General features: G+C 72.4%; 59 protein-coding genes and 1 tRNA gene (1 of these 60 only partly in view). 28 read left to right on the top strand and 32 right to left on the bottom strand.

What is annotated here, in order from left to right; translation table 11 throughout:
- On the bottom strand, positions 1–1207 hold the 5' portion of the coding sequence (locus ACY34I_RS05605) for an NCS2 family permease (protein ID WP_462753102.1). 272 nt of this gene lie to the left of the window's left edge; 1207 of the gene's 1479 nt are visible here — the first part of the coding sequence; it begins with the start codon at positions 1205–1207; the stop codon falls past the left edge of the window.
- Between the two features lie 84 nt (positions 1208–1291).
- On the opposite strand from ACY34I_RS05605, the gene ACY34I_RS05600 reads away from it, so the two are divergent.
- Positions 1292–1552: a DUF2530 domain-containing protein gene (locus tag ACY34I_RS05600; protein WP_462753100.1), complete on the top strand. Its 261-nt coding sequence runs from the start codon at positions 1292–1294 to the stop codon at positions 1550–1552.
- Positions 1553–1577: 25 nt separating this feature from the next.
- Here ACY34I_RS05600 and ACY34I_RS05595 read toward each other — a convergent pair whose 3' ends face one another.
- Entirely contained in the window at positions 1578–2417 is an 840-nt protein-coding gene (locus ACY34I_RS05595) for a DUF3027 domain-containing protein (RefSeq protein WP_462753098.1), read from the bottom strand.
- Between the two features lie 87 nt (positions 2418–2504).
- Between ACY34I_RS05595 and ACY34I_RS05590 the strand changes: the two genes are divergently transcribed.
- Entirely contained in the window at positions 2505–4115 is a 1611-nt protein-coding gene (locus ACY34I_RS05590) for an MFS transporter (protein WP_462753096.1), read from the top strand.
- Between the two features lie 11 nt (positions 4116–4126).
- A complete protein-coding gene (locus ACY34I_RS05585; protein WP_462753094.1) occupies positions 4127–4777 on the top strand; it encodes a futalosine hydrolase in 651 nt (216 codons plus the stop codon).
- Here ACY34I_RS05585 and ACY34I_RS05580 read toward each other — a convergent pair.
- Positions 4749–5297, bottom strand: a complete 549-nt coding sequence (locus ACY34I_RS05580) for a helix-turn-helix domain-containing protein (protein ID WP_462753092.1) — start codon at positions 5295–5297, stop codon at positions 4749–4751. The two genes, ACY34I_RS05585 and ACY34I_RS05580, sit on opposite strands and share 29 nt — an antisense overlap.
- A 535-nt stretch (positions 5298–5832) precedes the next feature.
- Between ACY34I_RS05580 and ACY34I_RS05575 the strand changes: the two genes are divergently transcribed.
- A complete protein-coding gene (locus ACY34I_RS05575; RefSeq protein WP_462753090.1) occupies positions 5833–6663 on the top strand; it encodes a 1,4-dihydroxy-6-naphthoate synthase in 831 nt (276 codons plus the stop codon).
- Here ACY34I_RS05575 and ACY34I_RS05570 read toward each other — a convergent pair.
- Together ACY34I_RS05570 and ACY34I_RS05565 are read right to left on the bottom strand one after the other, a co-directional pair.
- Complete coding sequence (locus tag ACY34I_RS05570; protein ID WP_088997128.1) at positions 6624–7010, bottom strand: cold-shock protein; 387 nt, start codon at positions 7008–7010, stop codon at positions 6624–6626. The two genes, ACY34I_RS05575 and ACY34I_RS05570, sit on opposite strands and share 40 nt — an antisense overlap.
- Positions 7011–7038: 28 nt before the next feature.
- Complete coding sequence (locus ACY34I_RS05565; RefSeq protein ID WP_462753087.1) at positions 7039–7662, bottom strand: HAD family hydrolase; 624 nt, start codon at positions 7660–7662, stop codon at positions 7039–7041.
- 87 nt (positions 7663–7749) lie between these two features.
- Between ACY34I_RS05565 and ACY34I_RS05560 the strand changes: the two genes are divergently transcribed.
- Complete coding sequence (locus ACY34I_RS05560) at positions 7750–10221, top strand: helicase-associated domain-containing protein (RefSeq protein ID WP_462753085.1); 2472 nt, start codon at positions 7750–7752, stop codon at positions 10219–10221.
- 43 nt (positions 10222–10264) lie between these two features.
- Here the strand turns inward: ACY34I_RS05560 and ACY34I_RS05555 are convergent, their stop codons facing one another.
- A complete protein-coding gene (locus tag ACY34I_RS05555; RefSeq protein ID WP_462753083.1) occupies positions 10265–10501 on the bottom strand; it encodes a hypothetical protein in 237 nt (78 codons plus the stop codon).
- A 118-nt stretch (positions 10502–10619) separates the two neighbouring features.
- A complete protein-coding gene (locus ACY34I_RS05550) occupies positions 10620–11480 on the bottom strand; it encodes a L,D-transpeptidase family protein (RefSeq protein ID WP_462753081.1) in 861 nt (286 codons plus the stop codon).
- 172 nt (positions 11481–11652) lie between these two features.
- Between ACY34I_RS05550 and ACY34I_RS05545 the strand changes: the two genes are divergently transcribed.
- Positions 11653–13332, top strand: coding sequence for a DNA repair helicase XPB (locus ACY34I_RS05545; RefSeq protein WP_148797768.1), 1680 nt, complete (start codon positions 11653–11655; stop codon positions 13330–13332).
- A 77-nt stretch (positions 13333–13409) separates the two neighbouring features.
- Here the strand turns inward: ACY34I_RS05545 and ACY34I_RS05540 are convergent, their stop codons facing one another.
- From ACY34I_RS05540 to ACY34I_RS05520, 5 genes are all read right to left on the bottom strand, one after another.
- Complete coding sequence (locus ACY34I_RS05540; RefSeq protein ID WP_462753079.1) at positions 13410–14603, bottom strand: hypothetical protein; 1194 nt, start codon at positions 14601–14603, stop codon at positions 13410–13412.
- Entirely contained in the window at positions 14600–15124 is a 525-nt protein-coding gene (locus ACY34I_RS05535) for a SigE family RNA polymerase sigma factor (RefSeq protein ID WP_462753077.1), read from the bottom strand. Before ACY34I_RS05535 ends, ACY34I_RS05540 begins: the two co-directional genes overlap by 4 nt.
- 596 nt (positions 15125–15720) lie before the next feature.
- Positions 15721–16080 carry a hypothetical protein gene (locus tag ACY34I_RS05530; RefSeq protein WP_462753075.1) on the bottom strand — a complete coding sequence of 120 codons (360 nt, stop codon included), beginning with the start codon at positions 16078–16080 and terminating at the stop codon, positions 15721–15723.
- A gap of 415 nt (positions 16081–16495) precedes the next feature.
- On the bottom strand, positions 16496–17041 hold the full coding sequence (locus ACY34I_RS05525) for a DUF4352 domain-containing protein (protein ID WP_462753446.1): 546 nt from the start codon (positions 17039–17041) through the stop codon (positions 16496–16498).
- A gap of 136 nt (positions 17042–17177) precedes the next feature.
- On the bottom strand, positions 17178–17387 hold the full coding sequence (locus tag ACY34I_RS05520; protein ID WP_462753444.1) for a GntR family transcriptional regulator: 210 nt from the start codon (positions 17385–17387) through the stop codon (positions 17178–17180).
- Positions 17388–17767: 380 nt separating this feature from the next.
- Between ACY34I_RS05520 and ACY34I_RS05515 the strand changes: the two genes are divergently transcribed.
- On the top strand, positions 17768–18055 hold the full coding sequence (locus tag ACY34I_RS05515; protein ID WP_462753073.1) for a hypothetical protein: 288 nt from the start codon (positions 17768–17770) through the stop codon (positions 18053–18055).
- Positions 18052–18318 carry a hypothetical protein gene (locus ACY34I_RS05510; protein WP_462753071.1) on the top strand — a complete coding sequence of 89 codons (267 nt, stop codon included), beginning with the start codon at positions 18052–18054 and terminating at the stop codon, positions 18316–18318. The genes ACY34I_RS05515 and ACY34I_RS05510 overlap by 4 nt, the downstream gene beginning before the upstream one ends.
- 56 nt (positions 18319–18374) lie before the next feature.
- On the opposite strand, the gene ACY34I_RS05505 is transcribed toward ACY34I_RS05510, so the two are convergent.
- Both ACY34I_RS05505 and ACY34I_RS05500 read right to left on the bottom strand, forming a co-directional pair.
- On the bottom strand, positions 18375–19220 hold the full coding sequence (locus tag ACY34I_RS05505; RefSeq protein ID WP_462753069.1) for a patatin-like phospholipase family protein: 846 nt from the start codon (positions 19218–19220) through the stop codon (positions 18375–18377).
- 91 nt (positions 19221–19311) lie between these two features.
- Complete coding sequence (locus ACY34I_RS05500; RefSeq protein ID WP_462753067.1) at positions 19312–20055, bottom strand: helix-turn-helix domain-containing protein; 744 nt, start codon at positions 20053–20055, stop codon at positions 19312–19314.
- Positions 20056–20293: 238 nt separating this feature from the next.
- Here ACY34I_RS05500 and ACY34I_RS05495 point away from each other — a divergent pair, with 238 nt between their 5' ends.
- Positions 20294–20959: a DUF4097 family beta strand repeat-containing protein gene (locus tag ACY34I_RS05495; RefSeq protein WP_462753065.1), complete on the top strand. Its 666-nt coding sequence runs from the start codon at positions 20294–20296 to the stop codon at positions 20957–20959.
- Positions 20960–21113: 154 nt separating this feature from the next.
- The gene (locus ACY34I_RS05490; RefSeq protein WP_462753442.1) at positions 21114–21944 is read left to right on the top strand and encodes an alpha/beta fold hydrolase; all 831 of its coding nucleotides are present in this window, start codon (positions 21114–21116) and stop codon (positions 21942–21944) included.
- A gap of 122 nt (positions 21945–22066) precedes the next feature.
- On the opposite strand, the gene ACY34I_RS05485 is transcribed toward ACY34I_RS05490, so the two are convergent.
- Positions 22067–22936, bottom strand: a complete 870-nt coding sequence (locus ACY34I_RS05485) for a GNAT family N-acetyltransferase (RefSeq protein ID WP_462753063.1) — start codon at positions 22934–22936, stop codon at positions 22067–22069.
- 249 nt (positions 22937–23185) lie between these two features.
- Between ACY34I_RS05485 and ACY34I_RS05480 the strand changes: the two genes are divergently transcribed.
- Complete coding sequence (locus ACY34I_RS05480; RefSeq protein WP_462753061.1) at positions 23186–23422, top strand: hypothetical protein; 237 nt, start codon at positions 23186–23188, stop codon at positions 23420–23422.
- A 3-nt stretch (positions 23423–23425) separates the two neighbouring features.
- Here the strand turns inward: ACY34I_RS05480 and ACY34I_RS05475 are convergent, their stop codons facing one another.
- Positions 23426–24178, bottom strand: a complete 753-nt coding sequence (locus tag ACY34I_RS05475) for a TIGR03089 family protein (protein WP_462753059.1) — start codon at positions 24176–24178, stop codon at positions 23426–23428.
- A gap of 123 nt (positions 24179–24301) precedes the next feature.
- On the opposite strand from ACY34I_RS05475, the gene ACY34I_RS05470 reads away from it, so the two are divergent.
- Positions 24302–25039, top strand: coding sequence for a hypothetical protein (locus tag ACY34I_RS05470; protein ID WP_462753057.1), 738 nt, complete (start codon positions 24302–24304; stop codon positions 25037–25039).
- A 13-nt stretch (positions 25040–25052) separates the two neighbouring features.
- On the opposite strand, the gene ACY34I_RS05465 is transcribed toward ACY34I_RS05470, so the two are convergent.
- Together ACY34I_RS05465 and ACY34I_RS05460 are read right to left on the bottom strand one after the other, a co-directional pair.
- The gene (locus ACY34I_RS05465; protein ID WP_462753055.1) at positions 25053–26123 is read right to left on the bottom strand and encodes a hypothetical protein; all 1071 of its coding nucleotides are present in this window, start codon (positions 26121–26123) and stop codon (positions 25053–25055) included.
- Between the two features lie 103 nt (positions 26124–26226).
- The gene (locus tag ACY34I_RS05460; protein ID WP_462753053.1) at positions 26227–26799 is read right to left on the bottom strand and encodes a TetR/AcrR family transcriptional regulator; all 573 of its coding nucleotides are present in this window, start codon (positions 26797–26799) and stop codon (positions 26227–26229) included.
- Between the two features lie 88 nt (positions 26800–26887).
- Here ACY34I_RS05460 and ACY34I_RS05455 point away from each other — a divergent pair, with 88 nt between their 5' ends.
- Together ACY34I_RS05455 and ACY34I_RS05450 are read left to right on the top strand one after the other, a co-directional pair.
- The gene (locus ACY34I_RS05455) at positions 26888–27259 is read left to right on the top strand and encodes a DUF4267 domain-containing protein (protein WP_148797783.1); all 372 of its coding nucleotides are present in this window, start codon (positions 26888–26890) and stop codon (positions 27257–27259) included.
- A 22-nt stretch (positions 27260–27281) separates the two neighbouring features.
- The gene (locus ACY34I_RS05450; RefSeq protein ID WP_148797784.1) at positions 27282–27776 is read left to right on the top strand and encodes a cupin domain-containing protein; all 495 of its coding nucleotides are present in this window, start codon (positions 27282–27284) and stop codon (positions 27774–27776) included.
- A 24-nt stretch (positions 27777–27800) separates the two neighbouring features.
- Here the strand turns inward: ACY34I_RS05450 and ligD (ACY34I_RS05445) are convergent, their stop codons facing one another.
- Both ligD (ACY34I_RS05445) and ligD (ACY34I_RS05440) read right to left on the bottom strand, forming a co-directional pair.
- Positions 27801–28715, bottom strand: coding sequence for a non-homologous end-joining DNA ligase (gene ligD / locus ACY34I_RS05445; protein ID WP_148797785.1), 915 nt, complete (start codon positions 28713–28715; stop codon positions 27801–27803).
- Positions 28705–29646, bottom strand: coding sequence for a non-homologous end-joining DNA ligase (gene ligD, locus ACY34I_RS05440; RefSeq protein WP_462753441.1), 942 nt, complete (start codon positions 29644–29646; stop codon positions 28705–28707). Before ligD (ACY34I_RS05440) ends, ligD (ACY34I_RS05445) begins: the two co-directional genes overlap by 11 nt.
- Positions 29647–29731: 85 nt before the next feature.
- Here ligD (ACY34I_RS05440) and ku point away from each other — a divergent pair, with 85 nt between their 5' ends.
- Positions 29732–30748, top strand: coding sequence for a non-homologous end joining protein Ku (gene ku / locus ACY34I_RS05435; RefSeq protein WP_462753048.1), 1017 nt, complete (start codon positions 29732–29734; stop codon positions 30746–30748).
- Positions 30749–30808: 60 nt separating this feature from the next.
- Here the strand turns inward: ku and ACY34I_RS05430 are convergent, their stop codons facing one another.
- Together ACY34I_RS05430 and ACY34I_RS05425 are read right to left on the bottom strand one after the other, a co-directional pair.
- Positions 30809–31774 carry a zinc metalloprotease gene (locus ACY34I_RS05430; protein ID WP_462753046.1) on the bottom strand — a complete coding sequence of 322 codons (966 nt, stop codon included), beginning with the start codon at positions 31772–31774 and terminating at the stop codon, positions 30809–30811.
- A gap of 235 nt (positions 31775–32009) precedes the next feature.
- Positions 32010–32402: a PPOX class F420-dependent oxidoreductase gene (locus ACY34I_RS05425; RefSeq protein WP_148797789.1), complete on the bottom strand. Its 393-nt coding sequence runs from the start codon at positions 32400–32402 to the stop codon at positions 32010–32012.
- 84 nt (positions 32403–32486) lie between these two features.
- On the opposite strand from ACY34I_RS05425, the gene ACY34I_RS05420 reads away from it, so the two are divergent.
- From ACY34I_RS05420 to ACY34I_RS05395, 6 genes are all read left to right on the top strand, one after another.
- Positions 32487–33137 (top strand): DUF4241 domain-containing protein, encoded by a 651-nt coding sequence (locus tag ACY34I_RS05420; RefSeq protein ID WP_462753043.1) that lies wholly within the window; start codon positions 32487–32489, stop codon positions 33135–33137.
- A gap of 115 nt (positions 33138–33252) precedes the next feature.
- Positions 33253–33906, top strand: a complete 654-nt coding sequence (locus ACY34I_RS05415) for an FKBP-type peptidyl-prolyl cis-trans isomerase (RefSeq protein ID WP_148797791.1) — start codon at positions 33253–33255, stop codon at positions 33904–33906.
- 136 nt (positions 33907–34042) lie between these two features.
- Positions 34043–34900, top strand: coding sequence for an SCO6745 family protein (locus tag ACY34I_RS05410; RefSeq protein WP_462753440.1), 858 nt, complete (start codon positions 34043–34045; stop codon positions 34898–34900).
- Between the two features lie 31 nt (positions 34901–34931).
- Positions 34932–35585, top strand: coding sequence for an HAD family hydrolase (locus ACY34I_RS05405; protein WP_462753041.1), 654 nt, complete (start codon positions 34932–34934; stop codon positions 35583–35585).
- Between the two features lie 83 nt (positions 35586–35668).
- On the top strand, positions 35669–36418 hold the full coding sequence (locus ACY34I_RS05400; RefSeq protein ID WP_462753039.1) for a MerR family transcriptional regulator: 750 nt from the start codon (positions 35669–35671) through the stop codon (positions 36416–36418).
- A 172-nt stretch (positions 36419–36590) separates the two neighbouring features.
- A complete protein-coding gene (locus ACY34I_RS05395) occupies positions 36591–37604 on the top strand; it encodes an NADPH:quinone reductase (RefSeq protein ID WP_462753037.1) in 1014 nt (337 codons plus the stop codon).
- Between the two features lie 187 nt (positions 37605–37791).
- On the opposite strand, the gene ACY34I_RS05390 is transcribed toward ACY34I_RS05395, so the two are convergent.
- Positions 37792–39441 (bottom strand): fatty acid--CoA ligase, encoded by a 1650-nt coding sequence (locus ACY34I_RS05390; RefSeq protein WP_462753035.1) that lies wholly within the window; start codon positions 39439–39441, stop codon positions 37792–37794.
- 83 nt (positions 39442–39524) lie between these two features.
- Here ACY34I_RS05390 and ACY34I_RS05385 point away from each other — a divergent pair, with 83 nt between their 5' ends.
- Entirely contained in the window at positions 39525–40016 is a 492-nt protein-coding gene (locus ACY34I_RS05385; protein ID WP_148797797.1) for an NUDIX domain-containing protein, read from the top strand.
- Between the two features lie 33 nt (positions 40017–40049).
- Here ACY34I_RS05385 and ACY34I_RS05380 read toward each other — a convergent pair whose 3' ends face one another.
- The 3 genes from ACY34I_RS05380 to ACY34I_RS05370 all read right to left on the bottom strand — a co-directional run bounded on the left by ACY34I_RS05380 (position 40050) and on the right by ACY34I_RS05370 (position 43449).
- Entirely contained in the window at positions 40050–40949 is a 900-nt protein-coding gene (locus tag ACY34I_RS05380; protein ID WP_462753033.1) for a COG1361 family protein, read from the bottom strand.
- A 157-nt stretch (positions 40950–41106) separates the two neighbouring features.
- Positions 41107–42783, bottom strand: coding sequence for an MDR family MFS transporter (locus ACY34I_RS05375; protein ID WP_462753031.1), 1677 nt, complete (start codon positions 42781–42783; stop codon positions 41107–41109).
- Positions 42784–42900: 117 nt separating this feature from the next.
- On the bottom strand, positions 42901–43449 hold the full coding sequence (locus tag ACY34I_RS05370) for a type 1 glutamine amidotransferase domain-containing protein (RefSeq protein WP_462753029.1): 549 nt from the start codon (positions 43447–43449) through the stop codon (positions 42901–42903).
- Between the two features lie 133 nt (positions 43450–43582).
- Between ACY34I_RS05370 and rfaE2 the strand changes: the two genes are divergently transcribed.
- Both rfaE2 and ACY34I_RS05360 read left to right on the top strand, forming a co-directional pair.
- On the top strand, positions 43583–45439 hold the full coding sequence (rfaE2, locus tag ACY34I_RS05365) for a D-glycero-beta-D-manno-heptose 1-phosphate adenylyltransferase (RefSeq protein WP_462753027.1): 1857 nt from the start codon (positions 43583–43585) through the stop codon (positions 45437–45439).
- Positions 45436–46320 carry a glycosyltransferase family 2 protein gene (locus ACY34I_RS05360; protein ID WP_462753025.1) on the top strand — a complete coding sequence of 295 codons (885 nt, stop codon included), beginning with the start codon at positions 45436–45438 and terminating at the stop codon, positions 46318–46320. Before rfaE2 ends, ACY34I_RS05360 begins: the two co-directional genes overlap by 4 nt.
- A 28-nt stretch (positions 46321–46348) precedes the next feature.
- On the opposite strand, the gene ACY34I_RS05355 is transcribed toward ACY34I_RS05360, so the two are convergent.
- Genes ACY34I_RS05355 through ACY34I_RS05345 form a run of 3 tightly spaced genes read right to left on the bottom strand, consistent with a single transcriptional unit; the run spans position 46349 to position 48505 of the window.
- Positions 46349–47455 carry a glycosyltransferase family 9 protein gene (locus ACY34I_RS05355; protein ID WP_462753023.1) on the bottom strand — a complete coding sequence of 369 codons (1107 nt, stop codon included), beginning with the start codon at positions 47453–47455 and terminating at the stop codon, positions 46349–46351.
- Positions 47456–47462: 7 nt separating this feature from the next.
- Complete coding sequence (locus tag ACY34I_RS05350; RefSeq protein ID WP_148797804.1) at positions 47463–48002, bottom strand: Hsp20/alpha crystallin family protein; 540 nt, start codon at positions 48000–48002, stop codon at positions 47463–47465.
- A complete protein-coding gene (locus ACY34I_RS05345) occupies positions 47999–48505 on the bottom strand; it encodes a DUF2231 domain-containing protein (protein ID WP_462753020.1) in 507 nt (168 codons plus the stop codon). Before ACY34I_RS05345 ends, ACY34I_RS05350 begins: the two co-directional genes overlap by 4 nt.
- Before the next feature lie 163 nt (positions 48506–48668).
- On the opposite strand from ACY34I_RS05345, the gene ACY34I_RS05340 reads away from it, so the two are divergent.
- From ACY34I_RS05340 to ACY34I_RS05330, 3 genes are all read left to right on the top strand, one after another.
- The gene (locus ACY34I_RS05340) at positions 48669–49286 is read left to right on the top strand and encodes a pyridoxamine 5'-phosphate oxidase family protein (protein ID WP_462753018.1); all 618 of its coding nucleotides are present in this window, start codon (positions 48669–48671) and stop codon (positions 49284–49286) included.
- 124 nt (positions 49287–49410) lie between these two features.
- Positions 49411–50085 (top strand): hypothetical protein, encoded by a 675-nt coding sequence (locus ACY34I_RS05335; protein ID WP_462753017.1) that lies wholly within the window; start codon positions 49411–49413, stop codon positions 50083–50085.
- Between the two features lie 88 nt (positions 50086–50173).
- A complete protein-coding gene (locus ACY34I_RS05330; protein ID WP_462753015.1) occupies positions 50174–50710 on the top strand; it encodes an SRPBCC family protein in 537 nt (178 codons plus the stop codon).
- A gap of 241 nt (positions 50711–50951) precedes the next feature.
- On the opposite strand, the gene ACY34I_RS05325 is transcribed toward ACY34I_RS05330, so the two are convergent.
- Positions 50952–51025: transfer RNA gene (locus ACY34I_RS05325), tRNA-Thr, on the bottom strand.
- Between the two features lie 135 nt (positions 51026–51160).
- On the opposite strand from ACY34I_RS05325, the gene ACY34I_RS05320 reads away from it, so the two are divergent.
- Positions 51161–52897: a metallophosphoesterase family protein gene (locus ACY34I_RS05320; RefSeq protein WP_462753013.1), complete on the top strand. Its 1737-nt coding sequence runs from the start codon at positions 51161–51163 to the stop codon at positions 52895–52897.
- Positions 52898–53018: 121 nt separating this feature from the next.
- Here the strand turns inward: ACY34I_RS05320 and ACY34I_RS05315 are convergent, their stop codons facing one another.
- Both ACY34I_RS05315 and ACY34I_RS05310 read right to left on the bottom strand, forming a co-directional pair.
- Complete coding sequence (locus ACY34I_RS05315) at positions 53019–53858, bottom strand: PSP1 domain-containing protein (protein WP_462753011.1); 840 nt, start codon at positions 53856–53858, stop codon at positions 53019–53021.
- 288 nt (positions 53859–54146) lie between these two features.
- On the bottom strand, positions 54147–54591 hold a 445-nt coding region (locus ACY34I_RS05310; protein ID WP_462753009.1), incomplete at its 5' end, for a hypothetical protein.

Genomic DNA, 54591 nt, shown 5'->3' with positions numbered 1-54591 from the left:
GCGAGGCGGCCTCGAAGGGCACCACCTCGGACAGCGGCGCCACGAACATGGCCAGCAGGAAGAGGCCGCCGGTGACCAGGTTGGCCACCCCGGTCCGGGCACCCTCCGCGACCCCCGCCGCGCTCTCCAGGTACGACGTGTTGCTGGAGACGCTCGCCGCACCACCGGCCGCCGCGGCGATCGAGTCGACCAGCAGGATCTCCCGGGCCCGGGGCGGGGCGCCACGCTCGTCCAGCATGCCGCCCTCCTGGCCGATCGCGACCATCGTGCCCATCGTGTCGAAGAAGTCCGTGATCAGCAGGGTGAAGACGAACATCAGCGGGACCAGCCAGCCGACCCGGCTCCAGGAGTCCAGCACGTCGAACCGGCCCAGCAGGGAGAGATTCGGGACGTCCACGATCTTCGCCGGCAGGGTCGGCACGTTCAACGCCCAGCCCTTCGGATTGGGCCGGCCGTTGACCAGGTTCGGGCCGATGTGGCCGACCGCCTCCACGATGATCGCGAGCACCGTGGAGAACAGAATGCCGATCAGGATCGCACCGCGTACCCGACGCACCACCAGCACCAGCGTCAGCAGCAGGCCGAGCACGAAGACCAGCGTCGGCCAGCTGACCAGCTTGCCCCCGATGCCCAGGCCGACCGGCACGGTCGTGTTCGCCACGTCCGGCACCCGCCGCACGAAACCGGCGTCGACGAAACCGATGATGGTCAGGTAGAGGCCGATGCCGACGCCGATGGCGGTCTTCAGCTGGGTCGGCACCGAGCGGAACACCGCGGTACGCAGCCCGGTGAGCACGAGGATGCCGATGAGCACTCCCTCGATCACCACCAGCCCCATCGCGTCGGCCCAGCTCATCTGCGGCGCGATCTCGAACGCCACCAGCGCGTTCACGCCCAGCCCGGCGGCCAGCGCCAGCGGGAACCGGGCCACCACGCCCATCAGGATGGTCATCAGGCCGGCCACCAGCGCGGTCGCCGCGGCGAGCGCAGGGATGACGAGCTTGCGACCGTCGCCGTCAACGGCGCTGCCCAGGATCAGCGGGTTGAGCACCACGATGTACGCCATCGTGAAGAAGGTGGCCAGGCCACCGCGTACTTCCCGACCCGGGGTGGAGCCGCGGGCGGTGATCTCGAAGAAGCGGTCGAACGCGGTGCGCGGGCCGGCCGGCTCGCGGGGCGTGGCGTTGTCCGGTGGCGATATGGCCATCAGGTCCTCGCAGGTGTCGACCGGCGGTGCGCATCGTCCCAGATCACCGGCGGGCAGGACAGGATGATCGCGTACGCTGTGCCCGTGCCTCAGGAGCAACCGCCGCGGCCCGAGCCGCTCGACCCCCCGATGGTGCCGTTCGCCGTCGCCGGGCTGATCGTCTGGGCGGTGGTCGGCCTGGTGCTGCTGGTCTTCTTCCGCGGTTGGCTCACCGAGCACGGGCACCAGAACTGGCTCTGGACCTGCCTGGCCGGTTTCCTGTGGGGCTTTCCCGGTCTCGCCGTGATGATGCGGCACGACGCCAACCGGCGCCGCCGCCGCGAGGCCGCAGCCCGTCGGGGCTGACCCGGCCCTCCCTCAGGCCGACCGGTCAGGGGTGGCCGTACGGCTCCGCCGGCTCGGCCGCCTCCACCGAGCCGGGGGCCCGGCTGACCGACACCGCCTCGACCGCGCTGTCGTCGTAGACCGTGGGCAGCTCGTCGACCGGGGTCTCGGCCGTCTCGGCCAGCGTCTCCGAGTGCGCGCCGCAGCCGTGGTCGGCAGTCACCACCCGGCCGTCGTCGGGCGCGTAGAAGTTGCCGCAGGCGCCGAATGACTGTCGCAGCGCGCCGGCGAGGGGCAGGTAGAAGCCGCAGGTGCCGCAGCGGGCGGCGGCCGGTGCGGCCACCGAGATCGCGGCGTGCGGGCCGTGGTCGCCTTCGTACCAGCGCTGGGCGGCCTCCGAGCGGCCCTCCCGGGACAGCACCCGGGCCCGGCCCAGGCCCAGCTCCCACGCGGTCTCCTCGACCGCCGGGTCGTCGGAGAGCAGGTAGCCCGGGGCGAGGCGCTCGTCGTCCGGCGGGGTGGGCAGCAGGTCACCGGGGCCCAGGTCGCCCGGCTTGAGCCGCTCCTGCCAGGGCACCCAACCCGGGGCGAGCATCGCGTCGGAGCCGGGCAGCAGGACGGTGTCGCAGATCGTGACGTGCCGGCTGCGCGGCACCCGGGTCACCGTGACGGCCCAGCGCCAGCCGCGGTATCCGGCCAGCCGGCACTCGAAGTAGTGGGTGACGAGCCGGTCGCCCTCGGCGACGGCTTGGAGGTGATCGCCGATGTCGGCGGGGTCCACCTCGGTGATCGCGTCGCGGGCCACCTCGACGGCGGCGGCGCAGACCTGGTCGAGCCGGGGAGCGCGGGCGGAGGCGGGCCTGGTCACCTGCCCATTGTTCCCCATGCCCACGGTCGACTGACAGGCACTCCCCAGAGTCGTTCTCGCCAGGTGGTGCGGCACGGGTCGATCAGATGGGTCAGGATGGGGGACATGCCGCTGTCCTCCCGCTCCGGCCGGTCCGTCCTCGGGCGGACCGTCGGCACCGGCATCCGCGCCACCCGCCTGCTGCTACGCGGCTCCGTGCGCAGCGGGCGGTGGATGACCCGGCGGGCCGGCTCGGCCCGGGCCCGCAGCGCCGGCAACGAGGTGGGCATGGTCCGCCTCTTCGACCTGCACGCCCTCTCCTGCGCGGGGGACACCTTGATCGCCATCGGCCTGGCCGGGACGATCTTCTTCGACGTGCCGCTCGGCGAGGCGCGGAACAAGGTCGCGCTCTACCTGCTGGTGACCATGGTGCCGTTCGCCATGCTCGCCCCGGTGGTCGGGCCGCTGCTGGACCACTTCCGGCACGGCCGCCGGTACGCCCTGGCGACCACCATGCTCGGCCGGGCCTTCCTCGCCTGGCTGATCTCCGACTACCTCGGCAGTTTCGGGCTCTATCCGGCGGCGTTCGGCGTCCTCGCCCTCTCCCGGGCGTACGGGGTGGCCCGCTCGGCGGCCGTGCCCCGGCTGCTGCCGGAAGGGCTGGGGCTGTCCCAGGTGGGGGCCCGGGCGAGCGTCTACGGCACGGTGGCCGGCGGGCTGGTCGCCCCGCTCGGGTTGGCCACGTTCTGGTTCGGGGCGCAGTGGCCGCTCCGGGTGGCCTCGCTCATCTTCCTGGTCGGCATGGTGATCGCGCTGCGCCTGCCGCCCCGGGCCGACTCCGAGCCGCCGGAGCGGGTGCCGCAACCGTTCCGGGCACTGCGCCGCCGCGACGGGGAACGGCCGCTGGGCCGGGGTCGCCCCGCCGGCCGCCTGGTGATCGCCACCCTGATCGGGGCGGCGGCGCTGCGCGGGGTGTACGGCTTCCTGCTGCTCTTCCTGGCGTTCGCCGTCAAGGCCGGCGACCTGACCACCGACTTCTTCGGCCGGGACCTGGGCGCGCAGGGCGCGCTGGGCCTGGTCGGCGGCGCGCTGGCGGTGGGCACCTTCCTGGCCACCGCGATCGGCACCCGGCTGCGGATCCACCGGCCGGCCGCGATCCAGTCCAGCGGCATGATCATCGTGGCCGGGGTGGCGGTGCTGGCCGCGTTGAAGTTCTCGCTGCCGCTGGTGGCGCTGCTCTGCCTGGTCGCCTCGCTGATGAGCGGGATCGCCAAGCTCGCGGTCGACGCGTCGATCCAGGAGCGGATCCCGGAGCGGCTGCGGGCCAGCTCCTTCGCCCACTCGGAGACCGCGCTCATGCTGGCCTTCGTGGCCGGGGGCGGGCTCGGGCTGGTCCCCTTCACCGGCCGGGTCGGGATCGCGGTCGTCGCCTGCGTCGCGACGCTGGTGGCCGCACGCGGCCTGCTGGTGGCCAGCCGGCTGCGCAACGAACGCCTGGTCGGCCGGCCGCTCGGGGACGAGGAACTGGCCGCCGAGCAGACCGAGCCGACGCAGCAGTTGGCTGACTCCGCGCCCACCTCGCCGGCCCCCGTCCACGCCGCCGCACCCGCCCCGGGCAACGACGACGGCCTCGCGCCGCCCGGCTTCCACATCTACCGCCCCTCCTCCTCTCCCGTCGGCGGGCCGGGCGGGGCCGAGGAGGAGAACCGGCAGGGGCCGCGGGGGCCGGTCACGTGAGCGAGCGGAGCGTGAGTGGGCTGCTGGTGGTCACCGCGGTACCCGCCGAGGCGGAGGCGATCCGGGCGGGGCTGGCCGACCCGACGGTCACGGTCACCCCGGTCGGGGTGGGCCCGGCCGCCGCCGGGGCCGCCACCGCCCGGCTGCTGGCGCTCGCCGAGGCGGCCGGGCGGCCGTACCGGGCGGTGGTCAGCGCGGGCATCGCCGGCGGCTTCGTCGACCGGGTGGCGGTCGGCGGCACCGTGCTGGCGACCCAGAGCGTCGCGGCGGACCTGGGTGCCGAGTCGCCGGAGGGCTTCCTCCCGATCGAGGAGCTGGGCATGGCGCCGGAGCTGCTCGGCGTCGGCAGCACCGTACCCGCCGACCCGGCGTTGCTGGATGCCCTGCGTGCGGCCCTGCCGGAAGCCACCCTCGGCGCGGTGCTCACGGTCAGCACGGTGACCGGCTCGGCCGCCAGCACGACGGCTCTCACCGCCCGGCACCCCGACGCGGTGGCCGAGGCCATGGAGGGGTACGGCGTCGCCGTGGCCGCCGCCCAGGCCGGCCTGCCCTTCGCCGAGCTGCGCACGGTCTCCAACCCGATCGGCCCGCGCGACCGCGGTGCCTGGCGGATGCGGGAGGCGTTCGCCGCCCTCACCGCGGCGGCGGCCGCCCTACGCTGACCGGCCGCTCCAGCCGCAACGCGGCGGGCCGGCTCGCCTCCAGCTCGAACCCGCACCGGAGCAGGAAACTACTGCTACCGCCGCCCTCGGCGAGGGCGCTCACGGAGCTGACGCCGGCGCGGTCCAGCTCGGCCGAGAGCGCGTCGACCAGCCGACGCCCGATGCCCAGCAGACGGTACGCCGGGGCGACGAGCACTGCGTCAAGCACCGGCTGGCGCACCTCGCGGGCATCGAGGTGGGCGGGAGGATGCCGTCCGGCCGCGTCGCGCAACTCCTCCTGCGGAACCGGGGGAATCCCGTCCGCCGCCGGGGCCGAGATCGTGATCCGGCCGGCCACAGCCCCGACGAGGCGCTCGACGGTGCGGAAGCCCGGATCGGGCGACCTGCCCGACTCGATCCGCGCGATCGTCGCCTGCGGCACCCCGGACCTTCCGGCCAGCTCACGCTGGCTGAGGTCGGCCATCCGGCGCAACGCCCGCAGGGTCGCGCCCAGCTCCGTCGGGGACTCCGCAGCGGTCACTGGCCCATGCTCGAACGCGCCTCGACAGCACCGCAACCCGCCGGTATCCACCTGTGGACAACGCTGTGGAAAACGCGTGCGGCTGGGGATGAGTGCTTGTTCTGGCCGCTACGAACTTGATGACGTGAACGATTCAGCATTCGCCGAGGCTCGCCGCAAACCCGCAGCGGCCGCGATCCATTTACGTCATCAAGTTCGTAGCGTGCGAAGGAGATGTCCGCCCACCAGCCCTGGGGCGGAGTCGGCGGCCCTGGAGGGCGGCAAGCGGGCCGCCATCGCCGCCGCCCCCGGATCGAAGCCACGGTCGCGCGAAGGGACGGCTCCACATCCAGGGCAGGCAGCGAGTCTTGTCCCGGCCGGCACGAAAACCCGGGTCAGGGCCGTCATCGCGCAGGAGGGCGGCCGCGGGACGAGGGCCGCGCGGCATGGCGAGGACCTGCCGGTCCACCGCCCAGCCCTCGTCGCCCACCGGGTGGCGTCACAGGGGCGGGACCGGGGTGGCGGGCGGTGCGCGACGCGGAGTTACGGTGGGGGCGTGGCGCTCTCCCTGGCGATCTCCCCCTGCCCCAACGACACGTTCGTCTTCGACGCCCTGGTGCACGGCCGGGTGCCGGACGCTCCGCCAGTCGAAGTGACCTACGCCGACGTGGACGTGACCAACACGGCGGCCGAGCGCGGGGCGTTCGACCTGGTGAAGGTGAGCTACGCGGCGCTGCCCTGGCTGCTCGACGACTACCACCTGCTGCCCTGCGGCGGCGCGCTCGGCCGGGGCTGCGGCCCGCTGGTGCTCACCCGCGGCGACCGGGCCGACCTCACCGGCGCGACGGTCGCGGTGCCCGGCGAGCGGACCACGGCGTACCTGCTGTTCCGGCTCTGGTCGGCGGAGCGGCCGCCGGCGCGGATCGAGGTGGTGCCGTTCCACGAGATCATGCCGGGCGTCGCCGCCGGCCGGTACGACGCCGGCCTGGTGATCCACGAGGCCCGCTTCACGTACCCCCGGCACGGCCTGACCGCCCTGGTCGACCTCGGCGAGTGGTGGGAGGGCGACACGGGCCTGCCGATCCCGCTCGGCGCGATCCTGGCCCGCAAGGGCACCGTCGACCCCGTCGAGGCCGCCGCCTGGATCCGGGAGTCGGTCCGCCAGGCGTGGGCCGACCCGGAGGCCAGCCGGGAGTACGTCCTCTCCCACGCCCAGGAGATAGAGCCCGACGTGGTGGACCGGCACATCGCCCTCTACGTCAACGAGTTCACCGCCGACCTGGGAGAGGCCGGCTTCGCCGCCGTCGAGGCGCTGCTGGGCCGGGCCACCGACGCCGGGCTCGTCCCTCAGACCTCCAGCTCGCGCGCCACCGCGTGGACCAACTGAGCGATCTTCTGCGCGGTCTTCCGGTCCGGGAAGCGGCCCCGGCGCAGATCCGGCTGGACCTTCGCCTCCAGCACCTTGATCATGTCCTCGACCAGGCCGTGCAGCTCCTCGGCCGGCCGGCGGCGCAGCTCCGCCACCGACGGCGGCGCCTCCAGCAGCTTGACTCCCATCGCCTGGGCGCCCCGGCGGCTGTCGACCACGCTGAAATCGACCCGCTGGCCGCCCTTCAGGTCGGTGACACCGGCCGGTAGCGCGCCCTTGGGCAGGAACACGTCGCCACCCTCGTCGCTGGTGACGAACCCGTATCCCTTGGCCGCGTCATACCACTTCACTCGACCCGTCGGCACCTGACAACCCCTGCTTCGCTCGAGACAACTACCCCTTCAAGGCTAGCCGGATGATCCGGTCCAGCGCCGCCGGGAATCCGGTGAGATCATCCAGCACCACATGGGCACCCGCGTCCCGCAGTTCGTCCGGCGAGCAGGGCCCGGTCGCCACTCCCACGCCTGGGATTCCCGCGGCTTTCGCGGCCGCCATGTCCGCGACATGATCCCCGACGTAGAGGGTGGTGCCGTGCTCCCGCAGCGCGGTCGCCTTCTGCTCGGCGAACAGGTCCCCGGCCAGCTCGTCGACCGCCAGCCCGAGGTGGTCCAGGTGCAGCTTCGCCAGCCGGCCGATCTTCGAGGTCACCACCATCACCCGGCCGCCGCGCGCGTGCACCGTGTCGATCGCGGCCTCCGCGCCGGGCATCGGCAGCGTCGGCGTGATCGCGTACGCCGGGTAGAGCTCGCGGTACGCGACCACCGCCTCCTCCACCCGTTCCGGCGGGAACCAGTGGGCGATCTCCGTACGCAGCGGCGGGCCGAGCCGGGACACCGCCAGCTCCGCGTCCACGGGCACGCCGGTCAGCGCGGTCAACGCCCGGTACGCGGCGGCGATGCCGGGGCGCGAGTCGACCAGGGTCATGTCGAGGTCGAAGCCGACCATCAGCGGAGCCATGCCGCGAACCTACCTGTCCCCGACCTCGACTCCAGCCGGACGTCCGAGGGGCGGGAGGCCCCCCGGCCGGGCTAGCGTGGAACGACGATGACCACCTCACTCGCCGACCACCTGCGGACGCTCTCCGACGAGTCCCTGGCCGCCCTCCTCCGGCTGCGGCCGGACCTCGTCGTGCCGGTGCCGGCCGACGTCTCCGCCCTCGCCATCCGCGCCCAGTCGCGGGTCTCGGTGGCCCGGGCCCTCGACGGGCTGGACCAGTTCACCCTGCAGATCCTGGACGCCGCCCGGCTCACCCGGCACCCGGAGGAGGGCGGCACCAGCACCGACGCCATCCTGGCGCTGGCCACCACCGGCCCGCACCCGCCCGCCCCGACCGCCGTCCGGAGCGCACTGGACCGGCTGCGCGCGCTCTTCCTGCTCTACGGCCCCGAGCACGACCTGCACCTGGTGGGCGGCGTCGACGAGGTGTCCCCGTACCCGGCGGGGCTGGGCCGACCGGCGGCGGAGCTGGACCCGCGGGCGGCGGCCGTGTGCACCGATCCGGCGAAGCTGCGACGAACGCTGCTGGCCGCGCCGCCGTCGGCCCGGGCGATCCTGGACCGGCTCGCCGCCGGCCCGCCGGTCGGCACCGTGCCCCCGGGCGCGCTGGAGGCCCCCGCCACCGGCACCGAGGACGCGCTCCCGCCGGACCTGGTCAACGGCGGCGCGCCGACCGGCTCCCCGATCCGCTGGCTGGTCGAGCACCGGCTGCTCGTGCGGATGTCGGCCGTCAAGGGCGGTGGCACCGTCGAGCTGCCCCGCGAGGTGGGGCTGCTGCTGCGCCGGGACAGCGGCCCGCTCGGCCCCCTGCGGACCAGCCCGCCCGTGGTGGCGACCCCGCCCCGGGAGGCGAAGGCGGTGGACTCCGCCGGGGCCGGGCAGACCATGGAGGTGGTACGCCAGACCGAGGCGCTGCTGGAGAGCCTGGCCGCCGAACCGGCCCCGGTGCTGCGCTCCGGCGGCGTCGGTGTCCGCGACCTGCGCCGGCTCGCCCGCGGGCTCGGGCTGGACGATTCGACCACCGCCCTGCTCTTCGAGGTGGCGTACGCGGCCGGGCTGGTCGGTGAGCTGGACCTGACCGGGGCCGCCACCACCCGGTACGGCGGCGACCAGCAGATCCTGCCGACCGGCGGGTACGAGGTGTGGCGGGCCAGCTCCCTGGCCGAGCGCTGGGAGCAGTTGGCCCGGGCGTGGCTGACGATGACGCGCCAGGTGGGCCTGGTCGGCCAGCGGGACGACCGGGACCGGCCGATCTCGGTGCTCTCCGCCGAGGCGGAGCGAGCCGGCGCACCGGCCGCCCGGCACGCGGTGCTCGCCATCCTGGCCGACCTGGCCCCGGCGACCGCCCCGACCCCCGACGAGGTGCTGGAGCTGCTCGACTGGCGGGCGCCCCGGCGGGCCCGGGGCCGGGAGGCCGCGCACCGGGAGGTGCTGGCCGAGGCGGCCCAGCTCGGGGTGACCGGGCTCAACGCGCTCACCTCGTACGGGCGGCTGCTGCTGGCCGACGTGACCGAGGCCGACGAGCGGGCGGACGACCCGCTCGGGCTGCTCTCCGACGCCGAGTCGGGCGAGCCGTCCACCGCCGTACGCGCGCTGGACGCGCTGCTCCCCGCCCCGGTCGACCACTTCCTCGTGCAGGCCGACCTGACCGTGGTGGTGCCCGGCCCGCCCGACCCGACGCTCGCCGGCGAGCTGGACGTGGTGGCCGAGCACGAGTCGGCCGGTGGGGCCAGCGTGCACCGGGTCACCACGGCCAGCGTCCGGCGGGCCCTGGACGCCGGCTACTCCGCCGACGACCTGCACGCGCTGTTCCGCCGCCGGTCGCGTACCCCGGTGCCGCAGGGCCTGACCTACCTGGTGGACGACGTGGCGCGCAAGCACGGCGGGCTGCGGGTCGGCTCGGCCGGCGGGTACGTGCGCAGCGACGACGAGGCGCTGCTCACCGAGGTGCTGGCCGACAAGCGGCTGGAGGCGCTGGCGTTCCGCCGGCTGGCTCCGACCGTGCTCGCCACCCCGTACCAGGTGGGGCGGATGCTGACCGCGCTGCGCGACGCCGGGTACGCGCCGGTGCCGGAGGACGCCAGCGGCGCGACGGTGCTGGCCCGGCCGAAGACCCGGCGGGCGCCGGCCCGGGTGCCGGTCGCCCCCCGGGGGCTGGACCCGCTGGCGGCGCCCCGGCTGCCCATGCCCCGGCTGCTCGGGGTGGTGGAGCAGATCCGGCGGGGTGAGGCGGCGGCGCGGGCGGCCCGGCGCGCGCCGGCGGTGGTCCGGGGCGGCGCGGCGCGTACCGGTCCGGCGCCCGCGCACACCCACAGCGACGCGCTGGCCGTGCTGCAGCAGGCGGTCCGCGATAAGGCGCTGGTCTGGGTCGGCTACGTCGACGCGCACGGGGCGACCGCGTCCCGGCTGGTCCGGCCGGTGTCGATCGGCGCGGGCTACCTGCGGGCCGAGGACGAGCGCACGGAGATGCTGCACACCTTCGCGCTGCACCGGATCACCGCGGCGGTGCTGGAGGACTGACCGGCTCCGGGGCCGGGCCCGGGGCGATCCCGGCCCGGCCGGCTCAACGCCCGTTGTGGCGGATCGTGCCGATCACCGACACCGCCAGCAGCAGGCCGAACGCCGCACCGGCCGACTCGCCGACCGAGTCGACGAAACCCTGCCGCTGCACCAGCAGACCGAAGAAGAACCAGCCGACGATGCCGACGGCGGCGGCCGCGTACCCGACCAGGGCCACCGGGGAGACCTCGACTCCCGGCGCCCGGTCATCCTCGGGGAGCACCTCGTGATCGATCGTCATCGTCAGCCCCTCCCGCCCCGTCCGGACCCGCCTCCAGGGTGGCACCGGAAAGGCCCGCCGAACAGGGGATAAACCCCCCAGTCAACCCGGGGTGCTCAGGGGTACGGGCGGAAGACGCTCAGGTGCCGGGGCGGCGGCCGAAGACGACCGCCCGGGTGCCGACCGAGCCCAGCTCCCAGAGCCGCACCGCGTCCTGGTGCAGCAGGTTCACGCAGCCGTGCGAACCGATGGAACCGTTGTGCAGGTACGTGGTGGTCTCGTGGAAGCCGATGCCGCCGTTGAACCGCTGCCAGTAGGGCAGCCACACCTCGTACGGGTTGGACCACTCCTTCAGGTTCCGGTTGGCGACGCGGTAGGTGCCGCTCGGGGTGGCGTACCCGCTCATGCCGGTGCGGGTGACCGTCGGACCCATCACCACCTTGCCGCCCTTCATCGCCCAGACGGTCTGCCGGGTCAGGTCGACGCAGAAGGTGAGGCCGGAGCCGGCGTGGCAGCGGCTCACGTCGGTGGTGGCCAGGCGGCGTGCCACGTCGTACGTGGTGCCTCCGGCGCGCCCGGCCGCGGGGCTGATCCCGTACCGGCGCTGGAACTTCTTGATCGCGGCGCAGTCGGCGGCGGACTGCTGCCCGTCCACGGTCACCGTCCCGAATCCGCCCAGCCTGGCCAGGTACGTCTCCACCTCGCGCTGCCGCTCGCCCTGCGGGCAGGCCGGCTTCGGCGTGGTGCTCGGCTTCGGCTTCGTCGACCGGGTCGGTTTCGGACTGGCCGCCTGGCTCGGCGACGTCGACGGGGACGACGTCCGCTGGTCGGGCGTGGGCGTCGCGCTCGCCCCCGATGCCCGTTCCGTCACGGCGACGGGTGCCGGAGCGGCGGCCCCGGATCCGTCGTCGCCCTGCGGATCGAGCGCGCACGCACCGACGCCGACCAGCACGACCGCCGCCAGGCTGACGACCCGGGCAGCGAACCGGAAACGCTTCATGGGCCCTCCCCTGGACAGGCGTTCCCTTCCTAGACGTACGAGACGGATGTCCCGTTGCCTTCTCGGCGTGACTTTTTTCGGACACCTCCGGACGTGCAACACTGGATGGTCCGCCTTCGGCAGGTCAGCGCCGTGCGGGCGAGGAGAATCCGGCAAACGAAAGGACGCTGGGGTGAGCGGTGGACCACTGATCGTGCAGTCGGACAAGACCCTGCTGCTGGAGATCGACCACCCCGACGCGCAGGCGTGCCGGATGGCCATCGCGCCCTTCGCCGAGTTGGAGCGCTCTCCCGAGCACGTGCACACCTACCGGCTCACCCCGCTGGGCCTGTGGAACGCCCGGGCCGCCGGCCACGACGCCGAGGGCGTGGTGGACTCCCTGATCAAGTACTCCCGCTACCCGGTGCCGCACGCGCTGCTGGTCGACGTGGCCGAGACCATGGACCGGTACGGCCGGCTCCAGCTCGTCAACGACCCGGCGCACGGCCTGGTGCTGCGCGCGCTGGACCGGGTGGTGCTGATCGAGGTCGCCAAGAGCAAGAAGCTCGCCGGGATGCTCGGCGCGAAGCTCGACGACGACACGATCGCGGTGCACCCGTCCGAGCGGGGCCGGCTCAAGCAGGCGCTGCTCAAGCTCGGCTGGCCGGCCGAGGACCTGGCCGGATACGTGGACGGCGAGGCGCACCCGATCGAGCTGGCCGAGGCCGGCAAGGACGGCGTGAAGCCGTGGACGCTGCGGTCGTACCAGCGGGAGGCCGTGGAGGCGTTCTGGGCCGGCGGGTCCGGCGTGGTGGTGCTTCCCTGCGGCGCCGGCAAGACGCTGGTCGGGGCGGCGGCGATGGCCGAGGCGAAGGCGACCACGCTGATCCTGGTGACCAACACGGTCGCTGGCCGGCAGTGGAAGCGGGAGCTGATCGCCCGCACCTCGCTGACGGAGGAAGAGATCGGCGAATATTCGGGCGAGCGTAAGGAGATCCGCCCGGTCACCATCGCCACGTACCAGGTGCTCACCTCGCGCAAGAAGGGCGCGTTCACCCACCTGGACCTGTTCGGCGCCCGCGACTGGGGCCTGGTCGTCTACGACGAGGTGCACCTGCTGCCCGCGCCGATCTTCCGGTTCACCGCGGACCTCCAGGCCCGCCGCCGGCTGGGGCTGACCGCGACGCTGGTCCGCGAGGACGGCCGCGAGGGCGACGTGTTCAGCCTGATCGGCCCCAAGCGGTACGACGCGCCGTGGAAGGACATCGAGGCGCAGGGCTGGATCGCCCCGGCCGAGTGCACCGAGGTACGGGTGACCCTGACCGACGCCGAGCGGATGGCGTACGCGACGGCGGAGGCCGAGGAGCGCTACCGGATGGCGGCGACGGCCCGCACGAAGCTGCCGGTGGTGAAGGCGCTGGTCGACCGGCACCCGAACGAGCAGGTCCTGGTCATCGGCGGCTACATCGACCAGCTCCACCAGCTCGGGGAATACCTGGACGCGCCGATCGTGCAGGGCTCGACCACCAACAAGGAGCGCGAGCGGCTCTTCGACGCGTTCCGCTCCGGCGAGGTGCGCACGCTGGTCATCTCGAAGGTCGGCAACTTCTCCATCGACCTGCCCGAGGCGGCGGTGGCGATCCAGGTGTCCGGCACGTTCGGCTCCCGGCAGGAGGAGGCGCAGCGGCTCGGCCGGGTGCTGCGGCCGAAGGCCGACGGCCGGCAGGCGCATTTCTACACGGTGGTCTCCCGGGACACCATCGACACCGAGTACGCCGCCCACCGCCAGCGCTTCCTTGCCGAGCAGGGGTACGCGTACACCATCGTGGACGCCGACGACGTCCTGGGTCCGTCGCTGCCTTCCTTCGACTGACAGTCCCGCAACCGGCGTCGATCAGCGGCGGCCGGTGACGGTTGCCCGCCACCGGCCGCACGCGACTCAGCGTCGGGTCAGCAGCGCCACACCCGCGGCCCGAGGTTCTTGCGGTCTCGGCCATCACCGGTCAGCGCCTGCCCCACGACCAGCCCGGTGTCGGACACGGCCGTCGCGTTGCTGGTCTGCCCGTTGGGCACGGCAAGCTCGACGGCGGCACCGTCACGCAGCACGGAACCACCGGCGACGACCCAGCCGGAGGAGTTGACCGCCGTTCCCGGTCCCTGCGTCCCCGATCTGGCCACGCCTGACCGCTGCGTCCCCAGCGTGGTCACCTCTCCGGTCCGGAGATTCCACCGGGCGGCGGACATGGACGGCCACAGACCGCCCGTCGCCCAGTCACCCTCTGCCGCGTAGGCGGCGCCGGTCTGGCCGGTCGGCAACTTCAGCTTCCGGCCGTGGCCCTGCTGGTCCCAGGCGTACGCTGCGACGGCGCGGCCCTCCTTGTACGTCGCGCCGATGATCGTGCCGTCGTCGGTGATGTCGTGGGCGTTGGCCCCGTCGGGAAGCGGCAGCTTGACCGCGGTCGTCGAGCCCGCCTTCCAGAGCAGGACGATGCTGTCCTTGCCGCCCGAGTTGCCGCGCGGTTCCACGTTGATGATGACGTCACCGGCCGCGTTGATCGCCGGGGTCGGGTAGGGGTGCCAGTTCCCGGCAGGTGTACGCAGCCTCGTGTACGCGCCGTTCTCGTAGCGGAAGACGTACTCCTGCTGTGGGTCCTCCACGAGGCCGACCACGACCCCGCTGGCGTTGACGGCGGTCACCTGGACCGACTTGGCCTGCACCGGCAATGCCTGCGGCTGCCCGTCGGTCCACAGGATCGGCCGGAAGTCCTGCCCGACGACGCTGTTCCCGACGAGGTACCGGCCGGTCGGATCCACCGCGGCGACCGATACATCCGTCATCCCGGATGGCACCGGCAGTTCCGTCATCTGGCACGGGCCGGCCGGGCTGGCAACGGCGGTCGACGCCGCCGGGGCGCTTGCCCGGCCCGCACCCGCCTCGATCGCCGGCTGCGCCACGGCCCGGGTCAAGATGGACGGAACCGCCAACAGCATGGCGGTGGCCAGCGCCACGCCCCCGGCCGCTTGTACCGAGCGGCGGCGGAAGACTCGCCGGCGCCCGGCGCGGACCAGCGTATCCATCTCGATGCGGCTGGGTGGCACGTCGACTGCTGCCAGCCGGTCCCGCAGTTCCTGTTCCTCGTTCATGATTGGGTCCTCGCTCCTTGTGCGGTCGTAACCAGCTGCCGTGCCCCCAGCGCCTCACGCAGGCTGGCAAGGCCCCGCGAGCACTGGCTCTTGACGTTGCCCACCGAACATCCGATGGCTTCCGCGGTCGCCTCGACCGACAGGTCACCAAAGAAGCGCAGCACCAGGACGGCCCGCTGGCCCTTGGGCAGCGACCGCAGTGCCGTCACCAGCGCGTCGCGCTCCTCGACACCGTGTTCGGCGGGTGCGGACAGCTCCGGGACGCGATCCCCGAGCAGCACCTTCGACCAGCTGCGCCGCCGTTCGTCCAGGTGGCGCCGAACCATGATCCGGTGCACGTACCCGTCGAGGTTGTCCGCGCCGACGGCCTGCTTCCAATTCACGTAGAGCGTCGTGAGTGTCGCCTGGACGATGTCGTCCGCCTGATACGCGTCGGCGCAGAGCAAGTACGCCGTGCGATGCAGGCGAGGCAAGCGCGCCGTCACGTACTCGACGTACTCCCGTTCGAGGTCGGGCCGCATCCTGCTCCCTTCTTCAACCCGTCTGGCCGGTTGTCTCTGGTCGCCTTGTTGTCGGAGCGGGGTTGGCAAAAGGTTGCATGGCGATCGAGGCCGCCGGCAGCGCCCTCGGGGCCGATCGCGCCGGGAACCACCTGTCCCTCGTGCTCGCTACAGACTTGATGTCGTAAACGACTCAGCCGTCGGCGCTTCGCCCAACTCGGCGACAAACACGAGGTGACGGCTCCAGAGCCAGCTACTTCCGTCAAGCGGGCTGAGTCGACGGGGCGGCGCGGCCGAGCGCTGAATGACTGCTGGCTCATCGGGTACGCGAGCTGCGGCAGGGCCGTAGACCCCCGCGCCGCAGACTCCCGGCGCGGAATCGCCATGGCCGATCTGACGTACGCGAGAAGCGAGGAACGCGATGAGGGACAGAATCCTCAAGGGGTTGAAGCGGAAGGCAAACACGATCATGGTGCGCCGAAGGCGCAGGGACTCCATAATCACCAAGCGGGGCCGCTCCAAGAGGCCCGGCAGGCTCTTCCAATAAGAGCGTTTGATACCCATCTGTCACGCAGGTCCCGATCGGCTCCCTGCCGGTCTCGGCACCTGCGTGACAGCTATTCGGCGAGCCACGCGTACTCCGGCGCCGGGGCGACCGCGACCCTGCCGTCGCGGACTTGCCACGCTTCGGCACCACTCTCCTCGTCCGTCAGGATGAAAAGCCCGCTCGGCCGATCGCCGTCCTCGTCCGGCGGCAGCGCGGCCAGCTCCTCGACCTGCGCGCGCAGCCACGGCACCTCGTAAGACCGCACGTCGCCGCCGTAGAACAGGTAGAGCGACCAGTTGAACGGCTTCGCGGGGAAGGCCCACCCGCCCGAGTACAGGTCGTGTGGGTTGCGCCGGATGACGTCCTCCGCGACGGCCCGCTGGTCGTGCCGCAGCTCGACCCATCCCCGTACGGACGTGTACCTGCCCATGGCGACGCAGGCTACCGACAACCGTCGGAGCGCTGCCGCAGGCCGCGCAGGCGGCCGATCCGGGCGCGGTGACCGTCGCGCCGGACGGGCCGACCTCGTACCGGACGGGCACAGTCCGCAGCGACGGGCCCGGCACCGGGGCGGGGAGGTGGTCGCGAAGTCCACCGCCGGCGTCGACACCGCCCAGTCGGTCATCATCCGTCCGCGCGCAACGGCTCCTACGACGTGTACGTCTCGTACGGGGTCACCTTCGGCGCGGTGGACCCGGACCCGGTCATCGCCTACCCGGGCCTGTCTGAGGTTGACAGAGGGGCCTCACATGTTAACCGTCTATTTGATCGAGGTGCCGTGCAAGCGCGAGGCAGGGATGGCGAGCAATGCGGTCGGCAGACGTCCGCGGTGGCCGTGCAGGTCGTCAGCGCTTGAGCCTCCACTCCACTCGCTCCATTTCGTTGTTGTAGACAGCGAGCACAGGAGGGTCGGCGCGTTGCACGACGAACGAGATCCAGCCTCGCGTGCACTTCGAAGGCTGCACGACTCTGCCGCCATACACCGGCTGCTGTGGCATGGCAAAGTCCTGGAAGTTCGCCTTCTCGTACTCAGTGCTCCCGGCCGACTGCAGAGTCCAGTAGTCGTCATCCACCTCAATCGGCTCAGCCGACGTGTTACAGAAACGCACATCGACCGAGGCCCATTTCTCCGACGCTTCGATGTCGACGGCTCGATCATTTGACGAGCCCTCGCGGTACGCCTCCACCGTGAACTTGACGAGCCCTAAGTCGGACGTTTGACCAAGACGCAGAGGACCCGCTGGCGAGGGAGCAGAGCTCGTCGCTGCGGGCGCCGACACCGGCGGTCGCGTAATGGGGCTAGGCGAGGAGGATACGGAAGGGCTCGGCGACTCGGTCGAACTTGCCAACGGCGGCCTGTCGCTGGAGGTCCAGCAGCCTACAAGGGTCATCGATGCCAGTGCGGCAGCCGCTAAACGTGAAGTGACGATCACCGAGGCACCTTAGTGAACTCCCGGCATTGCCCCTGTCAGTAACACGACAGGTACTGCCGACCTGGCAGGAGTCCGAAGGGGCGACTCGCGCCCATCAGCGTCGTTGGGGCTCCGCGACGAAGACGCCGCGACCCGGGCGCCCGACCAGCACGCCCTGCTCCCGCAGCCTCGCCACCGCCCGGCTGATCGTGGATTGCGAGACGTCATACGCGTCCGCCAGCGCCCGCCCAGACGGAAGCTGAGAGCCGGGCGGATACGTCCCGTTCTTGATCTTGCTCACGAGATCATCGAGCAACTCGTCCATCGTGGGCGGAATAGGCACGTCAGGCCCCTTGCAGTCGGTTGGCCCGCCCAGTATCGACCAACCGTTCCGCCGCAGGCAACGCACGTAGCACGGGTGACATAGGTGACTCGCTGACTCAGAGACATGCTTGACATAGGTGACTCGGTGGCAATAGCGTCACTCCTGGTGATGCGGTGCCGCTGCGGTCGGTTGGCGCCTCTCGTACCGGTCTCGCATCGCCGTCGAGACCTCACCCCTCCGCGCTTCCCCGGCGCGGCCCTGCCGCCGTACCCGAAAGAAGGCGGCGGGTGGGACGGTCTCCGCCGGTCGCAAGCGGCGGAGACCGCCCCTCCACTTCGGCACGGTCGATGAAGGCACGATCCGACGAAGGGCGATCACCCGTGCGCAACCTGATCCGCCGGCTGGCGGGCCGACGCGAGGAGAGACAACCCCTGCAAGAAACCCGCGGGCGGCTTCCGCTGCGGCCATGGCAGATCCGCGAGCGGCACTTCAACGTCCGCCGGAAGGGTCTCGACCCGGTCGAGATCCGCACCTTCCTGCACCGGGTGGCCGACGAACTGGCCGTCGCGCAGACCGCCCTGGCCGCGGTGCAGGAGGAGAACGTACGGATCAAGAATGCCCTGCGCGCGTGGCAGAGCGCCCAGGCCGCGAACCGCCACTACCGATGACGGACCGCTGGGTGATCCACCTGCCGGTGACCGCGCCCGACCTGCACCGGGCCCGGATCTTCGCCCGCACCGCGGCCCGGGTGTTGGCCCAGCTCAGCGCCTGGGTCGAGCCGGGCGGGGTGACCGTGTCGGCCGAGGACCAGCAGTGCGTACGCCATTGGGTGTTCTGCGACCGGCCGCTGCCCGGCGGCGGGCGGTGTGCGCTGCCGGTGGATCACACCTCGCCCTGCGCGCGGCGCGCGCCGTGGCTCAACCGGCGCTAACCCGGCCAGGACCATCCACCGGCTCCGCCGAGGTCAGCGCCGGTAGCGGCGGTGGGTCATCCCCACCGCTCGGCGACGGCGGCCGCGTGTGCCGCGCCCACCGCCCGGCCCGCACGGGCGGACGCCGCCCGGGTCGCGGGCGACAGGGCGTTGGTGCCGAACGCGTCGACGGACGCCTGGTCGGCGCTGATCACGTGGACGGCGGCCGGGGCGAGCGCGGCGATTTCGGCGTTGAGGTCGCCCCACGGTTGCGGTGCGTCGCGGAGGACGGGCTGGATGATCAGCACCCGGTCGGCACCGGCGGCCAGGTCGGCGTTGGTCATGGACCGCACTCCGCCGTCCACATAGTGGCGGTCGCCGATCCCGACCGGCGGCCAGACGCCGGGCACCGCGCAGCTGGCGGCGACGGCGTCGATCAGGGTGACGCCGGACTCACGGGTGAAGATTGCTGCCTCGCCGGTCTCGGCATCGACCGCGGGCAGCCGCATGTCCCGGTCGGGCCACGACTTGACCGGGAGGCGGGCGTCGATCGCGGCGAGCCGTACGGACGGCTCCACGGTCTGCGCGGCCAGCGCGAGCTGACCCAGCCGGCGGCGGGCGTCCTCGAGGCCGGACGCGTCGGCCAGCGCTGCGCCGTATTTGGCGAAGAGCTCGTCGGTGTTGACGTCGACCTCGATCTCGGCGGTCTCGGGGCGCAGCTGAGCGTCATACAGCTCGTCGAGCGGGACACCGCTGGTGATCTGGGCGGCGACGGAGGAACCGGCGGAGGTACCCACGATCAGATCGGCAGCGAGGACCTGCTCGGCGAGCGCTGGATCGACGTCGGCGATGCCGCGCAGGACGCCGAGTTCCCAGGCGATGCCGGCCACCCCGCCGCCGGCCAGCACGAGTGCATTGCTCATGACGTGAGCCTTCCACATGCTCCGACCGGCGTTCGTGGGTGACGGCGACCCACCCCGCCGATCGGGCCGGCTGTGACGATCGAGATTGCTGTCATCCCTGGTCTGGATCTGGTTGGAGGTTTGTTTCGGGTTTGGTGTGGAGGACTTCGCGGGCCTGTTCGGCGGCGCGGGTGATGCTTTCGCTGATGAAGTCGAGGAAGCGGGCGATGTTCTCCAGGCGGGTGGCGGCGGGGGTGTGGGGGCCGAGGAGGGCGACGCCTTGGCGTGCGGTTTCGACGAGTTGGTCGTTGGCTCGCGCGCTGGCGATCGTCGCCTGGTAGAAGAGTTCGTCGTCGACGATGTAGCGGTCGCGGCGGCGTTCGTCGCGTTCTCGCCGGACGAGGCTCTGGCTCTCCAGAAAGGCGATCGCTTTGGAGATGGACGCCGGGCTGACCTGGAGGCGCTGGGCGAGTTGGGACGCGGTGAGGCTGCCCGCGTCGGTGGTGAACAGGCAGGTCAGCACCCGGGCGGTCATCTTGGGCAGGCCCGAAGCCATGAGGACGGTGGTGAGCGTCTCCTCGTACTCGGCCACGGCCTCGGCGTCGCGTCCGTGTGGCTGGGGGACCGACTCCGACCCGCGGGAGGAGGCGGGCCGGCGCCGGTGAGCGCGGCGTTCGGTGGCGCGGTGGGCCAGGTCGGCGCGGTAGGCGGTGGGGCCGCCGTTGCGCATCACCTCACGCGTGATCGTCGAGGTCGGACGGTCGAGGCGTCGGGCGATCTCGGCGTAGGGGAGGCTGTCGGCCAGCCCCAGCGCGATCTGCTGGCGTTCCTGCTGGGTGAGCCTGCCTCCCGGCATCGCGTTCTCCCTGGTGATCCGTCGTGGTGGTCCCGTGATCCCAGACCATAGCGTTCACTTCTCATCCATTGCAACGCTCGGCGCCGTCGCCGTTGCTTTGATTTCAGGCCCGTTACAACGATTTCATGGGCTTGACCTGCTTAAACGATGATCCTGTGCAACGAGCATGTTGCCGCGTTATGGAAAGCAACGTAGCGTTTCCGACATCAGAAACAACGACTGAGCACAGGAGAGCACGATGCAGAAGTTCGACACCCCCGCCCCGATCTCCGCCGTCCTGGACATCCCCGCCGGACGCGTCCAGCTCATCGCCGCCGACCGCGCCGACACCACCGTCGAGGTCCGGCCCGCCAACCCCGCCAAGAGTCGCGACGTCCAGGTCGCCGAGCAGACCACCGTGGCCTACGCCGACGGCGTCCTGCGGATCCACACCCCCGAGCCCAAGAACCAGTTCTTCGGCCCCTCCGGATCCCTGGAGGTCACCGTCCAACTGCCGACCGGCTCCCACATCGAGGCCAAGGCCGCCAGCTCCGAGCTCCGCGGTGTCGGCCGCCTCGGCGACGTCGCCTTCGAAGGCGCGTACCGCCAGATCAAGATCGACGAGGCCGCGAGCGTCCGCCTCACCGCGATCGACGGCGACGTCGAGGTCGGCCGGCTCAACGGCCCCGCGGAGATCAGCACCCCAAGGGGCGACATCCGGATCACCGAGGCCGCGCGCGGCACGGTCGTGCTCCGCACCCAGTCCGGCGACATCTCGATCGCCGCCGCCGCCGGCGTCTCGGCCACCCTGGACGCCGGCACCGGCCACGGCCGCATCAGCAACGCCCTCAAGAACGACGGCAGCGCCGAACTCGACATCCACGCCACCACCTCCCACGGCGACATCACCGCCCACAGCCGCTGAACAAGCAGAACCAGGACCATCCGGCCGGGCCCACCACGATCGAGATCCTGTCGGTCGTGGTGGGCGACACGGCCGTCCGTCCCGAGGGGCCTGCGATCCACGTGCAGGGCCTGAAGAAGTCGTACGAGACGCCTAACCCGACCAGGTGGAGAACATGACGAAGAACAGCACCTCGACCAATTCGAAGTGGACCGGCATGGTGCCGGTCGACGATACGGCCCTCGCCGTCACCGACACCGGCTCCGGTATCCCGGTGGTCTACCTCAATGGCCAGTTCGCCACTCAGGGGTACTGGCGACGGGTCATCGCTGAACTGGGGACGGGGTGGCGGCACATCACCTACGACGAGCGGGCTCGCGGCAGATCGAAGCGTTCGGCGGACTATTCCTTCCAGGTCGCCGTCCGTGATGTCGATGCCGTTCTCGCGGCCAGGGGTGTGGAGCGGGCGCTGCTGGTGGGCTGGTCCTACGGAGCGGTCGTCGCGGCGCACTGGGCCAGCCGGAATCCGGACCGTGCCTTGGGCGCGGTCCTGGTTGACGGCGCGTTCCCCTACGACTGGCTCGACGAGGCGATGGAGCAGCGGATCCGGAAGCTGTTTCGGCGGTTGGGCTGGTTCATGCCGCTGCTACGCCCGACGGGCCTGGCCCCGCGGATGACCGCCGCGCAGCAGGCCGACAGCAACATCGAACTCGGCAAGCTCTCCCGCGAGCGCGAGTTGGGCCCCGTGCTGGACAACATCACCGTCCCGGCGCGGTACGTGGTTGCTTCGGGGACGTCCTTCGGCAGCCGCCGTGATGAGCAAGAACGGATACGCACCAGCCTCGAAGCGGTGACCGCCCGCAACCCGAACATCAAGGTGAGCGCGAAGGTCGGGAGCAACCACGGTGCGATCCTGAAGAGGGACTACCCAGCCATCGCCGAGGCCGTACGCGAGGTCGCCGCCCTCGACCGCGAGGGCACGCTGAAGACACGACCAGCGGACTGACGGAACCATACGTCCTCGCCACCGGCGTCATCCTCGTTACCGATCTCGTAGCCCTCAACGCGGAGCCAGGCCGCCTCGGACCGGCGTCCACCACAGGTCGGCGCCGGGCCTTCGCCGTTCGGTCAGGGGCGGCGCAGCAGGTAGCGGGCCCGCCGGCCGGCGTCGGCGAAGCCCAGCCGCCGGTACAGCGCGGCGGCCGGGTTGTTGTCGTTCACGCAGAGCCACGCCTCCCGGGCACCGTCCGCGGCCAGCGATCGCAGCGCGCTCGCCACCAGGTACGCCCCGACCCGCCGGCCCCGCCATTCCGGTACGACGCCCACCTGGTCGATCCAGTTGTCGAGGATGTTCAGGAAGCCCACCGCCGTGCCGTCGGGGCCACGGGCGATCATCGACAGGTCCGGCCGGTAGTCGTCATCGTCCCGCAGCTCACCCAGCCACTCCTCCGCGGTGGGCGCGGCGAAGCCGGGCCGGTCGGCGAAGGACGCACTGTACGTCTGGAACAGCTCGGAATCGAGCGTCACCGGCTCGGTGCGCAGGCCGTCGGGGCGCGCGACCTCCGGGAGTTCCGTGAGGTCGTGCCGCAGCACCCACTCTGTGAAGGTCCGCTCGAAGCCGCGCGCCGTGAAGAGGGTGTCCGCGCCCGGGCTCCACGACTCGGTGGTGAGCAGCAGGTCGCCGTCGCCGGCCTGCTCGCCCGCCCAGCTCAGCAGCCGGCCACCGAGGCCCCGCCCCCGCCAGGCCGGATGCACCAGGCCGGTGCTGGTGGCCGGCCGCCGCGCGGTGCCGACCCCGACGGCCGCGACCAGGCCGCCGTCATGCCAGCCGCCGAGGGTACGGGTCTGGAACAGCCGCGCCCGCAGCAGCGGCGGGCGGGCGAACAGCGGCAGCCCACCGTCGACGGCCAGACACGCCTCGGCCAGTCCAGTCAGCGCGGCGAGGTGCTCCTCGCCGAACTCTTTCCAGGTCAGCGCCTCCCCGCCCAGTTCCGCCATGATCCTCTGCCCCTTTGCCTGCCGCCGTCCGCACGACGCCCAGTGGGCAAGTAGGCATCCCGGCCCGGACCACTGTCAACGAGTTTCCGTCGGGCCGGCGCCCGGTCCCGCACGCGACCAGAACCGGTGGCCAGACCGGTCAGGAATCGAGAAGCCCAGGTCACCGGGCCGCAGCTAGCGTCACCGCCATGGATGTCCCGCCCCGGCAGGCGCAGGGGGCCGGGTTGCTCGTCTTCCGAGGAGGTCCCGTTGAACTGGAACAAGTGGGTCCGGCAGATCCACCGCTGGCTGGCCATCGTCTTCACGGTGACCGTCATCGTCACCTTCGTCGCGCTGGCACAGAAGGAGCCCGTCGTCTGGGTGTCCTACGTGCCGCTGTTCCCGCTCTTCCTGCTCCTGTTCACCGGCCTGTACCTGTTCGTGCTGCCGTACGCCACCAAGTGGCGTAGGGCGCGGCGCACCGCGACGGCCCCAGCCGAAAACTGATGCTCAGAGCACCCGGGTGATCTGCTCGGCCTCGATCCGGGCAGCCAGCTTGGACCGATCGAGGTTGGCGCAGATCACCACGGATGCGCCGGCGGCGAGCGGGGCGAGCAGCCACTTCAACGGCTGCTCGTGCTCGGCGGCGTCGACCAGCAGCCGGTCACCGGCCCGCAGGTCAAGCTGCGCGGCGATCTCCGAGGCCAGCTGCCGCCACTCCCCATAGCTGGTGCCGTCCGGGGTGGCCGGGTCGGACGGGTGGACGGCGGTGTAGTCGGGTGGGGTGTCGGTGTGCCGGAGCACCTCCGTGGACCAGTCGAGCCAGCCTACGGGCACGTCGGCCAGCGGCCCGGGCCCGGTGCCGACCAGGTAGCGGTGCACCCCGTCGGGCACGTCCTCCAGCCAGTCGTCGAGGCGTTCCGGGGTCACGAACACCGCGTCGTACGGCTGGTCGCCGCCTGGTTCGAGCACCGGCAGCCCGGCGGTGGCCCGCGGCCGGAACGACACGGCCATCCCGACCGACCAGGCGCCCATCAGCACGGCGGCGGTACGCCAGTGCGGCGGCAGCAGCACCGCCACCCGGCTGCCCGGGCCCAGCCCGCAGCCGTCCCGGAGCAGGCTCGCGGTGCGCGCCGCCCAGCCGCCGAGCTGCCGCGCGGTCAGCTCGACCCGCTCCCCGGTGGCGTCGTCGCACCAGGTCAGCAGCGGCGGCCCGACGTCGGTGAGCGGGTCGGCCGGCACGGGTGCGGTCACCAGATCCATCGCGCGCTCCCTACTCCCGGTTCCTCACCATAGCGACCGGATCCGGCCTCGCCGCGTCACCCCGCGCTCACCGGCGGCTGACTAGACTCGCCGGCACACCGGCAGGGGAAACGAGGCCAGGGTATGGGCGAGCTGTTGTCGACCGTCGCGCAGATCGTCAGCTCGTACGTCGCCCGGCTGCTCGACCGGCGGGTGCTTGCCCGGGACGCGAGGGTCGCCGCCGACCTGATGGCGATCGTCCTCGCCCTGCAGGAGCTGTGCCTCACCGGCGATCGGATCCTCGCCCTCGCCAGCACCATGGCCGCCGGCACCGCCCGGCCCGATGACCTGACCGAATTCGCCGCCCTGGTACGTCAGCAGTCCACACAGGTCGACGAGCTCCGGGCCCGGGTCGAGGAGTCGCGTGCCCTGCTCGCCACCGTCGAGGTGGAGTTCGCCTTCGCGCTGGCGCCGCTTCTCGATCACAAATCGGGGCTGCTCACCCGTTGGCAGCAGCAGGCCGCCCTCAGCCAGTTCTCCACCACCACGCTGCTCTTCCTTCCCGCTGCGGGCGTCACCCGGGCGATCGCGGCGAGCCGCCCCGACCCCACCGGCACCGACCTCGACCTCGACCGGACCGATTTCGTGCTGGTGGTGGCGGACGAGGTGCGGAGCGTTCGGCGGCGAGAGGTGCGGGACATCCGCGACCCCGGCGACGGCGAGCGCGACCGGTTGCGCCATGACATCGAGGAGGCCCGGGTCCGGCTCGGCGACACCCGCGAGCTCTGCCGCCGGCTGGGCGCGACGATTCAGCAGACCGTCGGCGCCGAGGCCATGGCACAGCTGAGGCGGACGCTGGCCGGCCGGGAACAGCAGCGCTGACCAGGCCCGACGGCTACACCTCCGGGTCGCGGGGATAGCCGCCGTACCGGGCCAGTGCGTACGCGCCCACGCCGGTGGCCAGCAGTTCGATCGAGTCGCAGCCGAGGGCCCGGCTCAGTTCCTCCGTGTTGAACAGGAGCCGCTGGAACAGCCCGGTGCCGGTCGCCGCGTCGGTGAGCCGGATCTCGTCGAGCCATGCGCGCCGCTCCGGGAACGAGATGCGCAGCCCGAGCAGCGCGTGCACCGTGTCGTTCGGCGCGATCCGCAGGTCGACTCCGCACCCACCGTCGGGGTAGAGGGAGACCTCGATCCGCGCCTCGGGCAGACCCGCGGCGATCAGCTCATGGAACCGGCGCGGCGACACGGGAACCCACCGCCGCCAGGTGGCGAGGAACTCCTCGTCGGCCCGTGCCGCCGTCAGCGCCGGCTCCAGCGCCTTCAGGTCGGCGACCGTCAAGGCGGCGATCTCGGCCTGGGCGTCACGTGCCGTGGGCTCCGCCGGCAGGAGCAGCCGCACCCGGCTCGCCTCCTCCACCAGCCCGTCCCATTCCCGGTACGGCCGGAACCGACCGAGGCAGAAGTCGTCGCCAAGGCGGGACGAGAGGTGCCGCCACCACGCGGCGGCGCGTACCGGCCTCAGCCCGAAGCGCATGGCGCCCACGATGATGCAGCGTTGGAGCAGAAGCGTGGCGCTGAGGCCGCTCACGTCGACCATCGGCTGGTCGATGGCGCGCGCCGAACCGACGCCGTTCCGTTCCATCTCGGTGTACGCGACGAGCGGCGGCATGTCCTCGATCCGCACCGGGATCGCACTGTCGAGCTGGGAGTCGGGGTCGACCGGCCGCCACACGACGTCGTCGTTCAGGACGATCAGCGGTTGCAGCCCGTCGTCGTGCCGCACCACAAGCTCCAGCGCGGGTTCTCCGCGGGGCGAGAAGATGCGGCGTACCCGGAGCACCGCGTCGGGGTGCAGCCGCAGCCCGTCGTCGATCGCCGGCACAGCCACGTGCAGCTCGCTGCCGGACGTCTGGATCTCGAGTGCCGGGAGGGTGGCCAACTCCCGAACGAGTTCACCTCTGTCCATGGGCAACTGTATCGAGTACCTCGGCCGGGTGGCTGCCCCGTCGTCTCAGACTCGACCCGCTGACGCAACCGGGGACGCGCCGGGAATCGTCAACAGTCACCTGTCAGCGGGTGAACCGGTCCACCAGGATCGCCAGCCGCCGCTCGTGGTCCGTGCGCCGGAGCCGGCCGTTGCGCATGAGCGTGACGAGGCCGTGCAGCCCGCTCCAGAAGGTCTCGGTGAACGTCTCCAGGTCGTCGTCGCCGGCGACCGGCCGCAGGGTCTCGGCCAGCTCGGCGAAGGCCCGGGCCAGCTCGACCGGCGCGTCCTTACTGGCGAAGGACAAATCGACGGGGAGGTTGAATATCGCGTCGTAGAGCGCGGGCCGGCGCTCGGCGAACGCGACGTACGCCCTGGCGATGCCGGCCACCGCCTGCCGCGGGTCGGTCGCGGCGGCCCGGGCGGCGGCGAGTTCGGCGGCCAGCTCACCGCAGCCTTCCACGGCGACCGCCGCCATGATGGCGCCCTTGCCCTTGAAGTGGCTGTAGAGGACGGGCTGGCTGTACTCGATCTCGGCGGCGAGCCGGCGGGTGGTGACGGCATCCCACCCCTCCGACTCGGCCAGCTCCCGGGCTGCGGCGACGATCGCCCGTTCCCGTTCCGCCCGCTCCCGCTCCCGGCGGGCCTGAATCGACATACTCACCAGTCTAGCACCGCTAGCCAATCTGCCGGCGCTCTGCTAGCTTAGCTCTCATACCTAGCAGCGCTAGAACTTGGAGTCGAACATGCTCACCCCCGTCGCCTACGGGCTCGCCGTCGTCCTCAGCCTCTTCTGCGTCTTCATCGGCGCCCGGTTCCTGCTGGCGCCCCACGCCTCGGCCGCCGGCTACGGCGTGCCGGCCGCGCCGGACGGCGACCCCGCCTACCTCACGATCAAGGGCCTGCGCGACCTCAGCTACGGCCTCCTCGGCCTCGCCCTGATCGCCTTCACCAGCGCCCATGCGGTCGCCTGGTTCATGCTGATCGTCGCGCTCAACCCGTTGGGGGACACGCTGATCGTGCTGCGGCACGGCGGCCCGAAGGCCGTCGCCTTCGGCATCCACTTCGCCACGGCCGTGGTCGTCCTCCTCGACGCCGCCCTGCTGTTCGCCCTGTAGCCACCCGCGAAGGAGCCGTCAGATGTCCCTGATCACGCCCGACTTCACCGAGTCCGTCATCGTCCGCGCGGCCGACGCCGAGGTGGTGGGCCGCGCACCGACCACCGTGCGGCTGCTCGCCGACAGCAGCGCCACCGGTGGTGCCCTCTCCACCCAGCGGGTCACCCTGACCGACGGCGCGGACGGCGCCCGGCCGCACCACCACGCCAACTCCGCCGAGCTGTTCTACCTGCTGGACGGCACCGCGCAACTGCTCTCCGGCGAGCAGGTCGTCACCGCCGAACGCGGCGACCTGGTGATCGTGCCGCCCGGCCTGGCGCACGCTTTCGCCGCCGCCCCGGGCGAGAACGCCGACATCCTCATCGTCATCACGCCCGGCGTCGAGCGGTTCGAGTACTTCCGGCACCTGGAGCGCATCGCGTACGGGAAGGTGCCGCCGCAGAGCCTGCTGGAGGTGCAGGAGCTGTACGACACGTACTTCCGCGACAGCGCCGCCTGGGACGCCGCCCGCCGCTGATCCCCGGTCCCGAACCGCCAGGGCTCACCGTCCGGGCAGTTCGGGACCGCCGTCGAGCAGCGGAGCCAGCAGGTCGCCCTGCTGCTCCACCCGCTTGAGCACCTCGCCCGCCGTGTACGGCTTGGTCGACGGTCGCTTGCCCGCCGCGCCCGCCTCGACCTCGTCCCAGGTCAGCGGGGTGGACACCGACGGCACCGCCTGGGCGCGCAGCGAGTACGGCGCCACCGTCGTCTTGGCCGCGTTGTTCTGACTCCAGTCGATGAACACCTTGCCGGGGCGCAGGTTCTTCGCCATCTTCGACACGATCAGCTTCGGGTGCGCCCGCTCCAACTCCTGGGCGATCCGCTTGGCGTAACCCGAGACGAAATCAGAGTCCTGGGTGCCGGCGATCGGGCAGCACAGCTGCATGCCCTTCTTCCCCGAGGTCTTCGGATAGCTCTCGATGCCGTCGGAGGCGAGCCGGTCGCGCATCAGCAGCGCCACCTGGCAGCACTGCTTCAGCGCGGCCGGGGCGCCCGGGTCCAGGTCGACCACCATCATGTCCGGGTGCTCGCCGATCTTCCACTGTGGCGTGTGCAGCTCCAGGGCGGCCAGGTTGGCCAGCCAGACCAGGGTGGGCAGGTCGTCGCAGACGACGTAGTCGATGGTCTCCCGCCCCTTGCTCGACCCGGGGGCGGGCAGGTTCTCGGTGCGTACCCATTCCGGCGTCGCCGCGGGCTGGTTCTTCTCGAAGAACGAGCCGCCCTCGACCCCGTTCGGGTAGCGGATCCGGGTCAGCGCCCGGTCCTGCAGGTGCGGCAGCAGCACCGGGGCGATCCGGGTGTAGTAGTCGATCACCTCGCCCTTGGTGAAGCCGGCCTTCGGGTAGAGGATCTTGTCCAGGTTGGACAGGTCCAGCGAGCGTCCCTCGACGTCCACCTTCAACCGGTCAGCTGGCATCGTCGACCTCCTCGGGCGGCTTGTCGGGCCGCAGGCGCAGGATCCGGGGGAAGCGCAGCCGCCCGTCCGGCGTGCGCTGGCCGTACTTGACCTCGACCACCACCTGCGGGGTTACCCAGATCGCGCCGCGGGCATCCTCGCGCGGCACGTCCCCGGCGAACGGCGACCCGGCGGTGCGCAGCGGCTCCAACTCGCGCAGCAGCTCCCGTTCGAGGGCCGCGCCGATCCCGCCGCCGACCCGGCCCCGGAAGGTGAGCCGCCCGTCGGGCCGCGGCACCCCGACCAGCAACCCGCCGATCTTGCGCGCGCCGGGCCGCCAGCCGCCGACCACGAAGTCGCCGGTCACCTCCAGCTTGACCTTCACCCAGTCGGGCGAACGCACCCCGGGCCGGTAGACCGCGTCGACCCGCTTGGCCATCACCCCTTCGAGCCCGTGCTCGCCGGCCGCCTCGTAGGTGGCCGGGCCGTCGGCGAAGGCGGGCGGCACCGCCCACCGCGCGGCGCCGAGCCCGAGCGACTCCAGCGCCGCCCGCCGCTCCCGGTAGGGGCGGCCGGTCAGGTCGTCGCCGCGCAGCCGCAGCACGTCGAAGATCATGTACGTCACGGGCATGGTGGCCGCCAGCCGGGCCGCCTTGGCCGGGTTCCGCACGTGCATCCGCTCGGCCAGCGCGGTGAACGACGGCTGCCCGAGCTCGTTGAAGAGGACCACCTCGCCGTCCAGCAGCGCGTCGTCGACCTGCTCGGCGAGCGTGATCAATTCCGGGTACGCGGTGGTGATCTCGACGCCGGAGCGCGCGTACATGTGCTGGTCGCCATGGGAGATGTCGGCGAGCGCGCGGACCCCGTCCCACTTGAACTCGTACGCCCAGCCGGCACCGGCCGGGAGATGCCCGGTCATCGCGAGCATCGGCTTCAACGGCGCGCCGGGCACCCGATCACTGTAGTTGCGCACGGAAGAGCGTGCGTGCCGTTCGATCGTTTGCGATTCTGATCAGAACCAGGGAGAGGAGCGCGGTATGCGGGCCATCTGGAAAGGAGCGGTCTCGTTCGGCCTGGTGTCGATCGGAGTGCGGGTCTACTCGGCCACCGAGGAGAAGGACATCCGCTTCCACCAGGTGCACCGGGACGACGGCGGCCGCATCCGCTACAAGCGCACCTGCCAGGTGTGCGGCGAGGAGGTCACCTACGACGACATCGCCAAGGGGTACGACATCGGCGGCGGCGAGATGGTCATCCTCACCGACGAGGACTTCGCTGACCTGCCGCTGACCACCTCGCACGCGATCGACGTGCTGGAGTTCGTCCCCGCCGAGCAGGTCGACCCGATCCTCTACAACAAGGCGTACTTCCTCGAGCCGGAGGGCTCGGCCACCAAGCCGTACGTGCTGCTGCGCGACGCGCTGACCGACTCGGAGCGGGTGGCGATCGTCAAGGTCGCCCTGCGCCAGCGGGAGCAGCTCGCCACCCTCCGGGTACGCGAGGGCGTGCTGCTGCTCAACACGATGCTCTGGCCGGACGAGGTGCGTACCCCCGACTTCGGGTTCCTGGACGAGGACCTGAAGGTCCGTCCCCCCGAGCTGGCCATGGCCAGCTCGCTGATCGACTCGATGGCCGGCGACTTCGAGCCGGACGCCTTCACCGACGACTACCGGGCGGCGCTGCAGGAGGTGATCGACGCCAAGATCGAGGGCCGCGAGGTGGTCCAGCCGGAGGAGGAAGAGGCCGCGCCGGCCGCCGCGGTGGACCTGATGGCCGCCCTGAAGGCGTCGGTCGAGCGGGCCCGGGCCGCCCGGGGCGAGGCCCCGGCTGGCGGCGGAGCCGAGCCGACCCCGATCACGTCGGCCCGTTCGGCGCAGCAGGCCGCCAAGGCGGCGAAGACGGCGAAGGCGCCGGCCAAGAAGGCGGCAGCGAAGAAGGCCGCCGCCAAGAAGGCCGAGCCGGCGAAGAAGGCGGCAGCCAAGAAGACCGCGGAGAAGAAGGCGGCGCCGGCCAAGAAGGCCGTCAAGAAGGCGGCCCCCCGGAAGACCGCCTGACGGCGAACGGGGTTGACGAGCCGCTGGCCGCGGCCCGTCAACCCCGACACCGAAGCCTGGTTACTGCTTGCCGCCGCCGGCCCGGAAGGCCACCCAGGCGTCGCTCATCCGGTCCGCCTGGCCCGCCGTGAACATGTTCATGCAGGAGTCCTGCGTGTAGTCCATGAAGTTGTGGATCGGGTCCAGCCCGGGTGCGGTGCAGGTGTCCGCGCCCACCGGGCAGTTGAACTGCGGCGCCGCCTCGCGCGGGGTGTCCGCGACGAAGTCGCCGGAGGCGGAGCAGCCGTGCGCGAAGGTGTGCTCCAGCATCAGCCAGTGCCCGACCTCGTGCGTCAGCGTGTCACCCAGGGCGTACTTGCCGGCCGTCCCGCCCGGCATCGACTCGTCGAGCATCACCACGCCGTCGATGTAGTCCCGGCCGTTGTTGTAGCCCTTCGGGAAGTACGCCCAGCCGAGGAGCCCGCCGCCGATGTTGGCCGCGTACACGTTGAGGGTGCGGGCGTCGCCGGTGTACAGGGCCTTCTTCATGTCGCGCTCGTTCTTGCCGGGCACGACCGTGTACCAGTCGCTGTTCACCGTCCACGTGGTGTCGACGAGCGAGAACCGGAACGGCGTGTCGGAGGCGTCGGGCGCCGTGCGGCCCGCGTACGAGTCGTTGAGCACCTGCATCTGCGCGGCGATCATGGTGTTGAACCGGTTCGTCTCGGCCGCGCTCAGGGGGTGGTCGGAGATCATGTGGAAGACCGTGGGGATCGTGACGCTGCCGTTGGGCAGGCGCGGCGCATCCTTGATCACGCCGTAGGCGTTCGCCTCGTTCTTCGAGTACAGCTCGGGCTCCTGGGCGGTGGCGCCCTCCTTCACCCGCGCTGCGCTGTGCCCCTCGGCGCCCGGCTCGCACGCCGCCGCACCGGGGGAGGCGGTCGCGGGTGCCGCCGTGGCCACCGCCCCGGAGGCGCCCCCGGCCGCCAGGAACGTCGCCGCGGTAGCGGTCAGGACTGCCAGCTGGAAAGTCGATCTTCTGCGCATCGTTGCACCTTTCACGCCTGGGTTGGAGGCAGGGCGGAGTGGACGAGTGCCGCCGCGACGAGGTCGATGACGTCGTCGTCCCGGTATGAGAACACGCCGATGCCGTCAACAACAGACCCAGGTGCCGGAGCCCGGACTCAGCGCGCCTTTCGGCCGAGTCGCCGGGTGGCCGTTTGCCTTGCGGGGAGGGGGCCCCTGCGCGATCTGAGGCGCCAACCAGGGCCCCTCCGTTCCGTCAGCCCCGGCCGAGCTTCTCGGTCGGGGTGACCAGGACGATGACCCGCTCCTCGCCGGGCTGGCGGAACGGATAGGAGTCCTGCCCGAGATACTTCTTCGCCATCCGGTCGATGTGCTCGTCGGCGCCCTCGGTGACGAACTTCGCGGTGCCCTTCACCCAGAGCGTGCGGAAGTCGTCGGCCTTGTCCACTACGGAGATCGCAACCACCGGGTTGCGCGCCATGTTGCGGTACTTCTTCCGGCCCTTGACGGTGTTGAACACGATGTGCTCGCCGTCGGTGTCCACCCAGACCGGGGTGACGTGCGGGGTGCCGTCGGGCTCGATGGTCGCCACGTGCGCCAGCTGCGGCTCGGCGAGCAGGGCAAGGTCTACTTCGGTGAGGATCGCCATGGTCGTGAACGTACTCCGGTGAGGTGTGGGTCGCGGTCGTTCGCCGCCGGTACGCTCCACCGACCACTCGCGAAAGGACCGTCCGTGCTGTACATCCCCGCCTTCGACCGGCTGCTCAGGCCCGGCGCCCGCTTCGCCGACGAGTACGGCGAGCACGTGATCGAGGTGCATCCGGCCGGCGAGGTCGTGCTGCCGACCGGCCGGGTGGTGGGCTGCGATCCGCTGGTCTGCCCGGAGAGCGACCCGTACACCGTCCCGATCGACCCTGGCCGCTACCCGGCACGGGCCTGGGTGTCCTCGATCCGCAGCGACGGCGTCGAGAGCGACCGCCGGGTGGCGGCCCTGGAGTTGGTGGTCCGGGACGAGCCGGTGGCCCGCTGGGAGCCGGCCCTGGCTGGCGACCAGGACCCCACCGAGCTGGGCGAGGACGACTTCTTCGGCTACGGGGTCGACGCCGGCACCGGCACGCTGGCCGACCCGGTGGCCCTCGCCGTGCTGGAGGGCTGGGACTACGACCGGATCGAGGAGGTCTTCCTCGCGGAGGACCCGGATCACTCCCCCGGCCCGGTCCCGGGGCTGCTCAGCGTGGTCACCGACGAGGCGACCGGGGCGAACGTGCTGACCGTCTCGTCGGGCTGGGGCGACGGCTGCTACGGGACCTGGGTCGGCCGGACCGTCGACGGCCTGGTCGCGTCGTTCGTCACCGACTTCATGGTGGTGCCCGCGGAGGGCTGAGCTGTCGGAATCGGAGCCGGCCGTAGGAGCACTGGCGGCCTCTGTCCGGGTACCGTGTGCGCTGGTCTCGACAGCGGCCGCCGAGCCGCACCACCCACCCAGCAGGGGAGTCGACGTGAGCGAGCGTGTGCAGAACCGGTCGGCGGGCCAGGGCCCGGGCACCAAGGCGGAGCGGCGGCTGGCCGCCCAGCTGGCGGCGAAGAAGGCCGCCGAGGCGCGACGCCGACGGCAGTCGATGCTGGGTGCGTTTGTCGGTGTCCTCGCGGTCGCCGCGCTGATCGGGGGCATCGTCTGGCTGAACAGCGGGGACGACGACACGAAGTCCACCGCAGCCGCCCCGTCGGCGAGCGCCACCGTCCCGGCCGGCGAGACCGCTCCCCCGGCGCCGCAGCTCCCCGAGGGCGCCGACCCGGCGCTGAAGACCAAGCCGGCGGTCGAGGCGGGCAAGGGCGACCTGAAGAAGCTCACGGTCACCACCCTGATCAAGGGCAACGGCCCGGCGGTGAAGGCCGGCCAGCAGATCACCACCAACTACGTCGGGGTGTTCTACAAGGACGGTAAGCAGTTCGACTCCTCCTGGGACCGGGGCCAGCCGGCCACCTTCGGGATCGGCGTGGGCCAGGTCATCAAGGGCTGGGACCAGGGCCTGGTCGGCGTGCCGGTGGGCAGCCGGGTGCAGCTGGACATCCCGGCCGACCTGGCGTACGGCGACAGCGGTCAGGTCTCCGGGCCGCTGCGCTTCGTCGTTGACGTGCTCGCCGCGCAGTAGGTCACAGCAGGCTTCCTTCCGATCACCCAGCGGCAGTAGGTTCATGGTCACCGTGGGCGGTCCACCCGCCCGCGGCGACCTGCCCAACGACGCGGAGGTGCACGTGGCGCTGGACGACCCCGGGCTGGCCCGGCTGATGTGGACCCACTTCGAGCCGGTCCACGCCGTGACCTACTTCCACCCCCGGTCCCGGGCCGCGTACGAGGCGGTCGGGCTGCGCGGCTACTGGCGGGGTTACTTCGCCGGCCGGGCCGCCCCGCTCGGGCCGGTCGACGCGCCGGTGGTGGTGGCCGCCTTCTTCAGCTTCGCGCCGTCGATGGTGGCCCGGGCGCTCCCCTCGGTGTGGCGCCTGGCCACCCCGCAGGAGGCGCTGCGCGCCCGACTCACCGGCGCCGTGCAGGCGCTGGCCGAGTTCACCTACGAGCTGCCCGAGGCGCACCTCGTCGAGGCGGCGGAGCTGCTGGAGGAGGCGGCCGCCCAGGTCGAGACGGCGGGCCGCGTGCTCGGCGCGGTCAACGCCGCGCTGCCCCGGGGCGAATACCCGCTGGCCCGGCTCTGGCAGGCGGCCACCACGCTGCGCGAGCACCGGGGCGACGGTCACGTGGCGGCGCTGGTCACCACCGGGCTGGATCCGGTCGAGGTGGTGGCCTGGCGGTGCCGGGCCGACCAGTCCCGCGAGTTCCACCAGATGGCCCGGGGCTGGACCGACGAGGAGTGGGTCGCCGCCGAGGAGCGCCTGGTGGAGAAGGGCTGGCTGACCGCCGACCGGGCGCCGACCGACCACGGCACGCAGACGTTCCGGGCGGTCGAGGAGGCCACCGACCGGGCCGCTCTCGGCCCGTGGCGGGCGCTGGGCGCGGAGCGTACGGCGCGGCTGCGCGAGCTGCTCGACCCGATCGCGAGCCGGTGCCACACGATCATCCCGCCGCAGAGCCCGATCGGCCTGCCCGCCCCGCGCACCGCCGCCGAGGACGCGTCCATCCCGGCCCGCTGACCCGGCCGCCGGGGTCCGGCAGGATGGGCTCATGGTGGACGCGGTGCTCTTCGACCTGGACGGCGTGATCGTGGACTCCGAGCCGGTCTGGGAGGAGGTCCGGCGGGCGTACGTGGCCGCGCACGGCGGCACCTGGCAGCCGGACACCCAGCGCCGGCTGATGGGGATGAGCACCGGCGAGTGGGCCGCGTACCTCAGCGGTGAGCTGGGCGTGGACCGCACCGCCGAGCAGGTCGCCACCGAGGTGGTGGCCGAGATGACCCGACGGTACGCGGCACACGTACCGCTGATCGACGACGCCGACGCGGTGGTGCGCCGGCTGGCCGGGCGGTGGCCGCTAGGGCTGGCCAGTTCCTCTCCCACCCGGCTGATCGGGGCGGCGCTGGCCGCCACGAGCCTGACCGACGCCTTCCGGGCGACCCTGTCGACGGAGGAGACCGCCCGGGGCAAGCCGGCCCCGGACGTCTGGCTGGGCGTGGCGGCGCGGCTCGGCGTGGACCCCGCCCGGTGCGTGGCGATCGAGGACTCCTCCAACGGGGTCCGGTCCGCGGCCGCCGCCGGGATGCGGGTGGTGGCCGTGCCGCACGGGTCGTACCCGCTGGACCCGGACGCCGAGGCGCTCGCGGCGGTGCTGCTGCCGTCGATCGACGCGCTCACCCCGGAGGTGGTGGCGCAGCTCGACTAGACGGCTTGCTCCTGACGCGACGTCAGGTCCTAGCGTCGGTTTCTGTCGCCGCAGGGTGCGGTGATGCGAGAGGGAGTGGGGACGTGGCGTCCACCTGGCGGATCGGCGAGCTGGGCCGGCGTACCGGGCTCACCGTGCGGACCCTGCACCACTGGGACCATGTGGGGCTGCTGCGGCCGTCCGCGCGCACGTCCGCCGGCCACCGGCTGTACGACGAGGGCGACGTGGACCGGCTGTACCGGATCGTCGCGCTGCGCGAGCTGGGCCTGCCGCTGGAGACCATCGGTGTGCTGCTGGACGGTGGCGGTGGCGGCGGCCTGGAGCTGGCCGAGCTGCTCGACGACCACCTGGCGCACGTGGAGCGGCAGCTCGCCGCGCTGGGCGGCCTGCGCGACCGGCTGGCCATGCTGGTGCCCGTCGTACGTGCCGCCGGGGGCGCCACGCCCGTCGACCTGCTCGCCGTGATCGAGGAGGTGACCAGGGTGGAAGACACGATCCGGAACTACTTCACCGAGGAGCAGCTCGCCGCGTTGGCGCAGCGGCGGGAGCGGCTCGGCGAGGCGGCGATCCGCAGCGTCGAGGAGGAGTGGCCCCGGCTGATCGCCCAGGTCCAGGCGGAGCTGGACGCCGGGACCGACCCGGCGGAGCCGCGGGTGCGGGCGCTGGCCACGCGCTGGATGGAACTGCTGGAGGCGTTCCACGGCGGGGACCCGGGGCTGCGGGACTCGCTCTACCGGATGTACGCGGAGCAGCGCGCGGAGATCACGCAGGAGCACGGCGGCCCGTCGCCGGAGCTGATCGACTACGTGAAGCGGTCGGTCGCGGCGGGCTGATCGCTGGCGGTGGGCCGGCACCCGGCCCACCGCCCTCCGCCGATATGTCCCGCGCCACCCCCCTCCTGCCCCCGACCGCCTCGATGTACGTTTTCCCGGCGGGCCCGGTCGGAATGATCAGGGTGCGTCCGGGTAGCGCAGCCGGTGGTGTGTCGGCGGTGAGGGGACGGCGATGAAGGCGATCGTGTACGAAGGCAACGGGGACGTCTCGGTGCTCCAGGTGGCCGAGCGCCCGATCCCGGAGCCGGGCCCCGGCGAGGTGCTGGTGCGGATGGCCGTGTCCGGGGTGAACCCGACGGACTGGAAGGCCCGCCGGCAGTGGCCGCTCCCGGCCGGCTGGCAGATCCCCGGGCAGGACGGCGCCGGGGTGATCGAGGCGGTCGGCGAGGGCGTCGACCAGATCCTGATGGGTGCCCGGGTGTGGCTCTGGGAGGCCGCCTGGCAGCGGCCGTGGGGCACCGCCAGCGAATACACGGTCGTCCCGGTCCGGCACACGGTGCGGCTTGGTTCCGCCTCCTTCGACCTCGGCGCCTGCCTGGGCATCCCGTTCATGACCGCGCACCGCTGCCTCACCGCCGGCGAGTTCATGCCGGACAAGCTGCACGCGGGCGCGCTCAGCGGCCATGTGGTGCTGGTGCAGGGCGGGGCGGGCGCGGTGGGCAACGCTGCCATCCAGCTCGCCCGATGGGCCGACGCCTGCGTGATCACCACGGTGAGCAGCCCCGAGAAAGCGCAGCTCGCGGCGGCGGCCGGCGCCGACCTCGTGATCAACTACCGCGAGCAGGACGTGGTCCAGGAGGTCCGCAAGCTCGCGCCCGACGGGGTGCATACCATCGTCGAGGTCTCCGCGGCCCGCAACGCCGCCACCGACGTGCAGATCCTGCGGAACGGGGGTGCGGTGTGCGTCTACGCGGACGACGGCGGGTCCGAGGTGATGCTGCCGATCCGGGCGCTGATGGTACCGAACGCGCGCTGGCAGTTCGTGCTGATCTACACCGCGCCGAAGGCGGCCAAGGCGCAGGCGGTGACCGACGTGGCGGCGGCGGTGGCGCAGGGGGCGATCCGGGTGGGCGAGGAGGCCGGGCTGCCGTTGCACCACTACCCGATGTCGGCGGCCCAGGCGGCGCACAAGGCGGTGGAGGACGGCGCGGTCGGCAAGGTGCTCATCGCCACGGCCGAGGCGTGACAACGCGAAACGGATTTCGCTGACATCAGGACAGAGGCGAACAAGTTTCGCGACAATGAACATGCGGGTCGCCCCGCATGGACGGGCGGCCCCGGCGCGGTGCGAACGCCGGGGCCGCCCTCTGGGGAGGGATGCCCATGAGGAGGACGAAGTCCCTACCCGTCCAGCGACGGTACGCCGGAAAGTGTTACGGCGCGGCCAGTTCGCGTACCTCTAGCCCGCCCTCGGCGTAGCGGGAGCGCACCACCTTCTTGTCGAACTTGCCGACGCTGGTCTTCGGGACGGCGTCGATGAACGCCCAGCGCTCCGGCAACTGCCAGCGGGCCACCGACTTTGCCAGGAAGTCCCGCAGCTCCTCGGCGGTGACCGAGGCACCCTCCCGGACCACCACGGTGGCCAGCGGCCGCTCGTCCCAGCGCTCGTCCGGTACGCCCACCACGCACGCCTCCAGCACCGCCGGGTGCGCCATCAGGGCGTTCTCCAGCTCGACCGAGGAGATCCACTCCCCGCCCGACTTGATCACGTCCTTGGCCCGGTCGGTGAGCGTGATGTAGCCGTCCGGCGAGAGCATGCCGACGTCGCCGGTCCGCAGCCAGCCGTCCCGGAACTTCTCCTCGTCCGGGGCCTCGTCCCCGACGTACCGGGCCGTCACCCACGGCCCGCGGACCTCCAGCTCGCCGACGGAGGTCCCGTCGGCGGGCAGCGGCTCGCCCAGCGGGCCGACGATGCGCGCGGCGACCCCGGCCGGGATGCGGCCCTGGGTGTAGCGGTAGCGCCAGGCCGTCTCGCCGGTCGCGCCGGCCGGCGGCCGGGAGACCGAGCCGAGCGGGGACATCTCGGTCATCCCCCAGGCGTGGATGACCTCGATGCCGTGCCGGTCGTGGAAGGCGTGCATCAGCGCCGGTGGGCAGGCCGAGCCGCCGACGATCACCTCCTTGAGCGACGAGGTGTCGACGTCGTGACTGTCCAGGTAGGCCAGCAGGTCGGTCCAGATGGTGGGGACCGCGCCGGCCAGGGTGGGGCGCTCGGTGGCGATCATCGCGGCGATCGGCTCGGCCTGGAGGAACCGGTCCGGCATGATCAGCGACGCGCCGGAGAGGAACGCCGCGTACGGCAGACCCCAGGACATCGCGTGGAACATCGGCACGATGGCCAACTCCCGGTCGGTCGGGCCGAGCCCGAAGCCCTCCGGCATGCAGATCTGGAGCGAGTGCAGGTAGATGGAGCGGTGCGAGTAGGCGACCCCCTTGGGGTTGCCGGTGGTCCCGGAGGTGTAGCAGAGGGCGGCGGCGTCGCGCTCGTCCACCTCGGGCCAGTCGTACACGTCCGGCCGGTCGGCCAGCAGGGCGTCCCAGTGGTGTACGACGATCCGGTCGCCGGCCGCCGCCACCAGCGGCGCCGGGTCCCCGCCGCCGACCACCACCACGTGCCGCACCGTGGTCAACTGCCCGATCACCCGGGCCAGCAGCGGGATCAGCGTCGAGTCGACCAGCACCACCCGGTCCTCGGCGTGGTTGCCGATGTAGGCGATCTGGTCCGGGAAGAGCCGGAGGTTGAGGGTGTGCAGCACCGCGCCCATGCTCGGCACGGCGAAGTAGGCCACCAGGTGCTCGTTGTTGTTCCACATGAAGGTGGCGACCCGCTCGTCGCCGGTCACCCCGCACTCGTCGCGCAGCGCGTGGGCCAGCCGGGCGGCGGTCCGCCCGACCTCGGCGTACGTCATCCGACGGGGCTCTGCGCCGGTCCAGGTGACGACCTCCGCCGTGCCGTGCACGGTGGAGCCGTGTTCGAGGATCCGGGCGACCTGGAGGGGGGCATCCATCATCGTGCTACGCATGGGTAACAAGCTAGTGGCGCCGGTCACACCACGGAAGCCCCGGAACGACCGACCCGACAACGGAAACTGCGTAGATTGTCCGGGTGAGTATCTCGTGGGCCGACTCGTACGTGGGGCAACTGCGCGCCCTGGCCGGTGACCGCACCCTCATGTTCGTCGGGGCCCGCGCCGTGGTCCGGGACAACGCCGCCCGGGTGCTGCTGATCCAGCGCTCCGACAACGGCCAGTGGGCGATGCCGGCCGGCGCGATGGAACTGGGCGAGTCGATCGCCGACTGCGCGGTCCGGGAGGTCCGCGAGGAGACCGGGCTACGCGCCCTGCGGGTCAGCGCCTTCGCCCTCTACACCGGCCCCGACCGCACCCACACCAACATGTACGGCCACACGTACCAGGTATTCACCACGGCGTTCCGGGTGGACGAGTGGGACGGCGAGTTGGCCCGGGTGACCGACGAGACCAGCGACGCCGCCTTCTTCCACCCGGAGGAACTGCCCAACCCGCTCTCCGCCAGCGTCATCGAGACCCTCGCCGACCTGGACGTCTTCGAGCAGACCAACCGGCTGATCCTCAAGTAGCCCGCGCCACCCGAGGACCAGCCGGTCCCAGCGTCAGGCCGCCGGCTCCACGTAGTGGTAGAGCCCGTCGGCACCGTTGTCCCACGGGCGCCACTCCTCACCGGAGGTGCTGAGCTCGCCGTGGACGGCGAAACGGTCATCGACCGTACCCGACGGGGCGGTCATCGGCACCGTCACCGTGGACGTGGCCCCAACGGCGAGCGGCCCGGCGGTGCACACCACCTGGGTGGTGGAGACATCACACAGCCATGGGCTCGGGTTGGTGGGGTCGCCGTACGGCTCGGCGGCGGCGAAGCCGGCCGGCACGTCGACCACCAGGCGCAGATCGCCGGCGTCGGCACTGCCGATGTTCTCGGCGGTGAAGGTCGGGGAGATATCCCCACCGCTGGCCGGGATGTCGCGCTCGTACGTCCCGCTGGCGTCCGCACGACCGGACAGGGACAGGTCCGCGACGTATCCGTAGGTGGTCTGGACCCGGCCAGTGTTGTTCGCCCGGGTCGCCTCGTGGGCGCTGGTGCTGGCCGTCGCCCCGATCGTCGCGACGGTGCCGACCGGCGCGTCCGGAAGGCCGACGTAGGCGCGCAGCGGCTCGGCGGTGCCGCCCGGCGGCACCGGGCCGTAGATGTTGGTGCAGACGAACGTAGCGAAGTCGCACTGCCAGGAGGGGTCACCGACGAACCGTCCGCCCGGCGGCAGTTCGAAGGAGACGGTGATGTCCTCGACCGTCGCCGCGCCGACGTTGTCGACGGTCGCGATGACGACGGCCAGGTTCCCCGTTTCTCCGATCATCGTGGTCGGCGTGACGGTGAGGTTGAGCCTCAGGTCCGGCCGGGGCGCCGGTGCCGCGAGGGCCGGCGCGGCCGGCAGGAGCGCGGCCGAGGCGGCGAGGGAGAGCAGGGCGAGTCCGGTACGCAGGGTGCGGTGGGAGGTCATGACGTCCCTTGTTCGCAGGGAGCCGCACCGGCGGCCGTCGGCCGGCGGTACGGCACGGCCGACGCCCCCGTCGACGGCGGCCGGGCGACCGCGCGATGACGGTCCCACCCTGATGGACGTCAATCGACGTCATTCCGTTACATGATCCAACCGGCCGTCAGAGCATCGTCTGGGACTTGGCCTCCATCTCGGCGGCGGCCTCCTCCTTCGACTCCTTGGCCAGGGGCTTGCCGCCGGGCGCAGCCGCCTTCCCGCCCAGCGGATCCGCGCCGCCGGTGGCGCCCTGCGGGCCGGTGCCGCGCAGCTGCTGGTTCGGCAGGGCCAGGGTCACCAGCACCGCGATGATGGCGATCAACCCGGTGGTCAGGAAGACCAGGTGCAGCGACTCGACGAACGCGGCCTGGATCGCGGCGCGGACCGGTCCGGGCAGGGCGAGGATGGTCCCCGGTTCGTTGATCGAGATGTTCGCACCGCCCCGGGCCGCCACGATGGCCCGCTCAGCGGGCGGCAGCTGCGCGATGGCGGCCGGCAGCCGGTCGGCGAGCTGGTGGGTGAGCTGCGACGAGAGCACCGCGCCGAGGATGGCGACCCCGAACGAGCCGCCCAGCGAGCGGAAGAAGGTCGCCGAGGAGGTGCCGGCGCCCAGATCCCGCGGGTGCACCGCGTTCTGCACGGCCAGGATCAGCGACTGCATGCACAGGCCCAGCCCGACGCCGATCACCACCATGTAGCCGAAGGCCGCCCAGAGCGAGCTGGCCACCTGGAGCTGCCGGAAGAGCAGCATGCCGGCGACCAGCACCACCGAGCCGGCCACCGGGAACCACTTGTAGCGGCCCCTCCGGCTCATCGCCCGGCCGGTGAGCACCGAGGTGACGATGATGCCGGCCATCATCGGCAGCATCAGCAGGCCGCTGCGGGTCGGCGAGGCGCCCTTGACGATCTGGAGGTAGAGCGGGATGAAGATGATCGACCCGAACATCACCAGACCGAGCACGAAGCCCGCCGCGTTGGCCAGGCTGAACGTGGCGGTACGGAACAGCCGCAGCGGCAGGATCGGCTCGCGTACCCGGGCCTCCTGGAGCACGAAGAGGGTGCCCAGCACCGCACCGGCCGCGAACAGCCCGATGATCACGCCGGAGCCCCAGGCGTACTGGCTGCCGCCCCAGCTCAGCGCCAGCAGCAGGCAGCTCACCCCGGTGACCAGCAGCGCTGCCCCAGTCCAGTCGATGGCGTGCTCCCGCCGCTGGAACGGGATCAACCGCATCACGTGGTAGCAGACCACGATCGCCAGGATCCCCAGCGGCACGTTGATGTAGAAGATCCAGCGCCAGTTGGTCTCCGCGAAGTAGCCACCGACCAGCGGGCCGGCCACCGAGGAGATCCCGAAGACCGCGCCGAAGAGGCCCTGGTAGCGCCCACGATCGCGGGGCGTGACCACGTCCGAGATGATCGTGAACGCCAGCGTCATCAGACCGCCGGCGCCCAGCCCCTGCACCCCCCGGGTGAGGATCAACTGGGTCATGTTCTGGGACAGGCCGGCCAGCAGCGAGCCGAGCAGGAACGTGCCGATCGAGAAGAGGAACACCGGGCGCCGGCCGTACAGGTCGGCCATCTTCCCGTACAGCGGGGTGGAGGCGGTGGAGGCGAGCAGGTAGGCGGTGACCACCCACGAGTAGTGGTTGATCCCGCCCAGCTGGCCGACGATGGTCGGCAGCGCCGTACCGACGATGGTCTGGTCGAGCGCCGCCAGCAGCATGCCGGTCATCAGACCGAACATCAGCAGGCGGATCTGGCGGGCGTGCAGCAGGGGACGACCGTTGGCCTGGGCAGTCATTCGCCGTTCTTTCCCACGTCCCGCAGAACATGCCCCCGAAACCGGTTGATCATGAAGTTGGCGGCGATGTCGATCTCCGCGACCGCCGCCAACCTCATGATCAATGAAAGACGGCGGTCAATGCCGACCCTCGGCGAACTCCTCGACGAGCTTGGCGCAGAAGGCGGGGAGGTCGTCGGGTTTGCGGCTGCTCACCAGGCCGTTGTCGGTGACCACCTCCTCGTCGACCCAGGCCGCGCCGGCGTTGGTGAGGTCGGTACGCAGGCTCGGCCACGAGGTGATCCGGCGGCCGCGCACCACGTCCGCCTCGACCAGCGTCCACGGGCCGTGGCAGATCACCCCGACCGGCTTGCCGGCGGTGAAGAACGACTTCACGAACCGGACCGCGTCCGGGTCGGTGCGCAGGAAATCCGGGTTGGCCACGCCGCCGGGCAGCACCAGCGCGTCGTACGCCCCGGCGTCCGCCTCCTTCGTCGTCACGTCCACCTCGTACGTCCGGCTCTGGTCCAGGTGGTTGACGGACTGGATCGAACCGGGCCGCACCGAGACCAGCTCGACCCGCGCGCCGGCCTTCTCCACCGCCTCGCGGGGCTTCGTGTACTCGACCTCCTCGACGCCGTCGGCGGCCAGGAAGGCGATGCGCTTGCCCTGCAGTGTCGCTGCCATGGTGGTCTCTCCTCTCCAGGGGGCTCCGACAATCCGTGCCCGGGCTCAAGCGGGCGAAACCGGGCGCCGGACGTGGCTCGGACCGCACCGGTGGGCAGGTTTGGGCGGACCGGCTCGGGGGACCCGGAGGGACATGGCAGGAGCAGCAGCCGAAGAGCGCCGGCTCGCCAAAGTGGTGGAGAGCTGGCAGGGGCGTCCCGTGCTGATCATCGGGGACGCCATGCTGGACGAGTGGCGGTTCGCGGAGTCCGAGCGGCTCTGCCGGGAGGCCCCCGCTCCGGTCCTCACCCTGCGCCGACGTACCTCCGCCGCCGGTGGCGCGGCGAACACGGCGGTCAACGTCTCCGCCCTCGGTGGTCGGGCCGTGCTGGTGGCGCCGGTCGGGGCCGACGCGGCCGGCGACGAACTGCACGACTGCCTCGACCGGGCGGGCGTCTGGGACCGGACGGTCAACCAGCCCGGGCGGCAGACGCCGGTGAAGCGGCGGATGCTGGCCGGCAACCAGATCCTGCTCCGCGAGGACTCCGGCGAGCCGGAGGACCCGCTCGACGACGGCGGGGTGGCCCACCTGCTCACCGCGCTGCACTGCGCGACCGAGGAGCTGAAGGCCGTCGCCGGCGGGCGGCCGCTCACCCTGGTCGTCTGCGACTACGGCCTGGGCGCGCTGCCCCGGGCGGTCCGCGCCTGGCTGGTCGCCAACCGGGACCGCTACGCCACCGTGGCCCTCGACGCGCACGACCTGGCCGACTGGCGCGGCCTCAACCCGACCGTGGTGACCCCGAGCTTCGCCGAGGCGACCCGCCTGCTGGCCCGGGCCGCCGTGGGCTTCGGCGGCGGCAGCCGTACCGCCGCGCGCGGCACCACGGCCGGTGACCTGCACCTGGACCACCCGGCCGATCCGGTCGACGGCCCCTCCGAGCTGGTCGTGGGCGCGGCGCCGGGCGGCGCGGGCGAGCGGATCGCCGGCACCCCGCACCCCACCTCCGGCGCACCGTCGACCGACCAGGCCGGCGCGGCTCGCCCCGGCCCGACCGGGGAGCCCACCCCGGGCGAGGAGCGCGTCGCGCTGACCGGGGACGGTGTCAGCGTGACCGGCACCGGCGTCACGGTGAACGCGGCGGCCGGCGACGGCGTGGACCGGGCCATGCTGGCCGAGTCGCGCCTGGCCGAGCTGCGCGCGCACACCGGCGCGGACGTGGTGGCGGTGACCCTGGACACCGAGGGCGCGGTCGTCGGCGGGGCCGACGGCGAGCCCCGACGCAGCCACAGCACCCCGGTCCCGGCCAGCCACGCCGTGGGCGCCGGGGACGCGTACCTCGCCGCGATGACCCTGGCGCTGGCGGCGGACGCGAGCCTGCCCACCGCCGCCCAGCTCGCGCAGCTCGCCGCCACCATCACCGTCTCCGATACCGGCACCTGCGTCTGCCGGCGGGAGGACCTGCTGGGCGCGTTGGGCGCCGGCCCGGAGCAGACCGGCCACCCGAGCCTGGTCGGCGCCGAGGAGCTGACCGCGATCGTCGAGGAGCACCGCCGGGCGGGGCGCTCGATCGTCTTCACCAACGGCTGCTTCGATGTGCTGCACCCGGGGCACGTCCGCTACCTGACCCAGGCCCGCGCGCTGGGCGACCTGCTGGTCGTGGCGGTCAACTCCGATGACAGCGTACGGCGGCTCAAGGGACCGGACCGGCCGGTCAACCCGGTCGAGGACCGGGCCGCGCTGCTGGCCGCCCTGGAGTGCGTGGGCCACGTGGTGGTCTTCGAGGAGGACTCCCCGGCGGCGCTGATCGAGGCGGTCCGCCCGGACGTCTACGTCAAGGGCGGTGACTACCCGCCGGAGATGGTCCCGGAGGCGCCGCTGGTCCGCCGGCTGGGCGGGCAGGTACGCACCCTCGGGTACGTGCCGGACCGCTCCACCTCGGCGATCATCGACCGGATCCGGGCGCAGCCGGTCACGCCCACCGTCGGTGGCAGTACGGGCAGGCCGGCGTGAACCGACCGCTCGACCCCGGCACGCCGGACGGGTTCCGCCAGCCGCGGCTGCTCGACGTGCTGATCCCCACTCGCAACCGACCCGCCGAGCTGGCGGTCACGCTCTCCGGGCTGGCCGCGCAGGAGGGCGTGCCCGATTTCGGAGTGGTGGTGAGCGACCAGTCCGACAACGGACCGGCGTACGCGCACCCGGCGGCGGCCACCATGGTCCGGGCGGTGCGCCATCGGGGCCACCCGGTGCTGCTGACCCGACGGCTGCCCCGGCGGGGGCTGGCCGAGCACCGGGCGTACCTGCTGCGCCAGTCGACGGCTCGGTACGTGCTCTGCCTCGACGACGACGTCTGGCTGGAACCGGGCACCCTCGCCCGGCTGGTCACCGCGATCCGCGAGCTGGGCTGCGGGTTCGTCGGCAACGCGGTGCACGGCCTCTCCTACGCCGACGACGTACGCCCGGAGACCCACGCGCACTACGAGGAGTGGCACGGCCGGCCGGTCCCCGAGCGGGTCCGACCGGGTACGCCGGAGTGGGATCGGGCCGCCATCCACCCGGCGGCGAACCTGCTGCACGTCACCGAGAAGCTGCGGCTGCCGGCGGGGGCCTGGCGCGCGTACAAGGTCTCCTGGATCGGCGGCTGCGTGCTCTACGACCGGGCGAAGCTGATCGACTCCGGCGGCTTCGAGTTCTGGCGCCAGCTGCACGAGAAGCATCAGGGCGAGGACGTCGCGGCACAGCTCGCGGTGCTGGAGCGGCACGGCGGCGCGGGAGTGCTGCCCAGCGGCGCCTTCCACCTGGAGTCGCCGACCACGGTCACCGAGCGGGACGTGGAGGCGTGGGAGGTCGTCCTGGTCGACCAGCCCTCGGACACCCCACAACCGGCCTGACGCCCGGCCGTCGCCACGACACCGCCGGTCAGCCCGCCAGCAGCTCGCGGGCCGCCTCGACCACCTCGACGGCGGGCACGTCCGCGACGAACGAGTCCCGGTGCGGGCAGTCGCCGTCACCGGGGCGGTGCGGATAGATCCCCGGGGTGCAGTCGACGCCGCAGACCGGGCAGTGCGTGGTCCAGGAGGCGATCGGGCGGTGCCGGGCCCGCAGCGGCGTGGCCCCGTTGATCAGGTTGCCGACCCAGTAGACGCCCACCGTGGGGGCGCCGACCGCGGCGGCCAGGTGCAGCGGCCCGGTGTCGTTGGAGACCACCAGCGCGCAGTCGGCGTAGCAGGCGGCCAGCCCGCCCAGGGTGAGCGTGCCGACCTGCGGGCGGACCGGGACGCCCGCCGCCACGACCACCGCGTCCACCGTCTCCCGCTCGGCGGGGGTGCCGGTGACCAGCACCTCGTACCCGTCGCCGGCCAGCGCGCGGGCCACGTCGCCGAAGCGCTCCGGGGGCCAGCGCCGCCGGCTGTCGGTCGCCCCGGGGTGCAGCGCCACCCGGGGCCGCTCCGGTGCGCCGAGCACCTGCCGGGCCTCGGCCCGGTCGGCGTCGGTGACCGCCAGCGCCGGGGTGATCGTGGTGGCCGGCGCGCCGACCAGGGCCACCGCCTCCAGATAGCGGATCACCTCGTGCTGGTAGTAGACGTACCGGATCCAGCGGTCCAGCGGCGGCGCGCCCTCGGCCCGCAGCCCGGCGGTGACCCGGGCTTCCAGTCGGGTGATCAGCGGGTTGGAGTTGGCCCCACCGCCGTGCAGCTGCATCGCCAGGTCGAAGCGCTCCGCCCGGGCCGCCGCCAGGAAGTCCGCCAGCTCCGCCGGCGGCTCGTCCGGCCCGGCGTCCCGGATGCCGGGCGCGGGCGGCACCACCAGCACCCGGTCCACCGGGCCGGGGCGGTCGCGCCAGAGCTCGACGTGCCAGGGCGCGCCGAGCAGCACGATCTCCGCCCCCGGGTACGCGGCCCGCAGCGCCTCCAGCGCCGGCAGGACGAAGATGAAGTCACCGAGCGCGTTCGCCCGGAGCACGGCGATCCGCTCGACGTCGGGCACGCGCTCGCCGACCGGGCCGAGCACCGACGGGGTGGTCACGCGACCCCTACGGCCGGTCGAGCTCGTCGACCGTGGTGTCCGGGTGGTGCAGCTCCCGGTCCGCGGCCGGGTCCGCCAGCGTCCGCGTACCCACGGCGGTGGGACGGGGGCCGGTGCGGCCGACGGTGATGGTGCGCGGCGTGGGCCGGGCCGCCCGGGGCAGCCGCACCCGGAGCAGGCCGTGGTCCATCACCGCGTCGATCCGGTCGGGGTCCACCCGGGACGGCAGGTCCACCCGATACTCGAAGCCGCGCGTCTCGAAGCCGCCCTGGATGCCGTGGTCGGCGTTCACCTCCGCCTCCGAGCGGGCCCGGACGCACAGCTCCCGGTCGTCCAGCTCGACGGCCACCTCCTCCGGCGCCACGCCGGGCAGCCGGACGACGACCTCCCAGCCGTCGGCGGTCTCGGCCAGCTCCACCTCCGGCGGGCCGGCCCGGCCGCCGACCAGGCGGCGCAGCTCGGCGCGCAGCGACTGCAGCTCGCCCATCGGGTCCCAGCCCTGCTGCCGACCGCGCCAGAAGCCACGTACGCCGGACTGTTCCGTCATCGCACCTCTCCGATCCGCTCCGGTGCCGAGGGGGGTCGCAGCGAGCTCGGCGCGTTCAGGTCGGCCTCCGGGTCGACGCCCACGCCCAGCCGGTCCACCAGCTCGCCGCCGAGCCAGGCGCTGATCCCCAGGAGCCCCACGGCGACCACCTCGATGGCCAGCAGGGCGCCCCCGGCGGCCCGGTACTCGGCGTTGAGCCGGACCACCCAGACCGCCGCGAACAGCAGGATCACCGCGAGGTTGGCACCCGCGTGCGCGAGGCCGACCCGCTTGGCGCGGGTGCCGGTGGGCAGAGCGAGCAGGTCGACGGAGCCGGCTGCCGCGGCCAGCACGCCGCCGATCAGGCCGACCAGGATGTTCCAGTACGCGACCTCGCCGAGGAAGTTCGGCCCGCCCGCGGTGTCGATGACGTCGAAGATCACCGCGGTGACCAGGAGCGCCACCGGGAACATCACCAGCATCGGGTGCACGGGGTGACCGAGCACCTTCAGTCGGCTCTCCATCGGGCCTCCATCGGTCGCATCCGGGCGGCTGCGGGTTAGGCCGTACCCGGCCGACCCGGGGGCAAACCTCGCGTTCGGCGCGCACGCCTAGGCTGACCATGGCGGAAACCGGCCGGTCGCGGGCCGAAAACGCCATCGAGGCCAACGGACGGGGGAGGAATACGTGACGACGGAGATCACCTCAGCGGAGGAACTGAGCGACCTGCTCGGTACGCCGACGCGGCGGGCGCTGGACAAGGAACGCACCGTGCTGCACGCGCGGGACCGGGAGTGGCTGGCCGCCTCGCCGTTCTGCCTGGTCGCCACGGCCGGGGCGGACGGCAGCTGCGACGTCTCCCCGAAGGGTGACCCGCCGGGCTTCACCGTGGTGCTGGACGAGGCGACGATCGCCATCCCCGAGCGGCCCGGCAACCGCCGCGCCGACGGCTACCGGAACATCCTGGCCAACCCGCACGTCGGGCTGATCTACCTGATCCCCGGCCGCACCGACTCGCTGCGGATCAACGGGCGGGCCCGGCTGGTCCGCGACGCGCCGTACTTCGCCGACATGGTGGTCAAGGGGCACCGCCCGGTGCTGGCCGTCGAGGTGGCCATCGAGCAGATCTTCTACCACTGCGCGAAGGCGTTCCTCCGCTCCGAGCTGTGGCAGCCCGAGACGTGGCGGCCCGACGCCCTGCCCTCCCGGGCCCGCCTGGTCAAGGAGGTGGAGGCCCCGGCCGAGAACCTCGCCGACCTCGAACGCCACTACGGACCGGACTACGTGAGCACCATCTACTCCTGATCCCGGCTCTCACCCGGTGGCTCACGTTTCGGCGGGCGGCTGAGGGTACAGATCCAAGGGACGGCCCACCGCGTCACGCGGCGCTGGAACCCCTGGAACACAGGTCGAGAGAGGATGATGTGCGATGCCCACGAAGAACAGCTCGGGGCGCGGCAGCGGCTCGACCGCGACCACGAACCCGCCGGGCAACCAGACCCCGAACACCCCCGGCATCAACGAGAGCGACATCGCCCGGCTCAAGGTCGACGAGTTGCGCGGCCGGCTGCGCGACCGCGGCGTCACCGGCACCTCGGACCTGCGCAAGGGCGACCTGGTCAAGGCGCTGGTGAAGAGCCTGCGGGACGACGCGAAGAAGACCACCTCGGCGCGCGCCGGCGGCCGCGGCGCCACACCGGCCAAGAAGAGCACCTCGTCGGCGTCCGGCGGCGGCATCCGCACCGGGTCGCAGAACTCGAAGTCGCTGAAGTACGCCCAGGAGATCACCTCCGTGGACGACGAGCCGGAGCGGCCCGGCCGCAGCCTGGTCACCACCGACCACCAGGTGATCCGGCGCTGGGCCGAGGCACGCAAGGGCGTACCGGTCACGGTAGACGGCAGTGAGCACGACGGCCACCCGGGGGTGCTGCGGATCGACTTCCCGGCGAACGGCCGCGCGGACCGGTTGCGCGAGATCGGCTGGGAGGAGTGGTTCCGCACGTTCGACGAGCGGCGGCTCAACTTCATCTACCAGGAGGAGCGCTCCGACGGGCGGCAGAGCAACTTCTTCCGCCTGGAGAACCCGGATCGCGAGGACGGCTGAGCCGGCAGGCGTGGCATCCGTCTCGATTGAGCGCTCGCCCTCAGGGTACGGCTCTGATGACGGACGTCAGAACGACGAGGAGGAATCCATGACCACCAAGGTCGAGAAGTCCATCGAAGTCGACGTGCCGGTCAGCACCGCGTACAACCAGTGGACGCAGTTCGAGGAGTTTCCCCGCTTCATGGGCGGCGTGCACGAGGTGCGGCAACTCGACGACCAGCGGATGCACTGGGTCGCCGAGATCGGCGGCGTGAAGCGCGAATGGGACGCCAAGGTCCTCGAGCAGGTGCCGGACCGGAAGGTGGCCTGGGCGGCCACCAGCGGCGCCACCAACGCCGGTGCGGTCCACTTCCAGCCGATCGGCACCGACCGCACCCAGGTCCGGCTCTGCATGGAGTACGAGCCGGAGGGGCTGGTCGAGCAGGCCGGCGACAAGCTGCACATCGTGGAGAAGCGGGCCGAGGCCGACCTGGAGAAGTTCAAGTCGTACATCGAGAGCCGAGGCACCGCGACGGGCGCCTGGCGCGGCACCATCGACGAGGGCCGCACGCTCGGCACGCCCGGCGTGGAATATGCCGCGTCCTCCCTGGGTGACGACGGCAGGCCCCGCGCCTCCGAACGCTGACCAGTCACTTCCCTGCCAGAGTGAGCCCGGCGGGCCGGCCTTCAGGTCGCGCCCGCCGGGCTCGCTTCGTGGCTTGGCGTCCCTGGTCAGGGTTGTCCTCGGACACTGGGCTCCGCCAACCGGCTGGACGAGGCGGTCGCGGCGCGGGGATGCGGCTGTCTGAGACCGGCACTGCCACCGGCGGGGTGGTCGCCCTCGGGACACGGCGAAGCCCAGGCCGTTGACCTGGGCTTCTTCACCGAGCCGCCTGACGGAATCGAACCGTCGACCTACGCATTACGAGTGCGTCGCTCTAGCCGACTGAGCTAAGGCGGCAACGATCGTCAAGTGTACGGCACACCCCCGCCCGGAGCCGAACGGGATCCCCATCGTCGCCGAAGCGGACATCGAGGAGAAGTTCGGTCGTTCGCCGGGCAGCGCTCGCATCCGGTCGGGACTACCCTGCGGCGGGTGAGCGATGATCAGGTACCGCCGCAGCCGCTCCCCGAGGCGCATCCCGGTGAGCGGGCTACCCGCCGACCGCGCAGCCTCGACCCGCTGGAGCTCGGATTCACCCCGCGCAAGCCGGTCCCGTGGCTGGCGCCGTTGCTGCTGATCAGCACCGGCCTGCGTACCCTGCTGGCGATGCTGTTCGGGGCGTACCTGGACAAGCGGGAGCTGCAGAACGCGTTCGGCGACGACACGTTCCGGCAGGTCGGGCCGGACGGCGGGCTCTGGCTGGACTACGTGGCCGACCTGGGTGACGGCTTCGACGCGACGTACTCGGTCGCGTACCTGCTCGCCCAGCCGGAGCTGGCGGTCGACGGGCATCGGCTGCCCCGGGCGCAGACCCTGGTGATGGGGGGCGACCAGGTCTACCCGTCGGCGGCCTACGAGGCGTACGAGGACCGCTGCAAGGGGCCGTACCAGGCCGCGCTGCCGCTGGCCCCGCCGGAGCAGCCGACGCTCTTCGCGGTCCCCGGCAACCACGACTGGTACGACGGCCTGACCGCGTTCCTGCGGCTGTTCGTCCGGTCCCGGGACCGCCACTTCGCGGGCTGGGGGACCGGCCAGTCCCGGTCGTACTTCGCGGTGGAACTGCCGGCGGACTGGTGGCTGCTCGGCATCGACGACCAGTCCGGGTCGTACCTGGACGACCCGCAGCTCACCTACTTCGACGCGGTCGCCCGGAAGCTCACCCCGCAGTCGAAGGTGATCCTGGCGGTCCCGGCACCCACCTGGGTCAAGGCCGCGGATCACCCCACGGCGTACGACTCGATCGACTACTTCATCCGGACGATCATCGCGCCCACGGGGGCGCAGGTGCGGCTGCTGATCTCCGGCGACCTGCACCATTACGCCCGTTACACCGGCTCGGAGCGGCAGCTCATCACCTGCGGGTCGGGTGGCGCGTACCTCTACCCCACGCACACCCTCCCCGAGCGGCTGGAGGTGCCGCCGCGGGACACGCTCGCGCGCCGGTCCAGCCGCACCCGCGAGTACGACCTGGCGGCCCGCTATCCGGAGAAGGCCCGCTCCCGGCGCTACGGCTGGGGCATCTTCGCCCGGCTGCCGTTCCGCAACCCGGGCTTCACCACTCTGCTCGGCACCCTGCACACCCTGCTGATGCTGGCCATGGCCGGGGCGGTCGGGGCGAACCAGATGGGCACGACCGAGCAGCGGCTGTTCAGCGTCCCGCTGGTGATCATGCTGGTGGTGACCATGCTGAGCGCGGCGTTCTTCGCGAAGCCGCCGAGCGCCGGCGGGAAACGGCACGCCCGGCACTGGATCCTCGGTGTGACCCACGGGCTCGCCCACATCGCGCTGGCCGCCGGCGGCACCTGGCTCTGGCTGAAGCTGCCCTTCTACGACTGGCCGTGGCCGCTGCCGGTGGTCGCCGCGGCCGTCCTGTACGGGCCGGTGATCGGGCTGGTCGCCAGCCAGTTGGTGGCGCTCTACCTGCTGGTGGCCGGGTCGTTCGGGGTGAACGTCAACGAACTCTTCGCCGGCCAGGGCATCGAGGACTCGAAGGCCTTCCTCCGGATGCGGATCGACCCGGACGGCACGCTGACCATCTACCCGGTCGCGGTGGACAAGGTCTGCCACGCCTGGCAGCTGAACCCGGACCAGTCCCCCACCGCCTCCTGGCTGACCCCCAAGGCTCCCCTGGCCCCCCGCCTCGCCGAACCCCCCATCGTCCTCCACTGACCATCCGCCTCAGGTGCGTCGATCATGAGGTTGGCGGCAGGTGAAGAGATCAAACTCGCCGCCAACTTCATGATCGACGCGGCGAAGCGCGGGCCGGGCGCGGGGCGAAGCGCGGCGCTGGTCAGGGGTTGTAGTGCTGGTCGTGGGCCTGGCGGGGGGCGCAGACGGACGCGCGGCTGCACGAGCAGCGGGAGCCGTCGGCGTCCAGCCGGACGGTGACCGAGTCCCTGGGGACGCTGTGGCCGACCACCTTGCCGTCCCCCTCGGGCGTGGTGACCCGGCTGCCGATCGCCGGGGCGGACTCCTGGAACCGCTGGTAGAGCGGATGCTCGTACTTGAGGCAGCACATCAGCCGGCCGCACGCGCCGGAGATGCGCAGCGGGTTGAGCGGGAGGTCCTGGTCCTTGGCCATCCGGATGGTCACCGGCTCGAAGTCGGTGAGGAAGGTGGCGCAGCAGAGGTCCCGGCCGCAGGAGCCGATCCCGCCCTGGACGCGCGCCGAGTCGCGGGCGGAGAGCTGCCGCAGCTCGACCCGGCAGTGCAGCGTCGCCCCCAGGTCACGGACGAGCGAGCGGAAGTCGACCCGGTGCGGCGCGGTGAAGTAGACCGTGGTGCGGTCGCTGCCGGTGTCCGGCGTACCGAACACGTGGTCGACGGCCACCACCTTCATCGGCAGCCCGTGCTCGCGGATCAGCCGCTTGGCGGCCACCTTGGCGTCGGCCTTGCGCCGGCGCAGCAGCTCGTCGCGGCGCAGGTCCTCCTCGCCGGCCAGCCCGGCCAGCCGGGGGAAGCCGGCGGTGTCCTCGTCGACCCACTGCGCGGCCCAGACGCACTCGGCCACCTCGGGTCCCTCGTCGGTGGGCACCAGCACCCGGTCACCCACCTGCGGGCGCAGCTCGCCCGGATCGAGGTAGTAGAGGCGCCCGTACCGGTTGAAACTGACCGCGCAGAGCATGCCCATGGCCACCACCCTACGACGCCGCGCGGGTCGACGGCCGGCCGGCCGTCGCCGTCCGGTCACCCGGCGCAGCGATCCATGATTGTCGACTCGACCGAGCCGGCTCCAACCCGTCGTGTGGTTGATCCTCGCCCGGACGGCTGAAACATGAGCCCACCGGAGGACAAACGGCAGCCGACCGCGTTGAGTGAAGACAGACCTGCGGGGGGTGCAGGGGAAGGCCACGGCGTCGCCGCCGGAGCCCGGCCACGGCCGGTACGGCGCGCGGCGCCGTGAGCTTGCGCAAGGTGCTCAGTGGCCGACCCGGGTGGTGCCGCCGTAGCGGGGCCCGCCGGCCACCCGCTCCCGCCAGGTCGCCTCGGCCAGGCTCGGCGCCCACTGGCGCAGCAGCGTCTCCGCGCCGTCGTACGCCACCCCGAGCACGCCCAGCACCCGGACCGCGATCTCCGCCGCCGCCAGTGCCCCGGCCCCCTCACCGCCGCCACCGGGCCGACCGGCGGCGTGCACGGTGACCGCCTCGGCCGAGCGCAGCACGTCGGCCATGGCCCGGGCCAGGGCGAGCCGGCTCCCCTCCACCCAGTCGGCCAGCGCGTCGGCGTAGCCGGCGGTCGACTCCAGCCGCCCGACCAGGCTCTCCGGCCCCTCGTCCAGATGGCGGAGCAGGGCGCCACGGGCCTCGTCGTACGCCGCAGCGGCCGGCCCGGACCAGGCGACCGGGTCGGCGAGCAGGGCGCAG

The organism is Micromonospora sp. RTBAU3-60 (assembly GCF_054963695.1).
This window is presented reverse-complemented; position numbering and strand designations above follow the sequence as displayed.

Coding starts and splice junctions, on each gene's coding strand:
- ACY34I_RS05595 (WP_462753098.1), bottom strand. CDS start 2,417: ATGGGGAACAATGGGCAGGTGACCAGGCCCGCCTCCGCCCGCGCTCCC.
- ACY34I_RS05590 (WP_462753096.1), top strand. CDS start 2,505: ATGCCGCTGTCCTCCCGCTCCGGCCGGTCCGTCCTCGGGCGGACCGTC.
- ACY34I_RS05565 (WP_462753087.1), bottom strand. CDS start 7,662: ATGGCTCCGCTGATGGTCGGCTTCGACCTCGACATGACCCTGGTCGAC.
- ACY34I_RS05560 (WP_462753085.1), top strand. CDS start 7,750: ATGACCACCTCACTCGCCGACCACCTGCGGACGCTCTCCGACGAGTCC.
- ACY34I_RS05555 (WP_462753083.1), bottom strand. CDS start 10,501: ATGACGATCGATCACGAGGTGCTCCCCGAGGATGACCGGGCGCCGGGA.
- ACY34I_RS05550 (WP_462753081.1), bottom strand. CDS start 11,480: ATGAAGCGTTTCCGGTTCGCTGCCCGGGTCGTCAGCCTGGCGGCGGTC.
- ACY34I_RS05540 (WP_462753079.1), bottom strand. CDS start 14,603: ATGAACGAGGAACAGGAACTGCGGGACCGGCTGGCAGCAGTCGACGTG.
- ACY34I_RS05535 (WP_462753077.1), bottom strand. CDS start 15,124: ATGCGGCCCGACCTCGAACGGGAGTACGTCGAGTACGTGACGGCGCGC.
- ACY34I_RS05530 (WP_462753075.1), bottom strand. CDS start 16,080: ATGGGCAGGTACACGTCCGTACGGGGATGGGTCGAGCTGCGGCACGAC.
- ACY34I_RS05525 (WP_462753446.1), bottom strand. CDS start 17,041: ATGACCCTTGTAGGCTGCTGGACCTCCAGCGACAGGCCGCCGTTGGCA.
- ACY34I_RS05520 (WP_462753444.1), bottom strand. CDS start 17,387: ATGGACGAGTTGCTCGATGATCTCGTGAGCAAGATCAAGAACGGGACG.
- ACY34I_RS05510 (WP_462753071.1), top strand. CDS start 18,052: ATGACGGACCGCTGGGTGATCCACCTGCCGGTGACCGCGCCCGACCTG.
- ACY34I_RS05505 (WP_462753069.1), bottom strand. CDS start 19,220: ATGAGCAATGCACTCGTGCTGGCCGGCGGCGGGGTGGCCGGCATCGCC.
- ACY34I_RS05500 (WP_462753067.1), bottom strand. CDS start 20,055: ATGCCGGGAGGCAGGCTCACCCAGCAGGAACGCCAGCAGATCGCGCTG.
- ACY34I_RS05495 (WP_462753065.1), top strand. CDS start 20,294: ATGCAGAAGTTCGACACCCCCGCCCCGATCTCCGCCGTCCTGGACATC.
- ACY34I_RS05490 (WP_462753442.1), top strand. CDS start 21,114: ATGACGAAGAACAGCACCTCGACCAATTCGAAGTGGACCGGCATGGTG.
- ACY34I_RS05485 (WP_462753063.1), bottom strand. CDS start 22,936: ATGGCGGAACTGGGCGGGGAGGCGCTGACCTGGAAAGAGTTCGGCGAG.
- ACY34I_RS05475 (WP_462753059.1), bottom strand. CDS start 24,178: ATGGATCTGGTGACCGCACCCGTGCCGGCCGACCCGCTCACCGACGTC.
- ACY34I_RS05470 (WP_462753057.1), top strand. CDS start 24,302: ATGGGCGAGCTGTTGTCGACCGTCGCGCAGATCGTCAGCTCGTACGTC.
- ACY34I_RS05465 (WP_462753055.1), bottom strand. CDS start 26,123: ATGGACAGAGGTGAACTCGTTCGGGAGTTGGCCACCCTCCCGGCACTC.
- ACY34I_RS05460 (WP_462753053.1), bottom strand. CDS start 26,799: ATGTCGATTCAGGCCCGCCGGGAGCGGGAGCGGGCGGAACGGGAACGG.
- ACY34I_RS05455 (WP_148797783.1), top strand. CDS start 26,888: ATGCTCACCCCCGTCGCCTACGGGCTCGCCGTCGTCCTCAGCCTCTTC.
- ACY34I_RS05450 (WP_148797784.1), top strand. CDS start 27,282: ATGTCCCTGATCACGCCCGACTTCACCGAGTCCGTCATCGTCCGCGCG.
- ligD (WP_148797785.1), bottom strand. CDS start 28,715: ATGCCAGCTGACCGGTTGAAGGTGGACGTCGAGGGACGCTCGCTGGAC.
- ku (WP_462753048.1), top strand. CDS start 29,732: ATGCGGGCCATCTGGAAAGGAGCGGTCTCGTTCGGCCTGGTGTCGATC.
- ACY34I_RS05430 (WP_462753046.1), bottom strand. CDS start 31,774: ATGCGCAGAAGATCGACTTTCCAGCTGGCAGTCCTGACCGCTACCGCG.
- ACY34I_RS05425 (WP_148797789.1), bottom strand. CDS start 32,402: ATGGCGATCCTCACCGAAGTAGACCTTGCCCTGCTCGCCGAGCCGCAG.
- ACY34I_RS05410 (WP_462753440.1), top strand. CDS start 34,043: ATGTGGACCCACTTCGAGCCGGTCCACGCCGTGACCTACTTCCACCCC.
- ACY34I_RS05405 (WP_462753041.1), top strand. CDS start 34,932: ATGGTGGACGCGGTGCTCTTCGACCTGGACGGCGTGATCGTGGACTCC.
- ACY34I_RS05395 (WP_462753037.1), top strand. CDS start 36,591: ATGAAGGCGATCGTGTACGAAGGCAACGGGGACGTCTCGGTGCTCCAG.
- ACY34I_RS05390 (WP_462753035.1), bottom strand. CDS start 39,441: ATGCGTAGCACGATGATGGATGCCCCCCTCCAGGTCGCCCGGATCCTC.
- ACY34I_RS05380 (WP_462753033.1), bottom strand. CDS start 40,949: ATGACCTCCCACCGCACCCTGCGTACCGGACTCGCCCTGCTCTCCCTC.
- ACY34I_RS05375 (WP_462753031.1), bottom strand. CDS start 42,783: ATGACTGCCCAGGCCAACGGTCGTCCCCTGCTGCACGCCCGCCAGATC.
- ACY34I_RS05370 (WP_462753029.1), bottom strand. CDS start 43,449: ATGGCAGCGACACTGCAGGGCAAGCGCATCGCCTTCCTGGCCGCCGAC.
- rfaE2 (WP_462753027.1), top strand. CDS start 43,583: ATGGCAGGAGCAGCAGCCGAAGAGCGCCGGCTCGCCAAAGTGGTGGAG.
- ACY34I_RS05350 (WP_148797804.1), bottom strand. CDS start 48,002: ATGACGGAACAGTCCGGCGTACGTGGCTTCTGGCGCGGTCGGCAGCAG.
- ACY34I_RS05345 (WP_462753020.1), bottom strand. CDS start 48,505: ATGGAGAGCCGACTGAAGGTGCTCGGTCACCCCGTGCACCCGATGCTG.
- ACY34I_RS05335 (WP_462753017.1), top strand. CDS start 49,411: ATGCCCACGAAGAACAGCTCGGGGCGCGGCAGCGGCTCGACCGCGACC.
- ACY34I_RS05330 (WP_462753015.1), top strand. CDS start 50,174: ATGACCACCAAGGTCGAGAAGTCCATCGAAGTCGACGTGCCGGTCAGC.
- ACY34I_RS05315 (WP_462753011.1), bottom strand. CDS start 53,858: ATGGGCATGCTCTGCGCGGTCAGTTTCAACCGGTACGGGCGCCTCTAC.